The organism is Pseudomonas syringae group sp. 247E2 (assembly GCF_032587795.1).
Classification (GTDB): domain Bacteria; phylum Pseudomonadota; class Gammaproteobacteria; order Pseudomonadales; family Pseudomonadaceae; genus Aquipseudomonas; species Aquipseudomonas amygdali.
Genome location: NZ_JAWHPK010000001.1, coordinates 799358 through 857028 on the forward strand (window position 1 = coordinate 799358; position 57671 = coordinate 857028).

35 protein-coding genes and 4 pseudogenes (2 of these 39 running past the window's edge) are annotated in these 57671 nt (G+C 57.8%); 15 read left to right on the top strand and 24 right to left on the bottom strand.

Going from position 1 to position 57671, the window contains the following annotated elements; all coding sequences use genetic code 11:
• From RYC18_RS03695 to RYC18_RS03730, 8 genes and pseudogenes are all read right to left on the bottom strand, one after another.
• A protein-coding gene (locus RYC18_RS03695) for an NAD(P)/FAD-dependent oxidoreductase (protein ID WP_002554809.1) crosses the window boundary here: on the bottom strand, positions 1–699 show its 5' end (the start). It extends 915 nt beyond the left edge of the window; the window shows 699 of its 1614 coding nt (coding positions 1–699); its start codon is at positions 697–699; its stop codon lies beyond the left edge, outside the window.
• 96 nt (positions 700–795) lie between these two features.
• Entirely contained in the window at positions 796–1476 is a 681-nt protein-coding gene (locus RYC18_RS03700) for a COG3650 family protein (RefSeq protein ID WP_002554808.1), read from the bottom strand.
• Between the two features lie 182 nt (positions 1477–1658).
• A complete protein-coding gene (locus tag RYC18_RS03705) occupies positions 1659–2360 on the bottom strand; it encodes an ABC transporter ATP-binding protein (RefSeq protein WP_002554807.1) in 702 nt (233 codons plus the stop codon).
• Positions 2361–3128 (bottom strand): high-affinity branched-chain amino acid ABC transporter ATP-binding protein LivG, encoded by a 768-nt coding sequence (gene livG / locus RYC18_RS03710; protein ID WP_002554806.1) that lies wholly within the window; start codon positions 3126–3128, stop codon positions 2361–2363.
• The gene (locus RYC18_RS03715; protein ID WP_002554805.1) at positions 3125–4390 is read right to left on the bottom strand and encodes a high-affinity branched-chain amino acid ABC transporter permease LivM; all 1266 of its coding nucleotides are present in this window, start codon (positions 4388–4390) and stop codon (positions 3125–3127) included. Before RYC18_RS03715 ends, livG begins: the two co-directional genes overlap by 4 nt.
• Entirely contained in the window at positions 4387–5310 is a 924-nt protein-coding gene (gene livH, locus RYC18_RS03720) for a high-affinity branched-chain amino acid ABC transporter permease LivH (RefSeq protein WP_057405493.1), read from the bottom strand. Before livH ends, RYC18_RS03715 begins: the two co-directional genes overlap by 4 nt.
• Positions 5311–5537: 227 nt before the next feature.
• Complete coding sequence (locus tag RYC18_RS03725) at positions 5538–6662, bottom strand: branched-chain amino acid ABC transporter substrate-binding protein (RefSeq protein WP_057405494.1); 1125 nt, start codon at positions 6660–6662, stop codon at positions 5538–5540.
• A 76-nt stretch (positions 6663–6738) separates the two neighbouring features.
• Positions 6739–6960 (bottom strand): annotated as a pseudogene (locus tag RYC18_RS03730) (hypothetical protein); the annotation flags it as partial.
• Positions 6961–6989: 29 nt separating this feature from the next.
• Between RYC18_RS03730 and RYC18_RS03735 the strand changes: the two are divergent.
• A complete protein-coding gene (locus RYC18_RS03735) occupies positions 6990–7295 on the top strand; it encodes a DUF2288 domain-containing protein (protein ID WP_002554802.1) in 306 nt (101 codons plus the stop codon).
• A gap of 114 nt (positions 7296–7409) precedes the next feature.
• Here RYC18_RS03735 and RYC18_RS03740 read toward each other — a convergent pair whose 3' ends face one another.
• Positions 7410–9701 carry a putative bifunctional diguanylate cyclase/phosphodiesterase gene (locus RYC18_RS03740; protein WP_005779332.1) on the bottom strand — a complete coding sequence of 764 codons (2292 nt, stop codon included), beginning with the start codon at positions 9699–9701 and terminating at the stop codon, positions 7410–7412.
• A gap of 232 nt (positions 9702–9933) precedes the next feature.
• Between RYC18_RS03740 and RYC18_RS03745 the strand changes: the two genes are divergently transcribed.
• Positions 9934–11313, top strand: coding sequence for a spinster family MFS transporter (locus RYC18_RS03745; protein WP_016982501.1), 1380 nt, complete (start codon positions 9934–9936; stop codon positions 11311–11313).
• A gap of 660 nt (positions 11314–11973) precedes the next feature.
• Here RYC18_RS03745 and rapA read toward each other — a convergent pair.
• Complete coding sequence (gene rapA / locus RYC18_RS03750; RefSeq protein ID WP_057405568.1) at positions 11974–14820, bottom strand: RNA polymerase-associated protein RapA; 2847 nt, start codon at positions 14818–14820, stop codon at positions 11974–11976.
• Between the two features lie 234 nt (positions 14821–15054).
• Here rapA and RYC18_RS03755 point away from each other — a divergent pair, with 234 nt between their 5' ends.
• Entirely contained in the window at positions 15055–15393 is a 339-nt protein-coding gene (locus tag RYC18_RS03755; RefSeq protein ID WP_005743241.1) for a hypothetical protein, read from the top strand.
• 89 nt (positions 15394–15482) lie between these two features.
• Entirely contained in the window at positions 15483–15638 is a 156-nt protein-coding gene (locus RYC18_RS03760; RefSeq protein WP_057405496.1) for a hypothetical protein, read from the top strand.
• Positions 15639–15867: 229 nt separating this feature from the next.
• On the opposite strand, the gene RYC18_RS03765 is transcribed toward RYC18_RS03760, so the two are convergent.
• Both RYC18_RS03765 and RYC18_RS03770 read right to left on the bottom strand, forming a co-directional pair.
• Positions 15868–17523 carry a type III helper protein HopAK1 gene (locus RYC18_RS03765; RefSeq protein ID WP_057405498.1) on the bottom strand — a complete coding sequence of 552 codons (1656 nt, stop codon included), beginning with the start codon at positions 17521–17523 and terminating at the stop codon, positions 15868–15870.
• Between the two features lie 171 nt (positions 17524–17694).
• Positions 17695–18165, bottom strand: a complete 471-nt coding sequence (locus RYC18_RS03770; RefSeq protein WP_005743244.1) for a MaoC family dehydratase — start codon at positions 18163–18165, stop codon at positions 17695–17697.
• Between the two features lie 368 nt (positions 18166–18533).
• On the opposite strand from RYC18_RS03770, the gene fadD2 reads away from it, so the two are divergent.
• From fadD2 to RYC18_RS03800, 6 genes are all read left to right on the top strand, one after another.
• On the top strand, positions 18534–20222 hold the full coding sequence (gene fadD2 / locus RYC18_RS03775; RefSeq protein WP_057405500.1) for a long-chain-fatty-acid--CoA ligase FadD2: 1689 nt from the start codon (positions 18534–18536) through the stop codon (positions 20220–20222).
• 354 nt (positions 20223–20576) lie between these two features.
• The gene (gene fadD1, locus RYC18_RS03780) at positions 20577–22268 is read left to right on the top strand and encodes a long-chain-fatty-acid--CoA ligase FadD1 (RefSeq protein WP_057405502.1); all 1692 of its coding nucleotides are present in this window, start codon (positions 20577–20579) and stop codon (positions 22266–22268) included.
• 931 nt (positions 22269–23199) lie between these two features.
• Positions 23200–27111, top strand: coding sequence for an ATP-dependent RNA helicase HrpA (gene hrpA / locus RYC18_RS03785; protein WP_046832731.1), 3912 nt, complete (start codon positions 23200–23202; stop codon positions 27109–27111).
• A 241-nt stretch (positions 27112–27352) separates the two neighbouring features.
• A complete protein-coding gene (locus RYC18_RS03790) occupies positions 27353–28474 on the top strand; it encodes a beta-ketoacyl-ACP synthase III (protein ID WP_004657547.1) in 1122 nt (373 codons plus the stop codon).
• Positions 28475–28594: 120 nt separating this feature from the next.
• Entirely contained in the window at positions 28595–33487 is a 4893-nt protein-coding gene (locus RYC18_RS03795) for an NEL-type E3 ubiquitin ligase domain-containing protein (protein ID WP_316883352.1), read from the top strand.
• Positions 33488–33527: 40 nt separating this feature from the next.
• Positions 33528–34655, top strand: coding sequence for a GNAT family N-acetyltransferase (locus RYC18_RS03800; protein WP_005743250.1), 1128 nt, complete (start codon positions 33528–33530; stop codon positions 34653–34655).
• 271 nt (positions 34656–34926) lie between these two features.
• On the opposite strand, the gene RYC18_RS03805 is transcribed toward RYC18_RS03800, so the two are convergent.
• From RYC18_RS03805 to RYC18_RS03820, 4 genes are all read right to left on the bottom strand, one after another.
• Complete coding sequence (locus tag RYC18_RS03805) at positions 34927–36759, bottom strand: ABC transporter ATP-binding protein (RefSeq protein ID WP_005732280.1); 1833 nt, start codon at positions 36757–36759, stop codon at positions 34927–34929.
• A gap of 102 nt (positions 36760–36861) precedes the next feature.
• Positions 36862–37425, bottom strand: coding sequence for a peptidylprolyl isomerase A (locus RYC18_RS03810; RefSeq protein ID WP_010201022.1), 564 nt, complete (start codon positions 37423–37425; stop codon positions 36862–36864).
• Between the two features lie 138 nt (positions 37426–37563).
• The gene (locus RYC18_RS03815; protein ID WP_005779362.1) at positions 37564–38352 is read right to left on the bottom strand and encodes an alpha/beta fold hydrolase; all 789 of its coding nucleotides are present in this window, start codon (positions 38350–38352) and stop codon (positions 37564–37566) included.
• Between the two features lie 13 nt (positions 38353–38365).
• Positions 38366–39289, bottom strand: coding sequence for a LysR family transcriptional regulator (locus tag RYC18_RS03820; RefSeq protein WP_002554785.1), 924 nt, complete (start codon positions 39287–39289; stop codon positions 38366–38368).
• Positions 39290–39356: 67 nt separating this feature from the next.
• Here RYC18_RS03820 and RYC18_RS03825 point away from each other — a divergent pair, with 67 nt between their 5' ends.
• Entirely contained in the window at positions 39357–39671 is a 315-nt protein-coding gene (locus tag RYC18_RS03825; RefSeq protein WP_005743256.1) for a hypothetical protein, read from the top strand.
• A 302-nt stretch (positions 39672–39973) separates the two neighbouring features.
• Here RYC18_RS03825 and RYC18_RS03830 read toward each other — a convergent pair whose 3' ends face one another.
• Positions 39974–44806: a M10 family metallopeptidase C-terminal domain-containing protein gene (locus RYC18_RS03830; protein ID WP_410478345.1), complete on the bottom strand. Its 4833-nt coding sequence runs from the start codon at positions 44804–44806 to the stop codon at positions 39974–39976.
• A gap of 265 nt (positions 44807–45071) precedes the next feature.
• Between RYC18_RS03830 and RYC18_RS03845 the strand changes: the two genes are divergently transcribed.
• Entirely contained in the window at positions 45072–45950 is an 879-nt protein-coding gene (locus RYC18_RS03845; protein WP_005779368.1) for a carboxylate/amino acid/amine transporter, read from the top strand.
• A gap of 1 nt (position 45951) precedes the next feature.
• Here the strand turns inward: RYC18_RS03845 and RYC18_RS03850 are convergent, their stop codons facing one another.
• A complete protein-coding gene (locus RYC18_RS03850) occupies positions 45952–46686 on the bottom strand; it encodes an SDR family NAD(P)-dependent oxidoreductase (RefSeq protein ID WP_058408521.1) in 735 nt (244 codons plus the stop codon).
• Between the two features lie 75 nt (positions 46687–46761).
• Positions 46762–47307, bottom strand: coding sequence for a Bro-N domain-containing protein (locus tag RYC18_RS03855; RefSeq protein WP_316883374.1), 546 nt, complete (start codon positions 47305–47307; stop codon positions 46762–46764).
• A gap of 532 nt (positions 47308–47839) precedes the next feature.
• Here RYC18_RS03855 and RYC18_RS03860 point away from each other — a divergent pair.
• From RYC18_RS03860 to RYC18_RS03870, 3 genes and pseudogenes are all read left to right on the top strand, one after another.
• A pseudogene (locus RYC18_RS03860) lies at positions 47840–50074 on the top strand (DUF6531 domain-containing protein); the annotation flags it as partial.
• A gap of 233 nt (positions 50075–50307) precedes the next feature.
• Positions 50308–50883 carry a DUF1349 domain-containing protein gene (locus RYC18_RS03865; protein WP_016980518.1) on the top strand — a complete coding sequence of 192 codons (576 nt, stop codon included), beginning with the start codon at positions 50308–50310 and terminating at the stop codon, positions 50881–50883.
• An 805-nt stretch (positions 50884–51688) separates the two neighbouring features.
• A pseudogene (locus RYC18_RS03870) lies at positions 51689–51766 on the top strand (DUF1349 domain-containing protein); the annotation flags it as partial.
• 56 nt (positions 51767–51822) lie between these two features.
• Here the strand turns inward: RYC18_RS03870 and RYC18_RS03875 are convergent.
• From RYC18_RS03875 to RYC18_RS03895, 5 genes and pseudogenes are all read right to left on the bottom strand, one after another.
• Positions 51823–52260: a DUF3757 domain-containing protein gene (locus RYC18_RS03875; protein WP_316883377.1), complete on the bottom strand. Its 438-nt coding sequence runs from the start codon at positions 52258–52260 to the stop codon at positions 51823–51825.
• A 1125-nt stretch (positions 52261–53385) separates the two neighbouring features.
• Positions 53386–54516, bottom strand: a complete 1131-nt coding sequence (locus tag RYC18_RS03880) for an SEL1-like repeat protein (RefSeq protein ID WP_316883378.1) — start codon at positions 54514–54516, stop codon at positions 53386–53388.
• Between the two features lie 290 nt (positions 54517–54806).
• The gene (locus tag RYC18_RS03885; protein WP_316883379.1) at positions 54807–55448 is read right to left on the bottom strand and encodes a DUF4279 domain-containing protein; all 642 of its coding nucleotides are present in this window, start codon (positions 55446–55448) and stop codon (positions 54807–54809) included.
• A pseudogene (locus RYC18_RS03890) lies at positions 55399–55649 on the bottom strand (hypothetical protein). The gene RYC18_RS03885 and the pseudogene RYC18_RS03890 overlap by 50 nt, the downstream one beginning before the upstream one ends.
• A 38-nt stretch (positions 55650–55687) precedes the next feature.
• Positions 55688–57671 carry the 3' portion of an alpha/beta hydrolase domain-containing protein gene (locus RYC18_RS03895; protein ID WP_316883381.1) on the bottom strand. 137 nt of this gene lie beyond the right edge of the window, so 1984 of the gene's 2121 nt are visible here — the last part of the coding sequence; its start codon lies beyond the right edge, outside the window; the stop codon is at positions 55688–55690.

A 57671-nucleotide genomic window follows, 5' to 3' on the forward strand; every position in this document is an offset into this window, starting at 1 on the left:
CACGCGCTGCTGAAAGCGCACTTCGCCGCCCAGCGCTTCTATCTGATGGCGCATGTTCTCGACCACGCCGGTCAGGCGGAACGTGCCGATATGCGGCTTGCTGACGTAGAGGATTTCTTCCGGTGCACCGGCTTTCACGAACTCGTGCAGCACCTTGCGGCCAATAAACTTCGGGTCCTTGATCTGGCTGTAAAGCTTGCCGTCGGAAAAGGTCCCGGCACCGCCTTCACCGAACTGCACGTTGGACTCGGGGTTGAGCACGTTTTTGCGCCACAGCGCCCAGGTATCCTTGGTGCGCTGGCGCACCTCGGTACCACGCTCAAGGATGATCGGCTTGAAGCCCATCTGCGCCAGCAGCAGCCCGGCAAAGATACCGCATGGGCCGAAACCCACGACGATCGGGCGCTCTGTCAGCCCCTCGGGAGCATGACCAACCACTTTATAGCTGACATCAGGTGCAGGGCCGACGTGGCGGTCATCGCCCAGTTTGCGCAGCAGTGCCTGTTCATCACTGACCTGAAAGTCGATGGTGTAGATAAAGCACAGCTCGGATGACTTTTTGCGCGCGTCGTAACTGCGTTTGAAGAGTGTAAAGTCCAGCAGTTCGCTGCTGTCGATGCCCAGGCGCTGCAAGAGTGCAACGCGCAGGTCTTCTTCCGGGTGATCGATCGGCAGCTTGAGTTCGGTGATTCGTAACATTAAGGGGTCCAGTTTTCGGGCCGCAGGTTCAGCCCGACAGCACTACAAGACCGGCGATTATAAGCGCTGAACCCCTTTGGCGGCGAGCCTGCCTGATCACTCGTCGCGCGAACCGCCATAATAACCGCAGCCACGCTGGGCCTGGCCGTTGATACGCAGTTCGGCCGTCAGGTGTTGTACCGAGCCATTGACGCTGTCAACGCAGCGTTGTGGCGCCACCCAGATCTCGATGCGCTGGTTGTTGGCTTCGCTGCTGACGCTGAAGCTGCCGTCGGGCAGTTTCTCTTCCACGTAAGGCAAGGCAAGCGGTGCAAGACCTTCGCGCTCCAGCACCATGCCCTTGCCACTGACGTTGACGTTCCAGGCGGGTTTATTGCCATTGACGTGCAAGGTCAGACGTTTGAAATTGGCGTCTTCACAGGCCTGGCCGGGACGCTCGACGCGGTACAGCTGATGCAGGTCCAGCTGACCATCGCTGTTGGCCGCTTTGCTCGCAGCAAAGTTACCGCGCAGATCGGCGAATACCGTGCCCTTGCTGTCTGCCAGTGAAGCAGCTTCCTGCAAGATGCCGGTATTGCCGCGATCCTTGACCACATAGCGCCGCTGCTCGTTGCACGGTTTGAACAGCAACTGGCCATTGCTGCCCGTCAGGTCGCCCTGCATACGGAGCATGCCTGCCGTGGAAACCTTGGGTTCCTCGGTCTGTTTGCCGAGCAGTTGGCACCCGGCGAACAGTGGCAGAAGGGCAAATACGAGGACGGAACGGGCAGCAAACATGGTGTGGTCTCCAGACAAGTGTCGCCACGTTACTCAGACTGGAGGTGCATCACAAGGGGGAACGGCCAGACCTGCGCCGCAGTGTGACGCGGAGCGTCACGAAAGGCATTACCACGCAGAGCGTGGTAATGAGAATCATCGTGGCCCATCCTGGTTCTGAACGTTAATGCGCTTCGCAGCGCTTACCCGCCCAGATACGCATCCCGCACTTTTGGATCGACCAGCAGTTCTTCGCCGGTGCCTTGCATCACCACACGACCGTTTTCCAGTACATAAGCGCGGTCGGCGACTTTCAGCGCCTGATTGGCGTTCTGTTCGACCAGAAACACCGTCACACCATCGCGACGCAACTGTTCAACGATCTCGAAAATCTGCTGGATGATGATCGGAGCCAAGCCCAGCGAAGGCTCGTCGAGCAACAGCAGCTTGGGCTTGCTCATCAACGCACGACCGATGGCCAGCATCTGCTGTTCGCCACCGGACATGGTGCCGCCGCGCTGATTGAAGCGTTCCTTGAGGCGCGGAAAGAGCTGCAAGACCTTGTCCATCTGCTCCTGATAATCAGCCTTTTCCGTGAAGAAACCGCCCATCGCCAGGTTCTCTTCAACGGTCAGGCGCGCGAACACGCGACGGCCTTCCGGCACCACGGCAATGCTCTTGCGCATGATGATCGACGACTCCAGCCCGACCAGTTCTTCGCCCATGTAGCGAATACTGCCGCTGTGCGCGCGTGGTGAGCCGCACAGGGTCATCAGCAACGTGGACTTGCCTGCGCCGTTGGCGCCGATCAGGGTGACGATTTCGCCCTGACGCACTTCCACGTTGACGCTGTGCAGCGCCTGGATCTTGCCGTAGAAAGTGGAAACGTTTTCGAACTGCAGCATTTACGCTTCCCCCAGATAGGCTTTGATCACATCAGGATTGTCACGAATCTGTTCCGGCGTTCCGTCTGCCAGAGGCGTGCCCTGATTGATCACCACAATGTGGTCGGAAATGCTCATCACCAGTTTCATGTCGTGCTCGATCAACAGGACCGTAGCATTGTGCTCGCTGCGCAACACGCCGATCAGGGCTTTCAGGTCGTCGGTTTCTCTGGGGTTCAGCCCGGCTGCCGGTTCGTCGAGCATCAGAATGCGCGGGCGCGTCATCATGCAGCGGGCGATTTCCAGACGGCGTTGCTGGCCGTAGGCCAGCGTACCGGCAGGGCGGTTAGCGAATTCCTTGAGGTTGACGGCTTCCAGCCAGTGCTCGGCGTAGTCCATGGCTTCGCGTTCGCTGCGGCGAAACGCCGGGGTTTTGAACAATCCGGCCAGGAAGTTGGTATTCAAATGCCGATGCTGGGCAACCAGCAGGTTCTCTACAGCGGTCATTTCCTTGAACAGGCGCACGTTCTGGAACGTACGCACCACGCCCTTGCGAGCAATCTGGTGACCGGCCAGGCCTTGGATGGGCTCGCCGTCCAGCAGAATAGTGCCTGCGCTTGGCCGGTAGAAACCGGTCAGGCAATTGAAAACGGTGGTCTTGCCCGCGCCGTTAGGGCCGATCATAGACACGACCTGCCCTTGATTGACGGTCAGGGCAACGCCATTGACCGCCAGCAGGCCGCCAAAACGCATGCTCAAGCCGGTGGCTTGCAGTAATGGGCGGCTCATTTCGGCAGCTCCGTTTTCAATTTCATTTCAGGCCGTTGCATGGGCAGGAAGCCTTGAGGGCGCCAGATCATCATCAGCACCATCAGCGCGCCGAACATCAACATGCGGTAGTCGCTGAACTCGCGCATCAGTTCAGGCAGCAGAATCATCACGATGGCGGCCAGGATCACGCCAAGCTGCGAGCCCATACCACCGAGCACGACGATGGCCAGGATGATTGCCGATTCGATGAAGGTGAACGATTCCGGGGTGATCAGACCCTGACGTGCGGCAAAGAAGCTGCCTGCGAAACCGGCGAACGCAGCGCCAAGGGTGAACGCCGAGAGCTTGATCACGGTCGGATTCAGCCCCAGCGCGCGACAGGCGATCTCGTCTTCACGCAGCGCCTCCCAGGCCCGGCCGATCGGCATGCGCAGTAGGCGGTTGATGACGAACAGTGCCGCCAGCGCCAGCAGCAGGGCGATCAGGTAAAGGAAGACGACCTTGTTGATCGAGTTGTAAGGCAGGCCGAAGAACTCGTGGAAGGTCTGCATGCCCTCGGCAGCCTTGCGCTCGAACGTCAGGCCGAAGAACGTCGGCTTGTCGATGTTGCTGATGCCGTTCGGGCCACCGGTCAGCTCGGTGAGGTTGCGCAGGAAGATGCGGATGATCTCGCCGAACCCCAGCGTCACGATGGCCAGATAGTCACCGCGCAGGCGTAGCACCGGGAACCCCAGCAAGAACCCGAACAGCGCCGCCATCAGGCCCGCAATCGGCAGGCAGATCCAGAAGCCGAGCCCATAGTAGTGGGACAGCAAGGCGTAGCTGTAGGCACCGACTGCATAGAAACCGACATAGCCCAGGTCCAGCAGACCGGCCAGACCGACCACGATGTTCAGGCCCAGGCCGAGCATGACGTAGATCAGGATCAGCGTGGCGATGTCCACCGCACCGCGCGACCCGAAGAATGGCCAGATGAACGCAAGAACGATCAATGCGGCCAGGCCCCAGCGTTGGGTTTTCGGCTGGGTCAGGAAATCGCTGGTCTTCTGCGAGATCAACGGCTTTTCGGTACCGCGGCGCATGCTGCCGATCTGTTCTGCGAACAGTACGCGCAAGAACAGCATGACCGAGCAGAAGGCAATGATGGTCAGGGTCAGCGGGCTGGCGTTCTGCACTTGCAGGGTGACGCCGGAAAAGGCCAGTTTCAGGCCGAACACCGGGTATGCCACGGCCCAGACCAGTGCGGCGCTGAACAGCGCCTGTTTGAAAGACTTGCTCATACTTTCTCAACCTCCGGACGACCCAGGATGCCGGTCGGTCGGAACAGCAGCACCAGAACCAGCAGGCCGAAGGCCACGACGTCCTTGTACTGATCACCAAAAATGTCGGCACCGAAGGCTTCGGCGACGCCCAGTACCAGGCCACCGAGCACTGCGCCCGGGATCGAACCGATACCGCCCAGCACGGCAGCAGTAAACGCTTTCAGGCCGACCAGAAAGCCGGCGCTCGGGTTGATCACGCCGTACTGCATGCTCAGCAGCATCGCCGCGACGGCAGCCAGTGCAGCACCGACCACGAAGGTCAGGGCAATGATGTTGTTGGTGTTGATCCCCAGCAGGTTGGCCATTTTCATGTCCTCGGCACAGGCACGGCAGGCGCGGCCCATGCGTGAGCGGGAGATGAACAGGGTCAGGCCGGTCATGGCCAGCAGGGTGACGACAAAGACCACGATCTGCATGTAGGAGATCAGCACTTCCTGAACGCCACCGGGCCCGAACGACAGGCTGCCGGGCAGCAGGTTGGGGATGGCGAAGTTGCCGGAGCCCTGAGAAAGCTGAACCGAGTTCTGCAGGAAGATCGACATGCCGATTGCAGAAATCAGTGGAATCAGACGGTTGCTGTTGCGCAAAGGACGGTAGGCCACACGCTCGATGCTGTATCCGTAGGCACTGGTTACGACGATGGCTGCGGCGAAACCGGCAATCATCAGCAACGGCAGGCTGTGAATACCCAGCATCGCCAGACCGGCGAGTGCCATGAAAGCTACATAGGAACCGATCATGTACACCTCGCCATGGGCGAAGTTGATCATTCCGATGATGCCGTACACCATCGTGTAGCCGATGGCGATCAATGCATACGTACTGCCAATGGTCAGGCCATTGACCAGCTGCTGCATGTAGTGGAATAACTCGGGCATTTACCGCGCTCCTAAAAACCTGATCTGCATTTCTCTGACCTGCGCCGGGGTGGCATTCTGTCGATGCGTAGCCTGTTGCGCTGTCAGGGAACCGCTGTTGACGGTTTTAAGATTTTCAGGGGGCCTCGTGCATGCAGTTCGGGTCGCCGAAACGTGCGTACGGGCCTGGATTCGTAAAACAAAGCCCACTGCGCTGGCAGTGGGCTTTGAGGGTTAACGCAAGCAGCTTATTTGGCGGCTTCGGTCTTCGGTTTGCCGAAGTGCCACTCGTAAACCACGAACTGGAAGTTCTTCAGATCGCCTTTGTCGTCGTAGCTCAGCTCGCCCATCGGGGTCTTGAAGGTGCCAGCATGGATGGCAGCAGCCACCTTGGCGGTGTCTTCGGACTTGGCGGCGGCGATGCCATCAGCAATGATCTGAACGGCGGAGTAGGACGGGTAGACGAACGGGCCGCTCGGGTCTTCTTTCTTGGCCTTGAAGGCTTCGGTCAGAGCCTGGTTGGCCGGGTCCTGGTCGAAGGATTTTGGCAGGGTGACCAGCAGGCCTTCCGAAGCATCGCCGGCGATCTGCGAGATGGACTCGTTGCCCACGCCTTCAGGTCCCATGAACTTCGCGCTCAGGCCCTTTTCCTTGGACTGGCGCAGGATCTGACCCAGCTCCGGGTGGTAGCCGCCGTAGTAGACGAAGTCGACGTTGGCTTGCTTGAGCTTGGCGATCAGCGACGAGAAGTCCTTGTCACCTGCGTTGATACCTTCGAACAGAGCAACCTTGACGCCTTTTTTCTCCAGCGTCTGCTTGACTGCTGTCGCGATACCTTCGCCGTACTGCTGCTTGTCGTGAATCACAGCAACGATTTTCGGCTTGGCGATGTCGGCAATGTAGTTGCCTGCGGCCGGGCCCTGGGCGCTGTCGAGACCGATGGTGCGGAATACCAGTTTGTAGCCGCGTGCGGTGATTTCCGGGCTGGTGGCAGCCGGGGTCACCATGATGATGCCTTCGTCTTCGTAAACGTCGGACGCTGGCTGGGCGGAGCTGGAGCACAGGTGACCGACCACGTATTTCACGCCGTCGTTGACCACCTTGTTGGCGACCGCAACGGCCTGTTTCGGATCGCAGGCGTCATCGTATTCGACGGCTTCAAGCTTTTTGCCATCCACGCCGCCTTTGGCGTTGATCTGCTCGATGGCCATTTTGGCACCGTTGAACTGCATGGTGCCGTATTCGGCAACCGGGCCGGTCTTGGGGCCGGCGATGCCGATCTTGATGGTGTCAGCTGCGAACGAATGGCTGGCAACCCCCGCCATAACCAGTGCGGCAAACAGCCTTGAAAGCTTATTGGTACCCTTAGTCATGATGCTCCACTCTTGCGTTGTAGTTTTTATAATCCTGATGGCCAAGGCTCCAGGACCGGATTCGATCACCGGTTCTCCCAAGCCGCCAACTGTACCGGAACAGTTTAGAGTGCCGCTCGTTGGCTTGGAAAGCCGGGCGTTTGGGGACAAACCGATGCGTGTCGCTTAATCGAAAGAAAGTTACAGAATCAAACCGCCTGAGGCCCTGAAATCGCTTCAGATCCATAAGGTTATCTGCGCTTTCCCGCGATAAATCACCTGCTTCTGGGCTTGCCGATGGGAAAGTCGGCGCTATCATTGCGCCGATTTTCTTTCTGGTGAAAACCCATGACGCAAGAACCTAGCACCCTCTATGCCAAACTGCTTGGCGAAACCGCATCAATCACCTGGACTGAATTGCAACCATTCTTTGCCAAGGGTGCCCTGTTGTGGGTCGAACTGCCTCTGGATTTGATCGAAGTTGCCGAGGCCGTGGCCGAAAATGATGCAGTGAGGGTGTCTGCATGGCTGGCTGAAGGACAGGTCGGCAAGGTCTCGGAAAGCAAGGCGCTTGAGCTGGTGGAGACCGATCCTTCGCTCTGGGCTGTAGTGGTGGCACCTTGGGTTCTGATTCAAAACAGAGCGCAGGATTGATTTGCGCACCATTTAGGTGCCTGACGATTTGCCGGAGTGAGTTGGAAGGTAACTGTCCCGGCGTCGACGTAGCGTAAAACCACACCTGCCGACCAGTGACTACAGAGCGTAGCGTCAGGTACGGACGGGCCTGTGACTGGCAAATTCGTCATTGTCGGTCAGGTCGGCAAACACATCGGCAGGTTCTGCAACGTCAATGTCCGGGCCGTGCATGTGCGGTGGTGGCAGGGCAGACCAACGGGTAGTCGGTTCGCGCTCGTTCATCTGTCTGGCAAGGGGCAGGATTCGCTCCAGTGGCTGAGGCTTGCTGAACAGATAGCCTTGTACGTAATCACTGCCGAATCGGCTGAGAAACTCAAGTTGAGCCGGGGTTTCCACGCCTTCCGTGACGACTTTCAGGTGCAGGGTATGAGCCATGACGAGAATCGCCTGGACGATTTCCATATCCTGTGGAGATTGGGGAATATCAATGATGAATGATCGATCGATCTTCAGCGTGTCCAGTGGCAGCCGCTTGAGATAGGCAAGCGATGAGTAGCCGGTGCCGAAGTCGTCAATCGACAGGGAGACCCCCAGGCTGCGAATGTGCTTGAGCATCAGAATGGTATTGCTGATATTGCCCATCAACGCATTTTCGGTCACCTCCAGTTCCAGTCGGCCAGGTGCAACGTCGGCGTCGGCCAGTGCCTGCTCGACCTCTTCGACCAGTTCGTCGCGGCCCAGCGTGAGTGCCGAGCAGTTGACCGTGATGATCAGCTGTTCCAGCCCTTCCTGACGCAGTGTGCGCAGGTCGTGACAGGCGCGGCGCAGCACCCAGTTATCCAGCTCGGCGATCAGACCGTTGGCCTCGGCAATGCCGATGAAGCGCCCGGGAGCCAGCAAACCGTGTTGCGGGTGATTCCAGCGCACCAGTGCCTCCAGCTTGGCAACGTGGCCAGTATGCATGTCGACGATAGGCTGATAGTAGACCTGCAGGCCGGTCTCTTCGCGCAGGGCATTGCGCAGTTCCTCCTCCAGATGCAGTTCCAGGCTGGCCCTGGTCTTGAGCGCGGGGCTGAAGAAATTGACCCTGTTGCGTCCGTTGCCCTTGGACTGGTAAAGCGCGAGGTCTGCGTGTTTGAGCAGTTCATCACAGGTCGAACCGTCGCGCGGGAACACGGCGATACCAATACTGGTCGTCATGACCATGCGCCTTCCTGCCAGCGCGATGGTCTCCTTCATTTTTTGCATGACCCGATAGGCCAGGTGTCGTGCCTCCTCGTAGTCCGGAATGCTCAGCAGTATGCAGAATTCATCGCCCCCGAAACGGGAGACCACGTCTTGCACACGGGTGGCGCTGCGGATGCGTTCGGCAATCACCTTGAGCAGTTCGTCACCGGCGTCATGGCCCAGACTGTCGTTAATGCGCTTGAAGTGGTCGATGTCCAGAAACATCACTGCAAGCATGCCGTTGTTGTAGGTGTGCTCCTGCAGCTTTTCGGCGAATATCTGATTGAAGCCCCGGCGGTTGATCAGGTTGGTCAACGGGTCGTAATGGGCCACCTGCTGAAGCGAGACGCGGGCCTGATCCAGCTGGCTGAGCAGCGCGTTGACGCGTTGCAGGTCGTGCTCCTTGCCTTGCAGTTTCTTGTCGGCCATTGCCGCGCTGATGCTGCCGGCGATGATAAGCAGGGTGATGGCGGCAATGGTAAGCCCAAGCTGCTGGCTGTTTTCGGTGCCGGGGATGTGCAGCGCAGCGCCTTCGGGCATGACCAGTCGCAGTGCCCTCATGCCCATCAGGTGCATGGTCAGCAAACCCGCACCCAGCAGAAGACTCACCCCGTAGCGGAACATCTGATGAAACATGCCGTTGTACTGACGCAGATGCCGGGACAGTGTCAGCAGAGCAATGCTGGAAAGGACGGCAACCACGATCGACAGCGCGAACATCCGTGGTTCGTAGTACTGCGTGGCAGCGGAGCGCATCGCCGACATGCCCAGATAGTGCATGACACTGATGCCGGTCCCCATGACCAGCGAACTGATCAGACAGCGCCTGAGCGTCAGCTCAGGGATGGTCAGGGCTCTCATGGCCACCAGTGCAGTGATCAGCACGATCAGCAGGGAAGCCAGCGTGACTGTCAGGTCGTAAGAGATTTTCAGCGGGGCCTCAAACGCCAGCATGCTGATGAAATGCATCGCCCACACGCCGCCCGCCAGGCATAACGCGCCCAGTGCTTTCCACAGGCGACGGCTCTTGATGGCGTCGACCTGAATGACGCGGTCGGCAATATCCAGCGTGGCGAAGGATGCGGCGCAAGCCACACCGTAAGCCAGCGCTACCAGAAACAGGTTATGACTGCAGTCGATCAATAATTGCCCGTCCGCTGGGAGGCCAGCGAATACGTTCAAACCCAGCCACTCCATAGCGCGCCCTATTCTCACTACAAGAGCGCCAAGCCTCAGGACCTGGCGATTTGAGCTGAGTATAGAAGCTGTTTACAACCTGCCACCCCTGCGAGCGGCCATTTTGATATCGACTCAATAACGAATAGTTATAAAAGGCCATCATGTCCTATGCGTAGTTACGAATGTTTACAGACAGACAGCGCTTCTGCTTCTAGATTGAAGTGACTGAGAGTCAAGGGATGGATGCCTTATGAACACGCTCCAGGCTGAAAACGCTACTCAGGCTGCCAATGCCTGGCGCGTGCTGTTCCTGCTTTTTCTGGCCAATCTGTTCAACTTCTTTGATCGCACCATCCCGGCGATTATCGTCGAGCCCATTCGTCTGGAATGGCATTTGAGTGACTTTCAACTGGGGTTGCTGGGGACCGCATTCACGCTGGTCTACGCTTTCGCTGGTCTGCCATTGGGGCGCATGGCCGACAACGGGTCGCGCAAGAAGCTCATGGGCTGCGGTCTGGCGGTCTGGAGCGGGTTGACTGCGGTCAATGGCATGGTGGGCAGTTTCTGGACCTTCCTGCTGGTGCGCATGGGCGTCGGCATAGGTGAGGCCAGCTACGCGCCTGCTGCCAACTCACTGATCGGTGATCTGTTTCCAGCCCATCGGCGTGCGCGGGCCATGGGGCTTTTCATGCTGGGTCTGCCTTTGGGTCTGCTACTGGCGTTCTTTACCATCGGCGCTATGGTCAAGGCGTTTGACAGCTGGCGCGCACCGTTCTTTATCGCTGCGGTTCCTGGTCTGTTGCTGGCCGTGTTCATCTTTTTCATCAAGGAGCCCAGGCGCGGCGCGGCTGAAAGCGTGCGGATGTCAGAGGCGAAGATTGAAAAGCCGATCCGCCGTGTGCTGTCGATTCCGACCTTTCGTTGGCTGGTGCTGGGTGGTCTGACCTTCAACTTTGCGACTTACGCCTGCAATTCATTCATGGTGCCGATGCTGCAGCGCTATTTTCTGCTGCCCTTGCAGGAAGCTGCAGTGGCGACCGGGGTTATTGTCGGCGTAACCGGGCTGATCGGTCTGACGCTTGGGGGCTGGATAGCCGACAAACTGCACCAGCGCTTTTCCAATGGACGGCTGTTGTTTGCGACCATCAGCATGTTGATCGCCGCACTGGCCACAGGCTATGCGCTGCATGCAGGGCAGATCGGGATCGGTGTGTTCGTGGGAGTGTTCAGTCTGGGCTGGCTGTTCGCTTACAACTTCTATACCTGCGTCTACACCGCTATTCAGGACGTAATCGAACCGCGCCTGCGGGCCACGGCCATGGCGCTGTTCTTTGCCGGGCTTTATTTGCTGGGTGGAGGGCTGGGGCCGGTGGTGGTCGGTTTGCTGTCTGATCACTTTGCCCATGCTGCGATGGGCGTTGCAGGTGTCGAGGTGATGAGCGAAAGCTTTAAAGCCATCGGTTTGCACGATGCCATGTACCTGATCCCGGCAGCGCTGTTTCTGACCTTGCTGTTCCTGTATCAGGCTTCGCGCTGTTTCAGCCGGGATGCCGAGCGGATGAAGGCGAGAATGGCGGCTGACGAGCCGGTGGAGGAGTTGGCGCAGGGAATTGTGGTGGCCAGGCAGTGATTACGCCGATGCAAGACCGGACGCAGAGCGTCCAGAACGGCATGCGACGCAGAGCGTTGCACGATAGTTGGATTATCGTTCCGCACGCTCCAGCGTGGGAATGCCGTACGTGACGCTCTGCGTCACAAATCTGCGCCGCGCCGCAAACACAGGATTGGACGCAGAGCGTCCAGAAAGGCATGCGACGCGGAGCGTCGCACGATAGTTAAGGTCATCGTTCCGCACGCTCCAGCGTGGGAATGCCGTGCGTGACGCTCTGCGTCACAAATCTGCGCCGCAAACGCAAGATCGGACGCGGAGCGTCCAGAAAGGCATGCGACGCGGAGCGACGCACGATAGTTGAGGTCATCGTTCCGCACGCTCCCGCGTGGGAATGCGGTGCGTGACGCTCTGCGTCACAAATCTGCGCCGCACCGCAAACGCAGGATTGGACGCGGAGCGTCCAGAACGGCATGCGACGCAGAGCGTCGCACAATAGCTGAGATCATCGTTCCGCACGCTCCAGCGTGGGAATGCCGTGCGTGACGCTCTGCGTCACAAATCTGCGCCACGCCGCAAACGCAAGATCGGACGCGGAGCGTCCAGAACGGCGTACCGACGCAGAGCGTCGGCACGATATTCATCTAAAGACTTATGGATAACGCGGAGCGTATCAAGGCTTCAACCCGCAACCAGTACCCGGATCGCTTCCAGGCGCAGGGCTGCTTTTTCAAGCATGGCCAGGCCTTGTTCGCGCTGGCTGCGCAGGGCGACCAGTTCACTGTCGCGTACGGTCGGGTTGACCGCTTGCAATGCCGTCAGGCGAGCCAGTTCCTCTTCAGTATCGGCTGCCAGGCGACGCTGTGCTTCGGCCACGCGTTCTGCGTGTCTTGGGGTGATTTTCTCTTCGCCCGCATTGATTCTCGGGGTCAGCTGGTCACGTTGCGCCTGGATGAACTTGTTGGCGCTGGCACGAGGCACGCTTTCGAGCTGATCATTGAGGGTGTTGAACGACACACGGCTCGACAGATCGTTGCCATTGGCGTCGAGCAGGCAACGCAGCGCGGCAGGAGGCAGGTAGCGCCCCAGCTGCAACGAGCGAGGAGCAACCACTTCGCTGACGTAGATCAGTTCCAGCAGGACAGTGCCCGGCTTGAGCGCCTTGTTCTTGATCAGTGCCACGGCGGTGTTGCCCATCGAGCCGGACAGCACGAGGTCCATACCGCCCTGAACCATCGGGTGCTCCCAGGTGATGAACTGCATGTCTTCGCGAGACAGCGCCTGATTGCGGTCGTAGGTGATGGTCACGCCTTCGTCGTCGCCGAGCGGAAAGCTGGCGTCGAGCATTTTCTCGCTTGGCTTGAGGATCAGGGCGTTTTCCGAATGGTCTTCGCTGTCGATGCCAAACGCGTCGAACAGGGTTTCCATGTAGATCGGCAGGCTGAACTGATCGTCCTGTTCCAGAATGGCTTCAACCAGCGCTTCGCCTTCGCCGGCACCGCCGGAATTGAGTTCCAGCAAGCGGTCGCGACCGGTGTGCAGTTCGCTTTCCAGGCGTTCGCGCTCGGTGCGGGCTTCGTCGATCAGACTTTGCCACTCGTCGTCGTCACCGCTTTCCAGCAGCGGCAGCAGGCGCGGGCCGAACTGATGCTGCAGGGCGTTGCCGGTCGGGCAGGTATTGAGAAACGCATTGAGCGCCTCGTGATACCACTGGAACAGGCGTGCCTGCGGGCTGGTTTCCAGGAAAGGTACGTGCAGCTCGATGGTGTGCTTCTGGCCGATCCGGTCCAGACGCCCGATACGCTGCTCCAGCAGGTCCGGGTGCGACGGCAGGTCGAACAGCACCAGATGGTGAGAGAACTGGAAGTTGCGGCCTTCGCTGCCGATTTCCGAGCAGATCAGGACCTGAGCGCCGAATTCTTCGTCTGCAAAATAGGCCGCCGCGCGGTCGCGCTCAAGGATGTTCATACCCTCGTGGAAGACCGTGGCTGGAATGCCGGAACGCACGCGCAGCGCGTCTTCCAGGTCCATGGCGGTTTCGGCGTGGGCACAGATGACCAGCACCTTGACGCGCTTGAGCATTTTAAGCGTGTCGATCAGCCAGTCGACGCGTGGGTCGAAGCGCCACCAGCGCTCTTCTTCGCTGACTTCCGACTGCGACTGAAAGCTGACTTCCGGGTAAAGATCGGCGTGTTCGCCAACCGGCAACTCAAGGTATTCCACAGGGCAGGGCAGCGGGTATTGATGCAGCTTGCGCTCCGGGAAGCCCTGCACAGCGGCACGGGTGTTGCGGAACAGCACGCGGCCGGTGCCGTGACGGTCCAGCAGTTCGCGAATCAGGCGCGCCTTGGCTTCGTCGTCGCCGGTATTCACGGCCGCCAGCAGGGAATCGCCTTCGGCACCCAGGAAGCCGTGAATGGTTTCCTGCGCCTCGGCAGACAGCTTGCCCTTATCGAGCAGCTCCTGAACGGCCTGAGCCACCGGACGGTAGTTCTCGCTTTCGGCGCGGAAGGCCTTGAGGTCGTGGAAGCGGTTCGGGTCCAGCAGGCGCAGGCGGGCGAAGTGGCTGTCCTGACCCAGTTGCTCCGGGGTTGCGGTCAGCAGCAGTACGCCGGCAATGACTTCGGCCAGTTGCTCGACCAGCGAGTATTCGCGGCTGGCCTTGTCTTCGTGCCAGACCAGATGGTGCGCTTCGTCGACTACCATCAGGTCCCAGCCTGCCGCAAACAGGGCGTCCTGGGCTTTTTCGTCTTCGATCAGCCATTCCAGCGCAACCAGTGCAAGCTGTGTGTCTTCGAAGGGGTTGCCTGCATCGCTTTCCATGAAGCGCTCGGCGTCGAACAGCGCGACCTGCAGGTTGAAGCGGCGACGCATTTCCACCAGCCACTGGTGCTGGAGGTTTTCCGGGACCAGGATCAGCACGCGGCTGGCGCGCCCCGACAGCAGTTGGCGATGGATCACCAGACCGGCTTCGATGGTTTTGCCCAGACCCACTTCGTCGGCCAGCAGAACGCGCGGCGCTATACGGTCCGCGACTTCGCGAGCGATGTGCAACTGGTGGGCGATAGGCTGTGCCCGCACGCCACCCAGGCCCCACAGCGAGGACTGCAATTGGCGGCTGGTGTGCTCCAGCGTGTTGTAGCGCAACGAAAACCAGGACAACTGGTCGATCTGGCCAGCGAACAGACGGTCGGTAGCCAGGCGGAACTGGATGAAGTTCGACAGCTGGGTTTCCGGCAGTGTCACCACTTCGTTCTGCGCGTTAAGGCCGTGGTAGACCAGCAGGCCATCAACATCGTCGACTTCGCGTACGGTCATCTTCCAGTTTTCGAAATGTGTGATCACATCGCCTGGGGAGAAGCGCACGCGGGTCAGCGGCGCATTACGCAGTGCGTACTGACGTGTTTCGCCAGTGGCCGGATAGAGCACGGTCAACAAGCGGCCGTCCTGTGCCAGAACGGTGCCTAAACCCAGCTCGGCTTCGCTGTCACTAATCCAGCGTTGCCCCGGTTGATACTGCTGCGCCATGCTGCCTGTCTCCCGCTTGAAAAAGCTGAGTATGTTAACGGAACGCGCACCGAAGGCCAAAGGCAGCGTGAAAAAACTCATCTTCAGCGCTGATAACCCATCGAATTTTTAGTTCCATGACACTAATTTCACTGTCCGCGGTCGAAAAAGATCTTATAAACATTTGCTGACTATTTTAGCCCGGTTCAAGTTGCCTCGTGCACGGCCGACACCCCGGTAAGAGGAGATAAAACCATGCTGCAACCTATGCTTCCGCTAAGTGTGGTGCCTGTGACATCACAGATGGACCCGGCCAAACGCATGCCGGACATCCCGCCTGTCGCACCGGTGCAGCAAAGCTCCAACGAGACCTCCATCGACCTGCGCAACGAAGATACCGAACGCAGCGCGTTGCTGTTGCGCGAAGAACAGCAGCGTCAGCAACAGCAGCAGGGTCGAACCTCTGAAGAGGCCGAGGAATATCAGGGGTTGGTCGTTCCAGGGGATTCTCTGAACGCTGACAACACCGTTCCTGTCGTACCGCTCATCGACGACGAGCCGCGTCAGGGTCTCTGGGTGGATATTCAGATCTGATAAGCGGGAAAGCCCGGTTCTTCGCTGGTCATGGCCGCTGCGATTAAGCATTATTGGCATTGATTTCCAGTGTTCGAGAGCGGCAAGCCATGAGCGACGATGAAAAATTGATCGACCTGGGCGCAGAGCGCGCCAGACGCGTTCACGATTTGAACGACAAACGCCTCAACGAAGTGCGCAATGCCTTCGAACAGGCGATGCCTTTAAACTGCAAAAAGCCAAAGAAAAAGCCTAAAAAACGCTGATAACTCCTTTTTGCATCATTGATCTGGGTCAAGGTGCCTTCTTGCAGCTGCGTTTAACCTGATGCCATCGAATACGGCGCAACATGACGACCAGCCAGTCGTCGCCAGCGCAGTATCGGCGGCACAAAAAGAACGACTGGCCAGGGCCAGTCATTCTGTCAGTGAGCACGCAAGGCATTTCGGGCGACCCAGGTCGCCCTTTTTTTCGTCCGTATTTCAACCCAGGCCTTTAGGCCACTGTTTTTGCGCCGGCATGAGTCAGGTTGTAGGCTCTGGCCTCTTCGGCTGTTTTCACGTCCCGGTTATAGCTCGGTGACCAGGCGGTCAGCGGTGATTTCTGAGTGAAACTGACGTTACTGCCGATGTCTTTGAAGTGGGCGTCGCCGTAGTCATCCAGCACGCCGGAGTTACTTGCCTTGTTGGAGACATCCACGCCTTTTGCGAAATAGTTGGACTGCGACAGAATCGTTGCATCCCCCGTCGCAGTGAAGCCGAGGTGGAATTTGTCGATGGAGTTATTGAACACGTCAAATTGCCCGTGACGCATCAGGCCGGGGGCCCGGACATCCAGGTTGCTGAAGACGTTGTTGGCAATGGTCATTTGCGGATAACCCTTGTAGGCGGCTTTGGCCGCCGCAGAATCATCGGGCTGGCCCAGAATCACCCCATATTCGTTGTTCTGAAACTTTGAATTGGTCAGGCTGACATTATCTGCCGTCCCGCCAACGTAGAGCAGCTTATCCAGCCCTTTGGGGTTCTGATCCTTGGTGCCCGTGTAGGTGTTCTGATCGATCCAGTACTTCTTGCCGCTGCTGATGAACATCTGCATGTCACCGTTTTCACGGTAACGGCTGTCATGGTTGAAGTTGAGGTTCTGGAAAATATCATTGCTCGCGGTTTTGCCACTGGCCAGATAGACATTGTGCAGGGTGTTGCCCTTATCGGTGCCCAACAGGGTTTTGTTGGCTCCGAAATTAATGGTCACTTTGCTGTCGGCAGACAGGTTGGCTCCCAGACGCACCGTACGAGCCGTGTCGTCTTCCATGTTTTTCTTGAGTTCCGCCACGGTATTCACAGTGACCACTTGACCGCCGTTACCGCCGGTCGTGCCAGCGTCTTTGGCGAAACCCACAATGCCCGACATGTCTGCGCCCTGGCCGTGCGCAGCCGGTGTGGCGGGTTTTGCTGCTTTAACCGTGTTATCCGGTGTGGCGGTGGTGGCGGTCGAGGTTTTCGGCAACGCAGGTTCATGGACCACTGCTGGTTTTACCGCATCGGGCCTGGTCGGTGTCTCTGAAGGAGCACTGCTTCGCTCGGCGGTGCGGGGGGCAGTGTGTGACGGTGGTGTTTGTGAAGGTGCTATTTGTGAAGGTGCAGTGGGCGTCGACTCTGTATTTTTTTGCAGTGATACAGGTTTTTCTGAAGGGTGATCGTTCTGCACTACAAAGGGTTTTTCTGCGTTGCCCTGAGGCGTCGAAGGCGACGATGAGGATGAGGAAGAGGGCGATTGAGCGAGCGTCGGCGCCTGTTCGTGTTGAGTCTGTGCAGGCGGCGTAACGTCCTGTTGCTGATTGCCGCGCAAGAGAGAGAACAGTTCCTTGAGGAAGTTACGAATGGCTTCCACAAGTTTGTTCAGTACTTGCTCACTGTTACCGCCCAGCATGTTTGAAGATGCGCTTGTGTCAGTCGGCTGGACTCTGGAGCTTAGTGTGTTCAGCGAGGAGTGCGGACCATTGGCCTGTTGTGTCAGGCCGAAGTCGATCAGGTTGCTATTGTGGCCCGGCTTGATGCCTTGGTCTTGCGACTGTGCTTGATCGGTCTGTGCAGTGGCATCCTGCGCAGGAATCCCGGAGACGGGGTAATAGTTTCTGTTGATCATATTCATGGCTGATTTCCCCGCCTGTAGGATGAACAATTCGTGATCCGGATAGAGAGTGCCGCTGGTTTCCTGAGTGGAAAGCGCAGCAAAGCAGTTCCGGATGCATCATGAATTCTTTTGTTCAGGCCACTGGCGAGTCTGGCGTGCGCATTGTGTGGCGCACGCCCATGCGCGGTATCAGCCGAAGGTGATCTCGGGCAATACGGTCAGGTCGACGGTCTGCTGCTTGCGCGGGGCGAGGATCTCGGCTTCGCCGTCTACAACCAGCTCATCGTTCTGATTAAAAACGCGGGTTGCGATGCGTACTCGGAACTTTGGCAGTTTTTCCAGGATTTCCAGGCGCACAGTCAGGGTGTCGCCCAGTTTTACCGGTTTCTGGAAAGTCATCTGCTGACCGATGTAAATAGTGCCCGGCCCAGGCAGCTCGCACGCAACGGCCGCACTGATCAACGCACCACTGAACATGCCGTGAGCGATGCGCTCCTTGAACATGGTCTTGGCGGCATATTCGGCGTCCAGGTGAACCGGGTTGTGGTCGCCGGACATGGCGGCGAACAGTTGAATGTCACGTTCTTCCACTGTCTTGCTATAGCTGGCGGTCTGACCGACTTCAAGGGCTTCGTAAGGCGTGTTGGTGACTTGAGTCATGTGGCTGTCCTGACAATAAAAATGGATTGAAGCGGGCCGGTTCGTGCAATCCGACTTAGCCTTGATTTGTAACACTTGATGACCTGCCGCCGCCATTGCGCGGACAAGATCATTCAGACGCTTGCCGGGGCTGCCCGGATCACATTCAAGGCAAATAATAAGCGAATGTCATGAGAATACTGCTGTTGCGGTATCGAGAGTCTGTTGATTAGCAGGCCATCTGCAATTGGAAGTGTATCGTCGTCGGCAGATTTCAGTCTGAACGGAGGCAAGATTCATGCTGCTGATGACGCTCGGCCGATTATTTGCCTGAGACGTTTTAACTGCTAACGTCGGGCCAGGCCTACGCAGGGAAGAGGATAAAAATAATGCAAAGTGATTTCTGGGATGACAAGCGTCCGGCAGGTGTCGACTCCGAGGTGGACTTACAGACCTATCAGTCGGTCATTGAAGTATTTGAGCGCTGCTGCAGAAAGTTTGCAGACCGACCTGCATTCAGCAATATGGGCGTGACCCTGACCTACGCCGAACTTGAGCGTCACTCTGCCGCCTTCGCAGGCTATCTGCAGCAGCACACACAATTGGTACCCGGTGACCGTATTGCCGTACAGATGCCCAATATCCTGCAATACCCGATTGCCGTATTTGGTGCGATGCGTGCAGGTCTGATCGTGGTCAACACCAATCCGTTATACACCGCACGCGAGATGCGCCATCAATTCAAGGACTCTGGTGCCAGGGCGCTGGTGTACCTCAATTTGTTCGGCAAGCTGGTGCAGGAAGTGCTCCCCGACACTGCAATCGAACACCTGATCGAAGTGAAAATGGGCGACATGCAGTCACCAGCCAAGGGATGGCTGGTCAATACCATCGTCGACAAGGTCAAAAAGCTGGTCCCGTCATTCCATTTGCCTCAGGCCGTCGGCTTCAAGCGTGCGCTTCGCCTGGGGCGTGATAGCCGTATGCAGGTCGTACCACGAGGTCTGGACGACGTTGCCGTGCTGCAATACACCGGTGGCACCACGGGACTGGCCAAGGGCGCGATGCTCACTCACGGCAATCTGGTCGCCAACATGCAGCAAGTCTATGCCTGCATGCGCCAGCAGCGTCCCGAAGGCGGCTCGTTGTTTGAAGAGGGCACAGAGGTAATGATCGCGCCGTTGCCGCTCTATCACATCTATGCATTCACGGCGAACTGCATGTGCATGATGATCAGCGGCAATCACAACATCCTGATTACCAACCCTCGCGATATCGGCGGCTTCATCAAGGAGCTGGGCAAGTGGAAATTCACCGCCATGATCGGCCTCAACACACTGTTCGTGGCGCTCATGAATCATCCACAGTTCAGGAGTCTGGATTTCTCGGCGCTGAAAAGCACCAATTCCGGTGGTACTGCGCTGGTCAAGGCCACGGCCGAGCGCTGGGCGCAGATCACCGGCTGCACAATCGTCGAGGGTTATGGCCTGACCGAGACTTCGCCTGTCGCCAGTGCCAATCCTTACGGTGCTCTGGCTCGTCTGGGTACGGTCGGTATTCCGGTGCCGGGCACTGCGATGAAGGTTATTGACGACGACGGTGCCGAATTGCCCTTCGGCGAGCGAGGCGAGCTGTGTATCCAAGGGCCGCAGGTCATGAAGGGCTACTGGAACCAGCCGGCTGCCACCGCCGAGTCACTGGATGCGCAAGGCTGGTTCAAGACTGGTGACATTGCGGTGATTGGCACCGACGGATTCGTCAGTATTGTCGACCGCAAGAAAGACTTGATCATCGTGTCCGGCTTCAACGTTTACCCCAACGAAATCGAAGACGTGGTCATGGCCCACCCGAAAGTTGCCAACTGCGCCTGTATCGGCGTGCCGGACGAGCGTTCGGGGGAGGCCGTAAAACTGTTTGTGGTGGCGCGAGAGCCGGGGTTGAGCGTTGAAGAGCTCAAGGCCTTCTGCAAGGCGAATTTCACGGCTTACAAGGTACCCAGGCATATTGTCCTGCGGGAATCGTTGCCGATGACGCAGGTAGGCAAGATTCTGCGCCGGGAGCTTCGTGACATTGCCTGATTCCCCCTAATCGTCTCGAATTGTGTAAATGACCCCGTTTGCAGAGTGCTGCATGCGGGGTCTTTTTTTTGAAAAGCCGCTAATTATGAGGTTGACCGCTCTGTTCCGGTGCTTTCGAGGTGGTAATCAATATTCTTTTAATGTTTTAAAAATGACTGATTTATAGATTATGGTCTTTTTGGTGACTGTGCGGCCTTCTTATGCCTCTAGTCGACGTTTGGCAAAGCTGCTACTCTCGGCGCGCTTTTTGATCAGTCATAAAGCGAAAAAAGCGTCTACTGCATAATTCCAAGCACAAGAAAATCATCGCTTCAGGCGATGTGAAGAATTCGCTATCGCTACGGAGCCGACTGAATGATTGAAAACTTCTGGAAGGACAAATATCCGTCTGGTATCCCCGCCGATATCAATCCTGACGAGTATCCCAATGTCCAGGCTGTCCTGAAGCTGTCCTGCCAACGCTTCGCCGACAAACCGGCGTTCAGCAATCTGGGCAAGACCATCACCTACGGCGAACTGTATGAGCTGTCCGGCGCGTTCGCCGCCTGGATCCAGCAACATACCGACCTGCAGCCGGGTGATCGCATCGCTGTGCAGTTACCCAACCTGTTGCAGTACCCGATTGCCGTCTTCGGTGCCATTCGCGCCGGGCTGATCGTGGTCAACACCAACCCGCTGTACACCGCGCGGGAAATGGAACACCAGTTCAACGACTCCGGCGCCAAGGCGCTGGTGTGTCTGGCAAACATGGCGCACCTGGCCGAAAAGGTCGTGCCCAAAACGCAGATCAAGCATGTCATCGTCACTGAAGTGGCTGACATGCTGTCGCCGCTCAAGCGTTTGCTGATCAACAGCGTCATCAAGTACGTGAAGAAAATGGTCCCGGCCTATCACTTGCCTAAAGCCGTCAAATTCAACGATGTGCTCGGCAAGGGGCGTGGCCAGCCAGTGACCGACGTGTCGCCCGGCAGCGCCGATGTTGCTGTGCTGCAATACACCGGCGGCACCACCGGTGTGGCCAAGGGCGCAATGCTGACTCATCGCAACCTGATCGCCAACATGTTGCAGTGCCGGGCGCTGATGGCTTCAAACCTTGGCGACGGGTGTGAAATCATCATCACGCCCCTGCCGCTGTATCACATCTACGCCTTCACCTTTCATTGCATGGCGATGATGCTGCTCGGCAATCACAACATCCTGATCAGCAACCCGCGTGATCTGCCAGCGATGGTCAAGGAGCTTTCGAAATGGAAGTTCAGCGGCTTTGTCGGCCTTAACACGCTGTTTGTGGCCTTATGCAATAACGAGGATTTTCGCAACCTCGACTTTTCGGCGTTGAAAGTTACCCTGTCCGGCGGCATGGCCCTGCAGCAGTCCGCTGCCGAACGCTGGAAGCAGGTCACTGGCTGCCAGGTCTGCGAAGGCTATGGCATGACCGAGACCAGCCCGGTGGCTACGGTCAATCCCGCTAAAGACGTGCAGATGGGCACTATCGGTATTCCTGTGCCGTCGACGCTGTGCAAGGTTATCGACGATGCCGGCAACGAGCTGGCGTTCGGTGAAACCGGCGAGTTGTGCATCAAGGGCCCTCAGGTCATGAAAGGCTACTGGCAGCGCCAGGAAGCCACCGATGAAATGCTCGACAGTGATGGCTGGCTCAAGACCGGTGACATCGCGATCATCCAGCCCGATGGCTACATCCGGATTGTCGATCGCAAGAAAGACATGATTCTGATCTCCGGTTTCAACGTATACCCCAACGAACTTGAAGACGTGCTCGCCACGCTCCCGGGCGTGTTGCAATGCGCGGCGATCGGCGTGCCGGACGAGAAGTCAGGCGAAACCATCAAGGTTTTCGTCGTGGCCAAACCGGGCGTTACCCTCACCAAGGAACAGGTCATGGAGCACATGCGCGCCAACCTGACCGGCTACAAGGTGCCGCGTAGCGTGGAATTCCGGGAGGTCCTGCCCACTACCAACGTCGGCAAGATCCTGCGTCGCGAGCTGCGTGATGAGGAATTGAAGAAGCTGGGCGTGAAGAAGTAGGGCGGAGCGCCGCACGATAGTTGAGATTATCGTTCCGCACGCTCCAGCGTGGGAATGCAGGTCTCGACGCTCTGCGTCGCAATGAGGACGCGGAGCGTCCGGAAAGGCATGCGACGCGGAGTGCCGCACGATAGTTGAGATTATCGTTCCGCACGCTCCAGCGTGGGAACGCAGGTCTCGACGCTCTGCGTCGCAAGAGGACGCGGAGCGTCCGGAAAGGCATGCGACGCGGAGCGCCGCACGATAGTTGAGATTATCGTTCCGCACGCTCCAGCGTGGGAACGCAGGTCTCGACGCTCTGCGTCGCAAGAGGATGCGGAGCGTCCGGAAAGGCATGCGACGCGGAGCGCCGCACGATAGTTGGATTCTCGTTCCCACGCTCCAGCGTGGGAATGCAGGTCTCGACGCTCTGCGTCGCAATGAGGACGCGGAGCGTCCGGAAAGGCATGCGACGCGGAGCGCCGCACGATAGTTGCGATTATCGTTCCGCACGCTCCAGCGTGGGAATGCAGGTCTCGACGCTCTGCGTCGCAAGAGGACGCGCAGCGTCCGGAAAGGCATGCGACGCGGAGCGCCGCACGATAGTTGCGATTATCGTTCCGCACGCTCCAGCGTGGGAATGCAGGTCTCGACGCTCTGCGTCGCAAGAGGACGCGCAGCGTCCGGAAAGGCATGCGACGCAGAGCGCCGCACGATAGTTGAGATTATCGTTCCGCACGCTCCAGCGTGGGAATGCAGGTCTCGACGCTCTGCGTCGCAAAAAGGACGCGGAGCGTCCGGTATTTCGTACCTCATACTTTGTTGTAATTGAGCCGTGCTGCCGGCAAACCATGACCGTGATGGATAGCCTGGCATTCAGGCCATTCGTCACGACCCGCCACAATCTGCGACAATCCGCACCTGCCATTTGAAAAAAGACCCTGCGCGCCTGATGACCGACGAATCGCCCTCTATCGACCAACTTCTGAAAAACCTCGACCAAGCGATGATCAGCGAACGTCATCGCCTGCGCCGTCAGTTGCATGACCTGCGCAAAAAGCCTGACGAGGCGAAGCTGGCGCAGTGGGTAGCGCGGGTTCAAGCCTCCTGTGCGCAGGTGACGGCGCGGCGTGAGAGCGTGCCGACGATCCGTTATGACGACAACCTGCCCATCGCCGCCAAACGCGATGAGATCAAGGAGGCCTTGCTCAAGCATCAGGTGCTGATCATTGCCGGTGAAACCGGCTCCGGCAAGACCACCCAATTGCCGAAAATCTGCCTGGAAATCGGTCGCGGCCAGCACGGTCTGATCGGCCATACCCAGCCGCGCCGGATCGCCGCACGCAGCGTGGCCAGCCGGGTGGCCGATGAGTTGGGCACACCGCTGGGCGCGCTGGTCGGTTATCAGGTGCGCTTTGAAGATCAGAGCGACAGCAACACACTGATCAAACTCATGACCGACGGTATTCTGCTGGCCGAAACCCAGCATGACCGCTTTCTGGAACGCTACGACACGATCATCGTCGACGAAGCCCATGAACGCAGTCTGAACATCGACTTCCTGCTCGGCTACCTGAAAACCCTGCTGCCACGTCGCCCGGACCTGAAGGTCATCATCACCTCCGCGACCATCGACCTGCAGCGCTTTTCCGAGCACTTCAACGGTGCTCCGGTGATCGAAGTGTCCGGGCGTACCTTCCCTGTCGACCTCTGGTACCGCCCGCTGACCAGCGAGCAGGACGAGGAAGGCAACAGCGTCGAAGAAGACCTGACAGTCGATCAGGCCATTCTGGCCACGCTGGATGAGCTGGCGGCCTTTGAGCGTAGCGAGCGCAAGAGCCCGGGCGACGTGCTGGTGTTTCTGCCCGGCGAACGCGAGATTCGCGATGCCGCCGAGGTACTGCGCAAGGCGCAGCTCAGGCACACCGAAATTCTGCCGCTGTACGCACGCCTTTCGCCTGCCGAACAGCAGCGTATCTTTCAGTCCCATCCGGGTCGTCGTGTGGTGCTGGCCACCAACGTGGCCGAAACCTCGCTGACCGTGCCGGGCATCCGCTATGTGATCGATACCGGTACTGCACGCATCAGCCGTTATAGCTATCGCGCCAAGGTCCAGCGCCTGCCGATCGAAGCCGTGTCGCAGGCCAGCGCCAACCAGCGCAAAGGCCGTTGTGGGCGTGTCGAGCCCGGTTTGTGCGTGCGTCTGTACAGCGAAGAGGATTTCAACGGCCGACCTGAATTCACCGACCCCGAGATACTGCGCACCAACCTGGCAGCGGTCATCCTGCAGATGCTGCACCTGCGTCTGGGCGAGATCACCGATTTCCCGTTCATCGAGCCGCCGGATGGCAAAGCGATCAGCGACGGTTTCAACCTGTTGCAGGAGCTGTCGGCGGTCAATCGCGAAAATCAGCTGACCCCGCTGGGCCGTCAACTGGCGCGCCTGCCAGTGGACCCGCGCATGGGTCGCATGCTTCTGGAAGCTGCGAAGCAGGGCAGCCTGCAGGAAGTGTTGATCGTGGCCAGTGCCATGTCCGTGCAGGATGTGCGTGAGCGTCCACCCGAGCGTCAGCAGGCGGCTGATCAGGCCCATGCGCAATGGAAAGACGCCGACTCGGACTTCGCCGGGCTGGTCAATCTGTGGCGCGGTTTTGAAGAGCAGCGCCAGACCCTGACGGCCAGTCCGCTGCGTAACTGGTGCCGGCGTAATTTCCTGAATTACCTGCGCCTGCGCGAGTGGCGTGATTCCCATCGACAGCTGAGCCTGATCTGCCGCGATCTGCAACTGACGGTCAACAAGGAACCGGCCGATTACCCGAAATTCCACAAGGCCATTCTTTCTGGTCTGCTGAGTCAGATCGGGCAAAAGGCCGACGAGGGTGACTACCTTGGCGCAAGGCAGCGGCGCTTCTGGATTCACCCGTCTTCCGGGCTCGGCAAGAAGCGCCCGCAGTGGTTGATGACCGCTGAGCTGGTGGAAACCACCAAGCTGTACGCGCGCATGGTGGCCAAGATCGATTCGGACTGGATCGAGCCGCTGGCTGGCCACCTGATCAAGAAAAATCATTTCGAGCCGCACTGGGAGAAGAAGCGCGGGCAGGTCGTAGCGTTCGAGCAGATTACGCTGTTCGGCCTGATCGTGGTTGGTCGCCGTCCGGTGCATTACGGGCCGATTGACCCGGTGGTGTCGCGTGAGCTGTTCATTCGCGAAGGCCTGGTGCGCGGTGATATCCTGTCGCGGGCAAAATGCCTGAGTGCCAATACCCGCCTGCTGGAGCAGCTCGATGAGCTGGAGGCCAAGGCTCGACGTCGCGATATTCTGGCTGACGAAGACACCTTGTTCAGCTTCTATGAAGCGCGAATCCCGGCCGAGATTCATCAGACGGCGACGTTCGACAGCTGGTACAAGACTGAAAGCCAGAAGAACCCGCAACTGCTGATCATGCGCGAAGAGGATGTGCTGGCCCGCGAGGCCAGTGAAGTTACCGCCGCGCAGTATCCGGATACCTTGCACCTGGGCGACCTCAGTCTGTCGCTGAGTTACCACTTTGAGCCCAACCACCCACGTGACGGCGTGACCTTGCGCGTCCCTGCGCCCCTGTTGCTGTCGCTGCCTGCCGAGCGCCTGGAGTGGCTGGTGCCGGGCTTGCTCGAGACCAAGAGCATTGCGCTGGTGCGCAACCTGCCCAAGGCGGTGCGCAAGAACTTTGTGCCGGTCCCGGATTTCATCAAGGCCGCGTTGCAACGTATTACCTTCGGCGAGGGCTCATTGCCCCAGGCGCTGGGGCGTGAGCTTCTGCGCATGACCGGCGTGCGGGTCAGCGACGAGGGCTGGGCCGAAGCCGCGCAGCAGCTTGAAGGCCACCTGAAGATGAACCTGGAAATCGTCGATGGCAGCGGCAAGTTTCTCGGTGAGGGGCGTGATCTGGCCGAGCTGACGGCGCGCTTTGCCGAGGCGAGCCAGGCCGCACTGGCCGTACCTCAAACCGCGAAAAGCCAGCAGCCGGTGCAGGCCAAGGCCTTTGCTGCGGTGGCGCAAAAGACTCAGCAGAACATCGCCGGGTTGTCGATGACGGTTTATCCCGCGTTGGTCGAAGAGGGCGGAGCGGTCAAGGAAGGCCGGTTCTCCACGCAGGCCGAAGCTGAATATCAGCATCGCCGTGCTTTGCAGCGTTTGCTGCTGCAACAGCTGGCTGAACCGGCGAAGTTCCTGCGTAACAAACTGCCGGGGCAGACCGAGCTGGCCTTGTTGCACCGCGAGCTGGGCCGCATCGATGCGTTGATAGAGGACATCCTGCTGGCCAGCCTCGACAGTTGCGTGCTGGAAGGTGAAGCCGAGTTGCCGCGCGACGGTGCCGGCCTGTTGTCGCTGGCTGAGCGCAAGCGCGCCGACTGGACCGAACACGCCGAACGGCTGGCGAAGCTGACGCTGGAGATTCTCAAGCTGTGGCACGGACTGCAAAAGCGCTTCAAAGGCAAGATTGACCTGTCGCAGGCGGTTGCCCTCAACGATATCAAGGCGCAACTGAGCAAACTGGTGTACCCCGGTTTCGTGCGTGAAACCCCGGCGGTGTGGCTCAAGGAACTGCCGCGCTACCTGAAGGCTATCGAGATGCGTCTGGAAAAACTGCCAGGTCAGGTGCAGAAAGACCGGGTGTGGAGCATCGAGCTGGCAGGCCTGTGGACGCAATACCAGACACGTGCCGACAAGCACGCCCAGGAAGGCAAGCGCGACCCGGAACTGGCGCTGTATCGCTGGTGGATGGAGGAATACCGCGTGTCGCTGTTCGCTCAGCAGTTAGGCACCAAAATGCCGGTGTCGGACAAACGGTTGAGCAAGCAGTGGAGTCAGGTGGAGGGCTGATCCTGCGTCGGCCTTCAGCACAGTCAATTGTCGCTATCAGGCCTATATTCATTGGCCCGATAGCGCCAAAACCGGGCTCTGTGGCACACTCCGCGCCTGTCTTCACCGTGTCATGAAATGCTGCTCTCTGTTGCGGGCAGCTTTTACAGTCGCACTGGTACGTTGGTCCCAAAAACAGAGGGCCTCCGAACACCGTGCCTGAGCAGGTGTTTACCTGCAACTCAATAAGAGAGGAACGACCGTGCACAACGTCGTCATCAGTGGCACAGGCCTGTTTACCCCGGCCAACAGCATCTCCAACGAAGAGCTGGTGCAGTCTTTCAATGCCTATGTCGCACAGTTCAACAGCGACAACGCAGCGGCTATCGAACGTGGTGAAGTGGAAGCACTCAGTGAATCCAGCGCCGCGTTCATCGAAAAAGCATCGGGCATCAAAAGCCGCTTTGTCATGGACAAGCAAGGCATTCTCGACCCGCAGCGCATGAAGCCCAACCTGCCGGAGCGCGGCAATGATGAACGGTCGATCCTCTGCCAGATGGGGGTTGCTGCGGCCGAACAGGCTTTGCAACGTGCAGGCAAAACCGCTGCCGATATCGACGGTGTAATCGTTGCCTGCTCCAACTTGCAGCGCGCCTATCCGGCGATTTCCATCGAGATTCAGGAAGCGCTGGGTGTCGCGGGCTATGGTTTCGACATGAACGTGGCCTGTTCTTCGGCCACCTTCGGTATCCAGGCAGCCTGCAACAGCGTGCAATTGGGGCAGGCCCGCGCCTTGCTGGTGATCAGTCCGGAAATCTGCACCGCGCACCTTAATTTCCGTGACCGTGACAGCCATTTCATTTTTGGCGACGGGGCCACAGCCGTTGTGGTCGAGCGCGCGGATCTCGCCACCTCGCCTTACCAGTTCGATATCGTCAGTACTCGTTTGTTGACCAAATTCTCCAACAACATCCGCAACAATTTCGGTTTCCTCAACCGTACCTCGGACGAGGGCCAGAATGCGCCGGACAAGCTGTTTGTGCAGGAAGGCCGCAAGGTGTTCCGCGAGGTCTGCCCGATGGTCGCCGAGCTGGTCGCGGCGCATTTGCAGGACAACGGTATCAACATCACCGACGTCAAACGCTTCTGGCTGCATCAGGCCAACCTGAGCATGAACCAGTTGATCGTCAAGAAGCTGCTGGGTCGTGATGCCACCGTAGAGGAAGCGCCAGTGATTCTCGACACTTATGGCAACACCAGCTCGGCAGGCTCGGTCATTGCGTTTCATACCTATCAGGATGACTTGCCCGAGGGCGCGCTGGCCGTGCTCAGCTCGTTCGGTGCCGGTTACTCGATTGGCAGCGTGATTCTGCGCAAGCGCTGATAGCGCTTTATGGGCAGCGTCTGGATATCAGACGCTGCCTGTCATATCCCGTTATGTCACCTGCACCCCGGCGGATCTTTATTGTGTTGGCTTTTTACCAAGCCATCACGGGTATCGATCATGTTTACCGCCTACACCACGTCTGGAACGCCAGCCTCGCCTGGTTCCCTGCCTTCCTCACGACAACTCGACTCTGCGCCATTCGACGTTGAGCATCCAAATGCCGGATTCATCAGAGGCAGCCTGCCTGACTGGTATTTGAACGCCCCGGCGACCTTGCGGCAGGCACTGCACGCCAGTCATCAGAAAACCCTGCGTTCCACGCATGCGCTCGGGCCCATTCGCAATCATCTTTTATCAGCACAAGCATTCGCAGCGCCTCTACTGGCGCAAGCGTTTTTCGAACGCTTCAAACTTCCATTGGATGTCGAAGCCTTTCAACTGATGACCTGGCGTTATGACGGTTCCTGGAAGCCGAATCCCCTTGAACAGACGCTGTTGCAGGCCGCCTTGCAGAACTTCGCCTCCAGTAACCGAAGCCGCTTCGATCCGTACTCGGCAATACTTCGCACTGGAGGCCTGCGTTACTGGCTTATCGACAGTGCTCAGCGCAGGTACAAGGTGGAATACAAGGACCGTCTTGATATCGACCTTGAGCAATTCGCTGATTTTTGTCATGAACTGGATCTTGGTGGCCAGTATCAGGCGCATCTGGACAGTGTATTCAAACCTTCCACGCCAGGCGCTGCGAAAGCGGTTGCCACTGTTTTTATCGACGGTGAGCGCGATGCTGTCGAGGTGCTTGCGCACATTGCCATGATGAAGGGCGATATCAGCGAAGCCGCTTACCAGATGCTGTTGAGCGTAGTGAAGCCCGACGTCCATGCGCAATGGGGGGGCAGGGGGTTGCGCTATTGTCAGTTGCATATGCTCGATACCTACGCTTTTTCGGGCTGCCTGTTACACGGGGCTTTGCTGATTCAGCAGGATATTGCTGACCCTGACAGTGGGCCTTGCCTTGTCTATATGCCTTCAGAGCCGTCACACCCGCTCAAACAGTTCGCCTCACTCCGGGCGTTCAACGACAGCCTCGTGGCAGCGCTCGACAGTGACAGTTTCAGGCGCTATTTCAGCCGCTTCGTCAGCCTTGGCCAAAGTCCGGAGTTTTTTGCGAAGCTGAAATCGCGGCTCTACCCGGTCCAGGAACACATGCTGGACGTCAATGCCGACCTGGTGTTGCAGGCGCAGCCATTTTCCAAGCCCCCGTTCGAGTTGCTTTACGACCACCTGCTGGCCAAAACCTACGTTGATTCACGGACCATAGCGGTGCCGTCTGCGCAGGCTGATCAGCTAGCCAGGGATGCGCTGCTCGACAACCTGAAAAACAGTGGCATGGACATACTCAATGCGGCCGGGCTCTTTGTGCCTGTGCTGGGTGAAGTCATGGCCGTGGTTGCTCTCTATCAGATTGTCCGCGAAGCGTTCGTTGCCTACGAAGACTGGACGCACGGGGAAGTGGAAGAGGCCATGCAACATGTTTATAACATCGCCGAAAACGTCGCTCAGACAGTGGTGGTGGGCAGCGTCATTGGCGCGCTCGATCGGCTGGAACCGTCGATGTTTATCGAAAGCCTGGTGCAGAAGAGGGTGGATGGATCGGTTCGTCTTGGAAAGCCGACTGTTGGCGGTTATGCGGATACGGTTACGGTGCCTGACGGTTTGCGTGCCAACCCGCTGGGGCTTTACGAATTCGACAGCAAGACGTGGCTGCCAATGAACGGCAAGCTGTACCGCGTTGAAGCAGACGCAACCGGAAAAAACTGGCGTATCAGGCACCCGCAGGATCAGCACGCCTACTCGCCTAAGCTTGAGCACAACGGGGCCGGTGCCTGGCGTCACGAGTGGGAAAACCCCATGGGCTGGGATGAGGTCACAGCGTTCAGGCGGCTTAATGTGACGTGTGATGCGTTCACCGAAGAAGAGATCTCGCGGGTCTTGAGCATTACAGGCAGCAACGAGGCGTTGTTGCGTCAGATACATGCCGAAAGTCATCCGCTTCCAGCTCTGCTGAGAGATGCCATCCAGCGCATGGAAATCGAGCGGGGCTTGCAAGCCTGCATAGACGCCCTCAAGGCAGAAGAGTCCTCGCCAGTGCCTGTCACTCATATCGAGCCATGGATGAAGCTGCTGGTGTCGTCGCCGCACTGGCACAAGAGCCGAGGGTTGTTAGTGTTAGACGCAGACGGAACCATGCTCGACGCCTGGAACGTGGGGGCGCATATGACATTTTCATCCAGTGTCGTGGGCGCGACAGAAGACCTCACGCAGGCGCTCGGCCAATTGCTGGAAGGGCTGACACCCGATGAAGTCAGTCATCTGACGGGAACCAGCGGTGCAGATAAAACTTCGCAGGTTCAAGGTTTCAAACGTTATCTGGCCGACTGTGCGCAACTTCACATGGGGCCGTTGCTTGACGAGGTTTATGCACTGCACAACCGCAGCAGTGAGCCGCTGGTCAAGCTGATTCAACGCGATTTCAGCAGTGTGCCGGACAGCATCGCTTTGGAACTCATCGAGATGGCGAGCGATGCAGACACCGCACGGATGACCTCGGAAAAACGTATCCCTCTTGAGCTTGCCGAGCATGCTCGTGAGTATCAGCAGCAACTGCGAATAAACAGGGCCATCGAAGGCTTCTACCGACGCTCGTCGGGTAATCCGGACACCTGTGCGACTGGGCTTGGCATGTTGCCGTACACGCCGGGCTGGCGTGGCGACGTTTCAATCGATCTGCTGAAAGACACGCTGGAGGGCGATGAGATCGCGAGCCTTGAAAGTGACCAGACGACTGTCGTGCATCGGGTTCTGATCAGAACCGAAGAGGTATTTCAGCCCTTCAATCAGTTGGGTGAGTCTATAGGTGAGGCTGGTCAGAGCTTTTTCAGTGCTCTGCTGAACGCGCTTCCTGATGACGTGCGAGTCAACATCGAATTGCCAGTGAATGCGGATGAGCAGCACCTGCGCAGTCTTTTGTGTCGTATCGCATCTGACAGACGCGACCGGATAGCGGAAATCCTGCAGTTGCAGCCGATCAAGCCTGGCATCAAATGGCCACAACGACTGCACGATGGCCGTGTGGGTTACCCCCTGAGCGGACGTTTGCGTGGCCTCTTCCGCAGGCTTGGGATTGGTGCGCCCAGCCACTCGCCAGAGCTTGCGGTAAAAAGCCTGTATCCGGATTTTTCCGAGGAGCAGGTTACGACGTTTCTTCAGGCTCTGCGTGCAGAGCACACAGGTTCTGCCTCGCAATTGACGAACTTTGTTCGACAAAGGCTGCAAGGCCTCGCTCAGGAACTGAGCACTTTGCAAACCGGCCTGGACAATTGGGTACTGCAAGCTGAGCCCTCGTCACTGCTTAGACCGAGGGTAATCGCGGCGTTGCGAATTCGCAATTGCTGGAGGCGCCTGAGCGCTCACTGCAGAAACTATCAGGGTGAGTTTTTGGGGTATTCGCTTGATCTGGAGGGTCTACGGATAGGAAACATGCCGGAGGTATTGGCTGACTTCAGTCATGTGGCGGTTTTAAACGCTCGAAACATGCGGCTTACCCATTTACAGGCTGATGTATTACTTAAGCATTTCAGCAATCTGCATTCATTGAGCCTGGATTTCAATGCGCTGCAATCCCTGCCAGAGTCGATAGGGCGGATGACTCGACTCAGAGAGTTGTCACTCAGACACAACCCGCTGGTCTGGACCGACCAGTGCAACGCCGGTTTGCGCAATCTGAGCCGACTGGAAGTTCTGGACCTCAGTTTTTGCTCGCTTGGGCGGAGCACGCGGCTGAGTCCGCTCAACGCACTGCGCATGCTTTTTTTACGTTCTACAGGTATTGAAAGGGTGCCAGAGTGGAACTGGCGCAGTTCTGATCTGATGCTTCTCGACCTTCGTGACAACCATATCTCGGACATAACCACCCAGGCGCTCGCCCTTATTGATCGCTCCCTCAGCGATAATCGTCTGAATATACATTTGAATGGTAATCCGCTGAGTGTGCAGACGCATGAACGGATCAGAGTGCTGCGTGAGCAACGGTATCAGTCCCGTTTGGGTATCAGCCATAACCGCTTGTTGCATCAGGAAACGCCTGCCCTTAAGACCTGGCTTGGCAGTGCGAGTGGTGAGCAACTGGCTGCACGGACAGAGCTTTGGCATAACGTGCAGGACTGTTCCGGTTCTACGGATTTTTTTCAGGTACTGAGCGACCTGACCACTTCAGCAGACTTTTTCAATGATCGTAAAGCGCTCACGACACGGGTCTGGACGATGATGGAAGCGGCTGCTGAAAATGGGGAGCTGCGTCGGCAATTGTTTGATCTTGCCGCCCATCCTCAAACCTGTGGCGATGGTCTGGCGTTAATATTCGGGGACATGGAAGTTCGCGTTGGGGTGTTCGCGATTACGTCATCCACGCCGGAAGCCGCACGGCCACTGGAGCTGTTCAAGATGACCCGCAGTCTCGACCGTCTCGATGAGGTGGAAAAAATTGCCCGTCGCGATATTGCTCTTCGGATGACAAGCAATAAAACGGTAGATGAAGCCGAAGTACGACTGGCCTATCGAACGGGTTTGCAGGTACGGCTTGGATTGGCCAGCCGGTCCAGATCCATGCTGTTCAGGACTCTGGCGGGGGTGAGTGACGCCGATCTGGATTCCGCCTACCGCGAGATAATTGCGCGTGAAAGTACTCCTGCGTTTTTCGAATCACTGATTGCCAGGGAGTTTTGGATGGATTATTTGGAAATCCGCTACGCCCACGAGTTTGAGCCGGTAAAGCGCCCTTTTGCTGAGCGTCTCGCCGTTCTGGATGAGCTGTCGCCGGACATGCAATCCGATCAACAATACCTTGACCGGGTAAAACAGATCACCAAGGAACGCATGCGTGCGATCAAGGCGTGTGCGATCAAACTTTCCATACAGCTCTCGGACGCTGTGAACGCGGGGCCTCAATAAGGGATACTCTCCATAACGCCTGACAATCCGGGGAATCTGCATGCCCGTTCACGTTATCGACAACCTAAGCACCGTTGCGCCTGCTCAATGGGACGCACTGGTGCCGGGCAATCAGCCGTTCCTGCGGCATGCCTTTCTCAGCGCGCTGGAAGACAGCGGCAGCCTCGGGCCACGCTCCGGTTGGCGTGCCGAACATGTGCTGCACTACGAAAACGATCAACTGGTTGCGGCATTGCCGGCCTACCGGAAGTGGCACTCGTACGGCGAATATGTGTTCGATCACGCCTGGGCAGACGCCTGCCGTCGCGCCGGAATCGCCTATTACCCCAAACTGTTGGTCGCGGTGCCGTTCAGCCCGGTTGGCGGCTCACGCATCCTGTCGGCAACGCCTCAAGGCGGCATGGAGTTGCTCAGCGAGCTGCCGGCCTATCTGCAGAGCGAGGGGCTGTCGAGCGCCCATGTGAATTTCACCGACCCGGCTGCCGATGCCTTGCTTGAATCGCAACCGGGCTGGCTGCAGCGCTTTGGTTGTCAGTTTCATTGGCATAACCGGGGTTACCGCGACTTTCAGGACTTTCTGGACGCATTGAGTTCGCGCAAGCGCAAGCAGATGCGCAAGGAGCGTGAACAGGTGGCGGGGCAGGGCATCGAGTTTGAATGGCTCGAAGGCGCGCAGATGAGCGAAGTGCTGTGGGACTTTGTCTACGCCTGCTATTCCAATACCTACGAAATTCGCGGGCAGGCGCCATACCTGACACGCGAATTTTTCAGTCTGCTGGCCGAGCGTATGCCCGAATCGATCCGCGTGGTCATCGCCTTGCAGGGCTCACGGCCTGTGGCGATGGCTTTCAGCCTGATCGGTGACGATAGTTTCTACGGGCGCTACTGGGGTTGCCTGGCCGAGTTTGACCGACTGCACTTCGAGACCTGTTTCTATCAGGGCATGGACTACGCCATCGCCCATGGTCTGCAACGATTCGATGCCGGCGCTCAAGGTGAGCATAAATTGATTCGTGGCTTCGAACCGCAGATCACCCGGTCATGGCATTACCTGATGCACCCAGGGTTGAAAGACGCGGTCAGTGAGTTTCTCGAGCAGGAACGCGTCGGCGTACTGGCGTATGCCGATGAGGCGAGGAGTGCGTTGCCGTATCGGCAGACGGACTAGCGGGGGATATGCCTTCCCGCGTGGAGCATCGGCACGAGACTTGAATCTCGTTCCTCACGCTCCACGTGGGAGTGCAGTTCTGGACGCTCTGCGTCCGCTCTTGATTGTGCGGAGCGGCGCAGACTTGTGACGCGGAGCGTCACGAAATGCATGCCAACGCGGAGCATTGGCACGATAGTCATGGGTATACATGGCAGCGGGTAGATCACTGGCCTCTGAAGATCCTGTGGGAGCGAGCTTGCTCGCGAAGAGGCCAGCAATCTCCCCATCCTCAATCCACCCCCACAAACCCACCCGTCTGATGCTGCCACAACCGCGCATACAGCCCGCCGCGGGCCAGCAGTTCGGCGTGGGTGCCGGTTTCGGCGATCTGGCCTTTTTCCAGTACCACCAAGCGATCCATACGGGCGATGGTCGACAGGCGGTGGGCAATGGCGATGACGGTCTTGCCTTGCATCAAGGTTTCCAGGCTTTCCTGAATCGCTGCTTCAACTTCCGAATCAAGTGCCGAGGTGGCTTCATCCATGATCAGGATCGGTGCGTCCTTGAGCAGCACACGGGTGATCGCAATACGCTGGCGTTGACCACCGGACAGCTTGACGCCGCGCTCTCCCACATGGGCATCAAAACCGGTGCGGCCTTCGGAATCCGACAACTGCGGGATGAACTCTTCGGCACGGGCCTTGCGGATCGATTCCCAGAGCTGTTCGTCAGTGGCGTCAGGATTGCCATACAGCAGGTTTTCGCGAATGGAACGGTGCAGCAGCGACGTGTCCTGGGTGATCATGCCGATCTGCGCACGCAGGCTTTCCTGGGTAATCTCGGAAATATCCTGACCGTCGATCAGGATCCTGCCGCCTTGAACGTCATACATGCGCAGCAGCAGGTTCACCAGCGTCGACTTGCCGGCGCCTGAAGGCCCGATCAAACCGATTTTCTCGCCCGGTTTGATGTCCAGGTTGAGGTTGTGAATGATCCCGTTGCCATTGCCGTAATGGAAATCAACGCCATCGAACCGGACGCCGCCGTTTTCGATCTTCAGCGGCAGCGCGCCGGGCTGGTCATTCACCGTGACAGGCTGCGAGATGCTCTCCAGGCCGTCCTGCACGGTGCCGATGTTCTCGAAAATGCCATTGACCACCCACATGATCCAGCCGGACATGTTGACGATACGAATCACCAGGCCTGTGGCCAGCGCGATGGCCCCCACCGAGATCATCGACTGGGTCCACAACCACAGGGCAAGCCCGGTAGTGGTGACAATCAGCACGCCGTTCATGGTGGTGATGGTGGTGTCCATCGATGTGACGACACGGCCAGCCAGCTGGCTTTTCTCGGTCTGGTCACGCATCGCTTCACGCGCATATTGCTGCTCATGATTGGTGTGCGCGAACAGTTTCAGGGTGGTGATGTTGGTGTAGCCGTCGACTATCCGGCCCATGAGCCTGGAGCGCGCATCGGACGACTCCACCGAGCGTTGCTTGACCCTGGGGACGAAGTACATCAGCGAGAGTATGAACGCCACGATCCAGGTGCCCAGCGGGATCATCAGGCGCCAGTCAGCCTCGGCGAACAGCACCATGGCGCTGATCGCGTAGATCAGTACATGCCACAGCGCATCCACCGATTGCACCGCCGAGTCGCGCAGCGAGTTGCCGGTCTGCATGATGCGCTGGGCGATACGCCCGGCGAAATCGTTCTGGAAGAAGTTGACGCTCTGTTTGAGCACGTAGCTGTGGTTTTGCCAACGAATCAGGTTGGTCATGCCGGGGCTGATGGTCTGATGCACCAGCAGGTCGTGCAGGCCGACGAAGATCGGGCGCAGCAGCAGGGCCACCACCACCATCCAGATCAGTTCCGGGCCATGAACGCTGAAAAAATCCTTGGGCGGCGTGGTTTGCGCCAGGTCGATAATGCGGCTCAGGTAGTTGAACAGCGACACCTCGATCAGCGCCCCGATCAGTCCCACGACCAGAAGCGCGAGAAACGTCGGCCATACCTGACGCAGGTAATACATGTAAAACGCGAAGACGGTGTTGGGAGGGGCAGGGGTAGGGGCGTCTTTGAAGATATCGATCAGTTTTTCAAAACGACGATAAAGCATTGGCTATCACACCCACGCGACGTGGGTTCTCCTTGATAAGTGGAGGCTCTCCCGTCCAGACCGCACAAAGCCCGAAGGCTTCATGCGGTGCAGGTTTCCTGCTTAGTCGACGCGTTTGGCGGACTTGATCAGGATCGGGTCGATTGGCACGTTTTCCATGCCTTTCTGAGTAGTGGTGCGGGCGTTGACGATGTTGTCGACCACGTCCATACCCTTGACGACTTTACCGAACACCGCGTAACCGAAGTCACGTGTGCCGTTGTCGAGCATGGCATTGTCGTTGGTGTTGATGAAGAATTGACTGGTGGCCGAGTTAACGTCCGAAGTACGGGCCATGGCAATGGTGCCACGCACGTTGTGCAAACCGTTCTGTGCTTCGTTCTTGATCGGGTCCTTGGTCGGCTTCTGAACCAGTTGCTGGGTGAAACCGCCACCTTGCACCATGAAGCCCGGAATCACACGGTGAAAAATGGTGTTGCTGTAGAAGCCGCTGTCGACGTAACCCAGAAAGTTCTGGGTGCTGACCGGTGCCTTGGTGTCTGCGAGTTCGATTTCAATCTGGCCGAAGCTGGTATCGAGTACCACGTGCGTGGCTTTATCCGGGGCAGCCATCAGGTTGGCGGCGAACAATACGGAGCAGGCGGTGAGGGCGATTTTTTTCAGCATGTGGCAACAGGTCCTTCGGTAAGAGATATCGACTGTGGCCGGCAAGGTAACCACGTTTGGCGTTCTTTGCCCAGCGTGTTAGAGGGTTTGCGCGGCTTCATGCCATAAGCCAGCGCACCTATGGGCTGCACAAGGTTTTCAGACTCCGATGCTGGCCATGAATTCCAGCAGCGTGCGATTGAATTGCTCGGGCTGGTCCAGCGGCGTGGCATGCCGGGAGTCGTTGATGACTACCAGCCGCGCATTGGGCAGGCGTTTGACGTAAGCCTCTTTGAGCGAGACCGGTGTGTAATCGTGTTCGGCCGCGATTATCAGCGTCGGGTAGGTAATGCGCCCCAGTTTGTTTTCCACGCCCCAGCCGACAATGGCATCGAAACTGGCCAGATAGGCGCGCTTGTCGTTCTTGCCCCAACGCTCGGCCATCTTGCGCCGCAGGTCGGCCTGTTCCGGCTTTGGAAACAACAGCTTGCCCAGCGCCTCGCCCAGGGTCTGCATGCTGACGATGCGTGACAGGGTCCAGCGTCTGGCCAATTGCCAAAGGTCGCCTGCGCTTCTGACCTTGACCTGTGGCGCGCTGTTGACGATGCACAGGCTCTTGAGCAGGTGCGGTTGATCGACCGCCAACTGAAAGCCGATCATCCCGCCCATCGACAGGCCGATCAGGTGTACCGGACCCAGACGAAGGTGTTCGATCAAGGCCTCCACGTCATTGCTCATGGCCTGAATGCTGTAGCGCCCGTAGGGTTTGTCCGAGCGACCATGGCCACGCATGTCCATGACGATGACGCGGTATTGACTGACCAGTGCCGGGATCTGATATTCCCAGTCCTGACAACTGGAACCCAGGCCATGTAACAACAGGACGGGTTCGCCCAGACCATACTCTTCATAGTGCAGCGAACAGTCGTCGTGTTCGAAAAAAGCCATGTGCCTACTCCTGTCAGGCGTGTTGTGGAGCAGTGAGTGCCGTGGTCAGTGGTGCGGTGTCGAACGTGCGGATCAGATCGATGAGAATCTGCGTGGCCGGGCCCAGCGACCTGTCCTTGCTGGAGTAAAGATAGAAGGTCGGGTTGCGGCTGCCGCCCTTGTCCAGGCGCAGCGGCTTGAGCAGCCCCTCGCGCAGTTCACGCTCGATCATGTGGCGAGGCAGCCAGGCGAAACCCAGGCCATTGCTGACGAAGGTGGCGGCTGTACCGAGGCTGCCGACCGTCCAGCGCTGCTCCGCGCCCAGCCAGCCGAAATCCCGCGGTTGCTGTCTGCCTGAGTCGCGAATCACTACCTGTAACTGACTTTCCAGATCCTGAAAGGTCAGTTCGCGATTGGCCTGGTGCAGGGCGTGGTCCGGATGAGCGACGGCGACGAACTCGACGGAGCTCATCTCGGTGCCCAGATGCCCGGCAATGCTGTAGCCGCTGATGGCCAGGTCCGCGACGCCTTCCAGCAACACCTCCTCGACACCCGAAAGCACTTCTTCACGCAACCGCACCCGGCAGCCGCGGCTTTGCGGCATGAACGCGGTCAACGCCCTGACCAGGCGTGCCGAAGGATAGGCCGCATCAATCACCAGCCGCACTTCTGCCTCCCAGCCCTGTTCCATATGGTGGGCGAGGTCTTCCAGTTGACTGGCCTGTTTGACCAGTTGCCGTGAACGGCGCAGCAGTACGCCACCGGCGTCGGTCAGCACAGCCTTGCGTCCGTCAATGCGTAATAGCGGCACGCCGAGTTGTTCCTGCATGCGCGCCACGGTGTAACTCACCGATGACTGCGACCTGTGCAGCGCCTCGGCGGCCTGAGCAAAGCCACCGTGGTCAACTACGGCTTGTAATGTGCGCCACTGGTCGAGAGTCACGCGGGGCGCTTTCATGCTGTAATTCCTCTTAATGTGCTGGCTATTTGTTCTACTCTGACAATCCCGCTTCGGAGATCGCCGAATGAATCGACTGTGCTGTGTACTGCTGGTCATGTTGCCTGTGACGGCTTTTGCGTACCCCATCGAGGTCGAAAAGCAGTATCAGGGCGTGAAGATCGATTACGTGACGCACGACGTTTATCACAACATCGGGTCAATCACCGTCAGCAACTACGGGGATGTAGACGCCAAATGTTCGGTGGTGTTCGTCAACGGGCCAGAGGCGCCGCGAACCCGGCGTGTGCAGGTTGGCGCAGGTCAGAGTGTCGACGCTTCATCCACGTTCAATCGCAGCATCATCAAGTTGCGAATCAGGCTCACCTGCCAGCCAGCCTGAGAGTAGAGCGCTCTTATGGATAAAACAAATTTATGGATGGGTTAGGCGAGGGGCTTGAAGTTTTTAATCGATAAATCGATTTTATAACGGGGTCCCCCGTTGCGTTATACGCAATTGTGGCCGAAGACTGTGGGAGCGAACTTGTTCGCGAAAGGGCCGGTATGATCGCCGAAAATGCATCGGCTGAAATACCGTCTTCGCGAACAGGCGAAGCGTCGCCGCTTCGCTCCCACGTCCTTGGGGCAGAAGCCTGAAAGCTCTTGTTCCGGGCTTTCAGGACTTGTGCAATACGCTGGGCACAATCAGACGATGATATCGGCCGCTTGCAGACTCTGCACGCCAGTCAGCTGGATTTCAAAGTCCGCGCCGATGTTGTCATCGAGATTGCCGTACAGCACCCCATCGGCGAAGCGAAGCTCGCCGGTGTTGTTGGCGCTGAACGCCGCGTTGCCAATGAACACGAACGCATCGTGGGCATCGGTCAGCGGTCGGGCATCGAAGCCTGTGAAGTCCAGCTTGTCGCCTTCGGCTGCCTTGAAGCCGTTGATGATGTCGCGCAGGCCGTCCAGGCCTGTCTCGTTGCTGTTGTTGAACACGTAACGGTCTGCACCGGTGCCGCCAATCAGCGTATCAGCGCCTGACCCGCCGATCAGTACGTCGTCACCCGCGCCGCCGGACAAGGTGTCATTGCCACTGCCGCCGTTCAGGACGTTGGCGTTTTTGTTGCCGGTCAACGTGTCGGCAAACTGGCTGCCAGTCAGGTTCTCTGTACCCTTGAGCGTGTCCAACCCAGAGCCGCCGGTGGCCTGTTGAGCGCTGGTGTTCAGCGCAACCGTAACGCCTGCCGTGGCAAACAGATAAGACACCGTGTCATTGCCGTCACGACCGTCCATGACGTTGTCGCCAGCGCCTGCGTAGATCAGGTTATCAAGGGTGTTGCCGGTTGCGTTCGCCGCCCCTGTGCCGGTGATGACGATGTTTTCCAGGTTGGCCCCCAGCGTGTAGCTGGCCAGCGAACTGAGCACCGTGTCGATGCCGCCTACCTGCTGATCTGCGTTGGTCTCGACCACACGGTCGGCTGCATCGTCAACGTAATAACTGTCCGATCCGTCGCCGCCGGTCAGCAGGTCGGCACCCGCTGCGCCGTCGAGAACATTGTTGCTGGCATTGCCGGTGATGACGTTTTTCAGCGCATTGCCGGTGCCGTTGATGGCAGATACGCCGGTAAGCAGCAGGTTTTCCACGTTCGCCCCCAACTGCCAACTGACGGAAGACACCACGGTATCAACCTGCGATGGCGAATCATTGCTCTCGGTGACGGTATCGAGTGCGTTATCGACTACGTAGATGTCGTTGCCGTCCCCGCCGGTCATGTCATCTGCGCCCTGATCGCCATCCAGCACGTCATTGCCGGCGCTGCCCACCAAAGTGTCGTCGTCACTGGTGCCGAAGATGTTGCCGCCTTCATTCTGGCCACTCTCGAAAATGGCGGCCGGGTCGTTGTTGTCGCTGGCATCGCCACGAAAACCCAGGTCATCGGCAATGAAGTCGGCCAGGCGCTGACCGACGATTTCGGCGGACTCTTCGTGCAAGTGCCAGACGTCATCGGGGTAGACCAGCGGGTTGACCTCGTAACGCAACGGCAGGTCGGTGTAGTCAACTGCCAGCTTGACGTCGGCACGCTCATTGGCGATGGCTTCCTGAGCGTTTCTGACGTATCCGGCACCCTCGACAATAGCGTTGATCTTTTCTTCGGTGTAGCCACGTGCCTTGGCCGCTTCAGTCTGATAGTGGCCGGTTTCGGCCATGTACACGGTGAAGTCGCCTATCTGCGCGTGCAGGTAATCGAACACCTTCAGGGTCGAGGCTTTGTACAGGTCGGCTGCAGCCTGCTTGTCCGTGGCGCGGGCTATTTCCTGCGCGGCTTCTTCACCCTGACCCCAGATAATCCCGGTGGTCACTTTGTCGATAGCCGTTAGTGACGTCAGTTGCGACTTGAGAAGTTCGGTTGCACGCAGCAGCGCAGGGCCTGGCTGATCGGTATCCACCAGCCACCACGAAACACGCTGTTCTTCCTGCGTGCCGGTCGAATAGCCGACCACGGTGCTGCCGCCTACGGCAAGGTCGATGCCATCACCGTTGGCGTCGGTGAACTGGCTGCGCACGTCATAATCGGTGTAACGGGCCAGGTCCTTGACCATTTCCGAGGTGCCGGACTGGTTGTCGTCTTCGGTCATGCGCAGCAGGCGTGCGTTGGACTGGCCAAGCGTCGGCAGATAGAGAATCTCCTGAGCCTCGCGCTGGCCGAACACGAAGTCCGCATCGGTCAGGGTGTCGATCAGGTTGCCGCTCAGGGCGATTTCGAAGCGATTGCCGTCGGCATCCGCCGTGGCGGATTTGACATAGGTCTTGTCGCCGGCTTCGTTGAGGGTCATGTACAAGGTGTGATCTTCACCGTTGCCCAGCCCCAGGAAACCCAGAGCAGAGACGTCTATTTTGTCCTGGCCGGGGGTGAAGTCATAGATTGTGTCGGTGGCCGTCAGCCCGCCAGCATCGTAATCGCGGTAGCTGTCGGTGAGTGTGCTGTAGACGAACGTGTCGGCACCGTCTCCACCGTACAATGCGTCGCGGCCAGCGCCACCGTTGATGATGTCGGCACCGGTATCGCCACGCAGCGTATCGTCGCCACCCAGCCCGAGAATGGTGTCGTCACCTTCGGTGCCATACAGCGCTTCCGCATTTTCGGTGCCGGTGAGGGTCCCCGGCGTCACGTTGCCCACATTGATGGCAAAACTGTCGGCCACCGAAGCGCCGGTGGCGTCGCTCGCGGTCAGCAATACCGAGTAAAGTCCGGATGCCGTGCCGCCCGGTGTGCCGCTGAAGGTCAGGGTCTTGCTGTCGAACTTCAACCAGTCGGGCAGGGCGCTGTTATCGGCCAGGGTCGCGCTGTAGGTCAGCGTGTTGCTGTCCGGATCACTGAAACTGCCCGGTTGTACCGCGTAGGAAAACGCCTTCAACTCGGTAACGTTCTGATCCATCAGCGGTGTATTGAGTACCGGGGCCTGATTGGTGGCTGAGGCTGTAGAGAAGATGAAGCTGGACGCGCTCAGTTTGTCGAGCAGGTTGCCTTCCAGTGCAATCTCGAAGCGATTACCGGTGGTGTCGACCGCATTGGTCTTGATATAGGTCTTGCTGCCGTCGGCATTGACGGACAGATAGATAGTGTTGGCACTGCCATCGCCCAGGCCTCGCAGGCCGATGCTGGACAGGTCGATCCGGTCTTCGGCCGGGTTGAAGTCGGTGATGGTGTCGCTTTGCTTGGTGCCGCTGGCGTTGTAATTGCGGTAGCTGTCCAGGCGCGAGTTGTAGATGAACAGGTCCGCGCCCGCGCCACCGGTCAGAATATCGGCATCAGCCCCGCCATTGATGAGATCTGCACCGGCACCGCCATTGATGCGGTCTGTACCGGCGTTGCCGTTCATCACGTCGTTGCCGTCAGTGCCGGTCAGGGTATCGCCGCCCGCAGTGCCTTCGATGACCCGCTGGAAGATGAAATGGCTGGCATTGAGCGTGTCTTTCAGGTTGCCGCTCAGGCCCAGCTCGAATCGGTTGCCGCTGGCATCGGCGTCGAGTGATTTGACGTAAGTGCGGTCCAGTGTGGCGTTGTAGCTGATGTTCAGCGTGCCGCCCTTGCCGCTGCCCAGCCCGCTGAAACCCAGGTTTGACAGGTCGATGCGGTCCTGGCTGACGTCGAAGTCGGTGACCAGATCGGTGGCGCTGGTGGTCGCCGTGCGATAGCTATCGGTCAGCTGGTCGAAGCGAAAAGTATCGGCACCCGCGCCACCGGTGAGCTTGTCGGCTCCCGCACCGCCGACCAGAATATCGTCGCCCGCAGCGCCGTTGAGCGTGTCCTTGCCAGCCAGCCCGAGAATCATTTCATTGGCTGCGCCACCGGTGATCGCATCGTTGGCGTCGGTACCCTGCACGGTGACCAGCGGAAAAGAATCACCGGCAAAGCTGCCGTCACCATAAACCAGTGTCAGGCCTTTGCTGGTGTGGCTGATGGTGTTGCCCACGATGCTGTTGCGATCTGTGCCGTCTTCGTTGCGCTCGGCAACGCCATAGGTGGAGTTGTCGCTGCCGGTGATCACGTTGCCGCGGATCAGGTTGTCGCTGCCGTTGAAATACTTGCCGGAAACGCCCGAAGTGTCGTCATAAGACTGGATGATAATCTCCGGCACCGGGGCGCCGAGGGAGTTGTTGCTCAGGGTGTTATCAAAGACATCCACCCCGGAACTGCCGTAGATGCGCACACCGGCACTGCCGTTGTCGTGAATGTCCAGGCCACTGACAGAGACCTGACTGGACAGCTTGATCAGCACGCCTTCAGCACCGTTGCCATAGACCGCGCCGCCGGTGATGGTGATATTGGCAGGCGAGGGGATGTTTTCACTGCCGCGCTGCACCACGATGCCGGTGCTGCCATTGCCGTAGGCGACGTTGTTGCTCAGGGTGAAATCGTGAGTGCTGGTCACCACGTTGAAGCCGTGACGGTCGTTGTTATAAGCAATGTTATTTTCAAACACGCTGTCGCTCAGGTAATCGGCCACGAAACCGTCCAGGCCGTTGCCATGGGAAACGCTGTTTTTGATCACCATGTTGACGGTCTGCTCGTGCGGGTCGAAGCCATAGCCCGAGCAGTCCTTGATCTCGACGCTGTCGAGCGTAACGTTCGAATCCTTGCCGTCAGAACCTGGAATGTAGCCGTTGAACCAGCCGTCCACCTTGCCGGTGGTGGCGTCCCGGTTACCGTCCAGTGTCAGATTTTTCATGCCGAAGTCGTGGGTTTCTTCGCCGTAGGCGGAACGCACGATGCCGGTGATCTTGGTGTCCGAGCCATCCGCCAGCTTGATGACTGTCTCGCCCATGCCCGCGCCCGATAGGGTCACGTTGCTTTTGAGCATCAGGCAGCCGTCGGAAGGCTCCTCGCCACCGGACACAATGTAGGTCCCGGCTGCCAGCACAACTTCCCCACCACCCGCCGCTGCTGCTGCATCAATAGTGGCCTGAATGGCTGCTGTATCGTCCGTGACGCCGTCGCCCACTGCACCAAAGTCTTTTGTGTTAAATATCATGGTGTTACTCCGGGCGACGAGGATTTTAGGTGATGAAGTCAATATTGCAGCGCCCCGGAGTAAGACCCTCCATTAAGGAAAAGTTGCGTGATATAGGCTATATTTTCGGCGAAACCGACGACATGTGCGTCAAACATACGACTGTCATATTTGTGACGGGTAACGCGGGGCGCGGCGACGGGTTGGCGTCAAAAAGCGGCGGCCGTTGAGTGGACAGTGAGTGACGCAACCGCTATGGTCGCGCCCTTCAAAAATGGGGGCAGGCATGGGTTATCTACTTATCGTCACACTGATTCAGGCGTTTTCATTCAGCCTGATCGGTGTCTATCTGGCCGGGCACGTCGACAGCTATTTCGCGGTGCTGATCCGCGTGGTGCTCGCCGGTCTGGTATTCATCCCGCTGACTCGCTGGCGTCAGGTCGAACCTCGATTCATGCGTGGCATGCTGCTGATCGGCGCGCTGCAATTTGGCGTCACGTATGTCTGCCTGTACCTGAGTTTCAGGGTGCTGACCGTGCCCGAAGTATTGCTGTTTACCATCCTCACGCCACTGCACGTGACGCTGATCGAAGACGCGCTGAACCGGCGCTTCAACCCTTGGGCCTTGCTGGCGGCGATGGTCGCTGTGTTGGGTGCGGGCGTGATTCGTTACGACGGTCTGGACGGCGACTTCCTCGGCGGTTTCCTGCTACTGCAACTGGCCAACTTCACCTACGCCGCCGGGCAGGTGCTGTACAAACATCTGGTGGCGCGCCACCCCAGCGATCTGCCGCATTACCGACGTTTCGGCTACTTCTACCTGGGCGCACTGGCGGTGGTATTGCCCGCGTTCCTGATGTTCGGCAACCCGCAACACCTGCCCGAAGCGCCGACCCAATGGATCGTGCTGCTATTTCTCGGCCTGTGTTCGACGGCGCTGGGCATGTATTGGTGGAATAAAGGCGCGTGCATGGTCAATGGAGGCACACTGGCAGTCATGAACAACCTGCATGTGCCACTGGGACTGCTGATCAATCTGCTGATCTGGAACCAGCATGAAGACTTCACTCGCCTGCTGATTGGTGGCGGGGTGATCGTGGCGTCGGTGTGGATCAGTCGCCTGGGCGTGCGGCGTGTGCCGGAGAGCGTTTCCGGCACGCGTTGAGTCAGACGTGCTGGCCGCCGTTGACGTGAATCTCCGCACCGTTCACGTACGACGCGCCAGCCGTGCACAGGAAGTAGATCAGCGAAGCGACTTCCTCGGGCTTGCCCAACCGGTGCATCGGCACCAGCCGCTCGACAATTTCCGCCGTGCCGGGTGACAGAATCGACGTATCGATCTCGCCCGGCGCAATGGCGTTGACCCGTATCCCGTGCGGGCCGAAATCGAAAGCCATTTCCCGGGTCAGTGCCGACAACGCGGCCTTGGACGTGGCATAGGCGACCCCGGCAAACGGGTGAACCTTCGAGCCGGCAATCGAGGTGACATTGATAATGCTGCCCTTGGCCGCTTTCAACTCGTCAAACAGCCCGCGAGCCAGTAGCGCCGTGGAGAACAGGTTGACGTTGAACACCTTGATCCAGGTGCTGTAATCCGACTCCAAAACGCCCATGCGACCGCCTTCCGCCGTCTTCGGCGAAACTCCCGCATTGTTCACCAGCGCATCCAGACGCCCGCCGAGCTTATCCTTGATCGCCGCCATGCTCGCGCTGACGCTATCGATATCTTCCAGGTCCAGATGGATATGATTGAGCAGACCTTCAGCCCACGGACAGTCATCCACCCAGTTCTGCCTGGACGCCGTGAAAACTTCCCAGCCTGCGGCATTGAAATGCTTGACCGTGGCATGACCAATCCCCCGGCTTGCGCCAGTCAGCAACAGCTTTTTCTTGTCGCTCATGAGTGCGTTCCGGTTTTTGAGGGTGGATGCATAATGTTTTTTGGCGGGCGGGGTGTCAACGCTGTTTGTCCGGTGTCAGGCCGCAGAACGTATGCGGTTAATCCGCCCCAAGACCCTGCGCCATATTGCCCGCTTCGGCTGGGGTGCTGCCTCGGTCACCACATTCGGCATGTCCCGTAAGCGAATCCAGGTTTCACTGCGCCAGTGCAGCACGCTCAGCGAGGTGCCCGGCCACTGCAACTGACTCATTCTGGGGTTATCGAGCGTGAAGTTCTGCTGACCATGCAGCACCGTCAGCACCTCATGCGTCAGCCACTGACGCAACGCGCGGTTTTCCGGCACGTAATGATGAACCAGCAACGCCAGCACGCCGGATTCGCTGATCATCAGCTGCCGCTGGCATTCGCCATTGGCCTGCAACCAGACCTCGCGACGCTGATCGGCATCAAGCTTGAGCGTGGCACGCTCGTCCAGCGCCTTGCCCATCAGACGGGCGAGGTCAGCGAGGGAAAACCATGCCTGGGCATCAGTAAAAATGGCGCGCAGCATGCGGCTGTGACGGAGGAATAGGGTGGCTTCGAAGTGGGGTGTTCGTGGCGTACAGGGGGTTACGTTGAACATGGGTGCAGCTCCTGGATATGAGACTGCCACAAGACGTCGCTAAACGAATGGGTGGCAGCTGTACGAAGGTTAGCGAACCGGTATCCAGGAAACCGGCAGACCCGAAGGTCTCCGACGTACAGCCGCCATAGCACGTGCCTCAAGTCTGGCTCGAAGCAGTGGGTGGGGCGCTGACACGCCTGGATAGAACGGATCGCTAAATCCGGCCGCTGATTTTGCAGCGAGCGGCGGGCAGGTTAGCGTGGTGAGGGTAGGGTGGCAAGGGTGTGGGGTTGAAGCGTAGGAAACGGCATTTTTTTGAGTAGGCACGATGCGATTGTTGTATCTTTTTCGAACTGTGTCGCAGAAATCCAGTGGGTCAGTCGCGTAAAGTATGTCGCAGTAGATGAAGTTGGCCTGACGCTGACCGACCGTAGACCGATAGAGTTCAAGGACAGACAACGTACATGGACTATCAAACGCCGCAATACATCATCAGCCCATCGGGCTGCCTCATTGTTTCTTCTGCTCCGGCCTGGCGGGAGTAGGCGCGATGTTCGAGGCCGCGCGGTTCGGTGACGAAATATCACACTCCAGCGCCCTGGGAGGCTTCCTGATCGGAGCTGTGCTCGGTATTGCGCTCATCGCGACGGTGGCGATCGCGACCTTCACGTGCGGGTTCGGCGTGGCTCTTCTGGCAGGACTTGCAGCAGGCGTCGGAGGTAGCCTGCTCACCGCCGCAGGAGAGGCCATAGGGAGTATGTTTTCCTCCCCCTCCGGTACGATTCTCACGGCCTCGCCCAATGTGTACATCAACAACCGCAAGGCGGCGCATGTTGAAAAAAGCATCGGTGCCTGCGAGAAGCATCCGGGGCCGATCAGGATTGCCGAAGGCTCGACCAACGTCTTCATCAACAGCGTGGCGGCGGCGCGCAAGGGTGACAAACTCACCTGCGGCGCGACCATCTCCAGCGGCTCCAACAACGTGTTCATCGGCGGCGGCAGGTACCGTTACCTGCCGGTAGACGACGAAATTCCTGGCTGGCTGCGCACCACCGTCGATGTGCTGATGGCGGTGGCCGGCGCGGCGGGCGGTATTGCTCAGCTGATCAAAGCCGGAACGCAGGCGGGCATGAAAGCAGTGCTGCCCTGCGCCATGAAGTTCACCGCAGGTTTCGTCGCCGGCGAAGTGGGCAGTCGCTACGTGGTTGAGCCTGTGATGCGCAGTGCCATCGGCGGCCTGAGCGGCAATCCGGTCGACACCACGACTGGCCGCAAGCTGATCCCGGATGAAATCGACTTCAGCCTGCCCGGCCTGATGCCCATCGAATGGTCGCGTTTTTACGCCAGCAATCTGAATGTCGACAGCGTGCTCGGCAAAGGCTGGGTGCTGCCGTGGGAGCAAAGCCTGCGCAAGCGCGGCAGCTTCCTCTACCTTACGGATAACCAGGGCCGCACCGTTCCGTTCGTGGACATAGCGCCCGGCCAGCGCATCTACAACCCTCACGAACAGGTGTATCTGGTCTGCACACAAGGCGGTCACTACCTGCTGCAGACGCTGGACAACATCTTCTTCTACTTCGGCGAAGTGCCTGACGACAACAAACCGGTTCCGTTGGATCGTATCGAAAACGCGCTCGGTCACTTCCTGCATTTCACCCGTACCGAACAAGGCACGCTGACCGACATCAGCGCGACGGGCGGGATCCGCGTGCACCTGCATTACGACGAAGTGACCACGCGCCTGACCTCGGTCAAGCGCATCGTCGACAATGAGGCTGTCGAAACGCTGGTCCAATACCACTACGACAGCAACGGTCAGCTCGCAGAAGTGTTCAACCGCAACGGTGATTCCGTGCGCCGTTTCAGTTACACCGATGGCGTCATGACCCGCCACAGCAACGCACTGGGCCTGACCTGCGAGTACCGCTGGGAAATCATCGACGGCCAGCCGCGTGTCGTCGAACACCAGACCAGCGATGGTGAGCATTTCCACTTCCGCTACGACCGCGAGGCCCGCACCACCTGGGTCACCGACGTACTAGGGCGCGAGCTGGAAATTCATTACAACAAGGACCATCGCGTCACCTCGAGCCGCGACTACAGTGGCGATCACTACGTCATCGAGATCGACGACACCGGCAACATGACCGGGCTGACCCTGCCCGATGGCAACCAGTTGGCGTTCGAGTACGACGAGTTTGCTCGGTTGCTCAAGGAGACCGATCCGCTGGGCCGCAGTATTCGCTACCAGTACCACCACCTGACGACGCTGATCACTCAGGTCGATTACCCAGATGGCAGTACCTGGAAGGCCAACTACGATGCCAAAGGCAACCTCGTTGCCGAGATCGATGCGCTGGGCCACAAGACCGAATACCTCAACGGTGAGGACGGCCTGCCGCACACCATCGTCGACCCGACGCTCAAGTCCAAATACCTGTGGTGGAACAACCTGGCGCAAGTGCAGCGCTTTCAGGACTGTTCGGGCAAAAGCACGCATTACCGCTATGACGAGCGCCACCACCTGGTGGCCGTCACCGATGCACTGAACAACACCACCACGCTGGAACGCAAACCCGACGGCGAAGTGCTGCGTATCAACCACCCGGATGGCACACACGAGACCTTTACCTACAACGAACTGGGCCAGGTCCTGACCCACACCGACGGCAAAGGCCAGACCACCCAGCTGCTGCGCAATGGCCGTGGCCTGCCCAAATGGCGTCAGGATGCCAAAGGCCAGACCATCACCTACGAATACGACAAGGCCATTCGCCTAGAAGCGTCGCGGAGTATAAGGACAGCATGCGTTATCAGGGTGCGGGCTATATGGCCTTGCCAATGGCCATAAAACCGACCAAGGCAAACCCGCATGCCCCAACGGGAGAGCTCAGGGCAGGCCTTGATGATCAGCCACTGAGTAATGTTGCCCTGTAGAATTTCTGTATGGTACGAAAATAGCTGCTGACGATCTGGTTAGTAATCTGTCCTCGGCATGCAGTTCACACAGGAAGCAACATGTTCGACAAAGGCATCTGGCTGAACCAACCCCGACACTGGAACGTGGCGGAAGAGCGCCTGACTGTCACCACAGACCCGCAAACCGATTTCTGGCAGCAGACGCACTACGGTTTCTGCCGCGACACCGGTCATTTTCTGGGTGTTTCGGTGACCGGTGATTTCACTGCGCAAGTGCATGTGCAGGGGGATTTCAAGACGCTTTACGATCAGGCGGGCTTGATGGTCCGCATTGACGAGCGCAACTGGGTCAAAACCGGCGTTGAAGTCAGCGACGGAGCCCTGATGCTGGGCAGCGTTCTGACCTGCGGGCAATCGGATTGGGCGACTGGTGCGTTTGATGAGTCGTCATCCTGCGTCTGGCTGCGAGTCACCGTCGCCAAGGGCGTTATGCGTATTCAGCACTCCAGCGACGGGCTGCGCTGGCCGCTGCTGCGCCTGGCACCATTTCCCGTGAGTGAGTCTTATGCCGTAGGCCCAATGTGCTGCAGCCCGGAGCGGGGAGGGCTGGAGGTAGTGTTCTCTCATTTCGAGGTCATGCCTGCACTGGGTAAGGATTTGCATGATCTGACGTGAGTTGCTTACCGGTAGGCTCTTACCGGCCACTGCTGGCTGCGCATAGGTCTACCTTCGGACCTCAGTTGTGCATAGTTCTGATTCCTCAGCCTTAACTTTCTACAGAAAGTAGCTGTAGTTTAACTATGAGCAGTCGATACCCTCAGGTGTTTTTCCTCTTTGCCTTGGTGTGACCTTGAATAGACCTGTCCTGATTTTTTGCGTGGCTTTTCTTACCGGATGTGTGGGCCACTATCAGCAAGCTAAGTTGACGGAGCCCCACGCCACGATAGAGGCCGCGTGGGGTAAAACTGACTTTCTCCACGAAGGGTTTCAAGGGTACTGGGCTTACTACGATAGTCGTTGCCAAGACACAGATGAGACCGGCGCTCTGGGTGGTGTCTCTCAAACCGACCCTGAAAAGAATCGCTTTCTGATTAAGCCCGAGAAACGCATTTATCTGAATTCACTCATTGTAGGGGTCAAACGACTAGAGGATCGCAATCGGACTTGGGTGCAGATAAGCTGTTTGAACGTCAGCAGCTTCATTCCTAAGGAGGGAGCGACCTATAAGGTGACTCCGTCATCTTTCGACGGCCAATGTTCGTTAGCGGTGATAGATCGGCAGACAGGGAAGCCGCCAGCTTCGCTCATGGTCGAGCCTGTAAGGAAGGAGTGTGGGCTTTAACAGGCCTATACTGAAACGCCCCGCTGGCTTCACCGTAATCATACCCATACCGTGGTGCACGTGAAGCATGTGCCAGGTATCTCGTTGGCGAATGGTTTCACCACTCATTGCATGTGCTGCGTATTCAGCACTCCAGCGACGGGCGCGCTGGAGGTGGTGTTCTCTCATTTCGAGGTCATGCCTGCGCTGGGCAAGGATTTGCATGATCTGACGTGAGTGACTCTTCAGCCGGCCATTGCAGGCCCGCTGAAGAGCGACATGCTCACCTTGTTTTACTTAACAACGGTGAACTTGCAGTTTTCAGGTGATGTTTTTTCACATACGTTATAGACGAGACCCAAAAAACCATTTTCTTTTTTCCAAGTATCGCCTGCAGTTTTCACAGTGAAATCCTTATTGTTTTTAGCGGTGAAGCGCATGTCCAGCATCTCGCGCCCACCGATGTTGTAGGTACAGTATTGCAGCATCTGAGGCGCGTCTGCGCTCTCTTGAATAGCGATGGCCAGTTCAAAGGACTGCACAGGCATTTTCTTTTTTACAACGCCTTGCAGCACGCCGGTCCACTCGCCGTCATTGCCGCTCGCCCGGTATACACCGGGTGAGACCTGCTCGATCTTCTCCACGGCAGGGCAGTTTTCTGCCGCTTGAGAGGTCAGGGACATGCCCAGCAGGCACGTAGCAATTGCGGCGCTGATTAATACTTTTTTCATGATATTCCTTTAATTTAGAATTTAATTCTTGATGTGTTTATATAAGCGTTAGTGCGGATATTTGACGCAGTTGCACAGCGCGTGCTTGTTGTCAGGTACGCCAGTTGGTTGCATGTTTCTGTTTGGTGTGTGGCAGTGGTTTTGTTGCTTATTGTTTCGTCGTTAAAGGCGTGCGTATTTTAGTAAATATTTGATCGTATCCAGTGTGGATGAATTTATCTTAGGCGCTAGAGTGTTTATTGTCTGCACCTTCAGGCCTTAATTGTTTGTAGGAAATGGCGTTGGTTTGTGTGGGGATAGTGGGCTGGCCGATTACTCCTGAAGCCCTGTCCACACAGGCATGGCAAGGCTGCGCGCGGGATGACGACTCGAAACGCCAAGCCGGGGGGGGGGGGGGGGGGGGGCACCAAGGCTTGGTTCGTGAAAGCTAATCCCCACAGGCGTACGCACCAATAATGCCTTTGCGGTATCTGCATAGGGGAACAGAATTCTTTGGCTAACAGGATGGCAGTTATTGCCCACTAGATATAACGCCGAAGCGCTCAGAAATCCTGATCCTTCTTGAAACTCCATTCAAGTATGTGCGCCTCGACCAAGCCAGCGCCATAACTTCATCTTGGCTAACCAGAGGCCATCCTGTGTACCCAGTATTCTAGGATTTCTCTTTCGATATTCAGGGTCATGGGAAAATATCGATTCTGATGGGTAGCGGCGACTAGGCTAGGAAGGTCTGACCTTCGAACTCTCTTTTGGTCAGGCCTGCTTTTAATGACCGCTTTGGGTCGATAGTAGCCCCTCCCCGACGATCCCTCCCAATCACTGCTGGCCTTCAGGTGCCTAAAGAAATCGTTTTCGTAACTTGGGAGACGACATACCAGAAGCGGACCTTGGGCATCCTGCATATAATCAGCTAAAGAGAACTGATTACACGCTGAGTAAAAAATGAATCGTTATAAAAATCAGCTAGTAAAAGCTCAAACCAAAGAGACCAGCGTTGAACTGGAACCCGCAGCAACGAAAAATATCCATTAGAAGGCTGACTGGCTAAAGCTGGCTGCTGAGTCTGTTGAAAGAGGCTTTTGTGTACTCTGAGAGCTTTCCAAGTGTTTCAAGCATCAGCGGAATTCAGGAGTTGGGTTGAGTAGTAACCTCCGTGACATCACCTTCTAGTTCGCTTAAACCCTTAGGGCTCGAATAAAGGGCTTCCCAGACAGATACGTCAGCCAGTTGCTGCGCCGAAAGCGCTTTTTCTTCCTCTTTAAGCTGCACGCGGAGGTCCTCTGCCATATTGTTTGGTAGCTCGTGTTTCAGCGCCACACGCAATAGCCCGCACGCCTTGACCTTGTTACGTTCGAAACCCTGCCCATTATCGAGATGAAAGGCGAGTGCGACAATCGCGGGCGCGCTTCCTTGTTTTGCGGCCTTTAAAAACCAATGGTTCGCCAGTGAGTAATTGAACGCGACATCACCGCCACTGCTGTATAGGTAGCCAAGGACGAATTGAGCGTTAACCCTGCCTTCCTCGGCAGCACGGGTATACCATTGCAATGCGGCGGAAGGATTTTTGGGAACACCAGTGCCATGTAGAGTGGACGCTCCCAACATTTCGTATGCAAGGCTGTTCCCGGAGTTGGCCGCTTCGGTGAGCAATTTCACTGCGTGTTGAGGATCTACCTGAGTACCTTTGCCATAGAAATATAGTGTAGCCAGAAGTAGTTTGGCCTCCGCATCGCCTTGAGCACTTGCCCTGCTGGCCCATTTGAAAGCTTCCTGATCGTCTTTTTCAACGCCGCCGCCGTTGAAATAAAGGGAAGCGAGCTTTTGTTGAGCTTTAACATGACCTTGCTCTGCGGCCTTGCTGAACCACCTCGCCGCTTGGCCAAAATCTGTCTCAGTCGCTACCCCCGCAGTGATTGCGGTGCCCATAAAATACTCGGCATCAGCGTTCCCTCGTTCGGCCGACTCAGTTACCCACTGAAGGCCTTTGGCTCGATCAATATCAACACCACGTCCATAGAAATGAATGAGGCCGAGCTTATACTGAGCAACAGGATCGCCATTTTCTGCGGCGCGTGAATACCAAATCATGGCTTTGCCAGGATTTTTGCCAACGACGAGCCCATCTTCATAGGCGGAGGCGATCAACACAACGAGACTATATGGGCTACGCCAGAAAGTAATGCTGAGGGTGACAAAAAGAAATGCTGCAACGCAAAGGTATAGAGCAACTAAAAACCGGCGCAATTTAAAATCCATCCTTGAAGCGTAGGCGTGGAGTTTATCGAAGCTTATGAGCGCTTTCTATAAACGTCCGCTCTTGGCCGATTGCTGCCAGTCACGACAGGCAGCAATCGGCCAGAAGTAGTCGTTCGAATTCGTCCGTTTCACTCCTTGCCTCGTGAACAAGGACCGTCGTAAAACTCAGAAGGTAGCGCGACAGCTAGCCTGGTGAAAGGCTAGCTTCAGAGTTATCTGAGAAACCAGTAGTAAGGCGATGAAGCTTGGAGCACAGGCCAATTTTGCCCAATTGCTATGCTTCGAAGGCCCTAATTTCGATAGGTATCAATATCTATTGTCGCGCCTACGATGTGGATGAAATCAATGACTGGTAACCCAAAGCCTATAGCTGGCATGGGAGCTTCTTCATCTTGGTCAATCCACAGTACGACCTGAAAAACGCACCTCAGATCAAACTTCTTTTTTGCCTCAACAATCTTTGCAGCAAATGGCGCTAGTCGTGTTACTAACGCTTCCGACATTTCGTATACGTCGATCAAATCGCTTTCTATCCTTCCGTTTGAGACTGACCAGCATGAGTTTCGACGCAGGGGCGCGTCAGGACTGCGCGGAGCTTTCCGAAAAATCTTTGTCGCAGTTAGTCCTACGTACGCCGTCACTTCGTCTGGCTCAAAATTGTCGCCGTACATTGCAAAATATACTTCGCCGGTTGTCGTCATATAAATCCTCATCTCTGTCGTCAGCCGATTCACGACGATGCCTGAAGTGCTGCCTGCGCGACCTACCGCTTCGGGTTGATAGCCATCGGCCGTAGATGACCGCTTTCGACCCAATGCGGCCGGTCGGGAGGGGTAGAATCGAGCAGTGCCCATGGTGCGGTGATAGCCAAGTTCCTGTGTGTTAAGCACATTTGTGGGTGAGAGGGGGAGGCAAAGGTGTTCCATCCTCATAGGAGCCTAATGTTTTCCGTGCACGTACACTAGCTCCTCAACCTGCACATACGGCAAGTCCTCGGTGAACAACGAGATGGTTAAAGTGTTGTTAGCATCACATCGGAACACCTCAGCACACACCTGCCCAGTCGCGTCGATGAGTTCAATCCCGAGACCATCCCTTATCACATCAGAAGCAATCTGAAACAGAAAGTCCATGTATTCCTCCTTTGTAGTGGTCAATTGGTCACCCCTGCTCAAGGCCCTACACGCACACCTTTCTCCTGTGCTTCCTTCACAAGCCGCTCACGGTCTTCAGGAAGTAGCATCCGCGCTTCAACCAGCGAGTCTGCAGCTTTACTCACTGCAGACACATAAGCCTCCTTCGTGGGGTAGCGTTCCTCCAGGGAAGGGCGAGGGTCTCCGGCCACGATTCGCTCTTTCTTCGTCGTGGCAAACGGGAGGAAGCTGCCTTGGAAGTTGCAAAAGCCGCCATCAAAAAACTCGGGCCTGAAGGTGTTCCAACCCGTGTAAGTCCCGATGGGAGCACCCAGATACACATCCCGAACGCCACCCACATCAATTCCGTCTGCATCCACTTGAGGTACCAAGAGGCCGTAACTGCCAACCCCCGATTTCGGCGGCTCGTTGGTGAGAATTCCAGAGCTGTCTTCGGGACGAAAACCAGGTCCAAAATCAAGCACTTGCAGGCTATTGACGGCACCGGTATAGCGGAGCGCGGGGCGCGTGACGCCGCCATAATTGGTCGCGGGGATGAGCGGGAAACTGACCCTGTCCGCCGGCACCAGTGTGCCGTCCGCCACAGAGGGCTTTATCGAAGCGGGCGGTGTTGTCTCATCACGTACCCAGCCGACGAGGTTGATGAACGCTGCGCGCATTGTCCAGGTGTGTGGGTTTGGATTTGATTGAACCTGGCAAAGCCCAAAGGGTGGGTTAGCCGGGAGTGGCAAAGACGGCGGGGCATGCTGTGTACTTGCCATAATAAAAGTGCGGACGTTTTCCGGTTCATGTGTATCGCGCAAGCCGAGTGGGTCGGTAAGGCCAAGCGACTGGCGTCCCTCCCAAAGTTCAAGGGCCGTTGCCATGTGGAATATCAGAGGGCAGGTGTTGTTATCGTTGCAGCGATCCAGCAAACCCTGCGAGCGTCCGGTAATGGGATCGGTTTCCCGGCCATAGGTAAACGGGAAATCGTAAGCAGGGTAGTCATGATCGACCTGCTGGCCCCACGCCCGGCCAGGCTGAGCAAATCGGATGTTGAGCGGCATCAGGCCGCCACCGATATGCGGCATCGCACCGTCATAGACCCGATGACCTTCCTCGCTACGGTTGAACCCCAGCGCGATCATGCTGCGGATGAATCGCCCTGATTGTGATGAGCCCGTGATAATCGACTTGACCTTAGGCCCATGCACTACAGGGTTGGGCACACCGGCATCGTCATGCTCCGCCTGCTGGAAAAACGCACCAACATCCCGTGCGATAGCAAAACCAATACCCATTACCGCCGGCTCCTTGGCCCGGTAAATCAGCTCGTAAAGCTTACCGGGCTGAAAACCAGCGGGTAGGCATATCCGGGTTTCGCTCGGCGTATTGCAATCGCCAAACTTCCAGTCATTCACTGAAATTTCCTGCCTGGGCGCATTTGCCCGCGAACGCACCGTCAACGTCGGACGAAAGCCATCCGCGAGCACTTTGGTATTGTTGGTTTCAACCGATTTGTAGCTCGTATGAGGCGGCGTGGAGGTGAACCAACCTGCGGACAGGTTGAGGCTGACGGTCGGTGAGAGCGTGGTCAACTCACTGCGCACCACACCTGTTACCGGCGATCCATCAGTATTTATGGCCGTCGGCAATTGCACCATCATGCGGTTGTCGCCCGGTGCAACGTCACTCTGCCAGGCAAACGCGATCAGCGTCGTACCCTGGCGCTGTAGAAAACCGTCCCCAGCGATTTCGAAGTTGTTGAACGCTGCTGGACTACCCCGCATATCAGCATTGAACAATAACATCGCGCGCTTGGAGCCTCGATTTGGCACATCAAATAGAAGAATGTCATTCGATTTGGCCACGTTAGCGGGACGCAGGATTGCAACATCAGTCGTGTATTCAACCATCCCGCGCCCGTTACGGGGTGCAAGTTCGATATCTTGAATAATCTTGTTTCCAGAGGCTTTTGGGTCTAATTCACCATGAGCACGCGCAAAGACGCGTTCGTAAGCC

What these genes read in the sequence shown, in the direction of transcription:
- RYC18_RS03700 (WP_002554808.1), bottom strand. Translation starts at nt 1,476, where the DNA reads ATGTTTGCTGCCCGTTCCGTCCTCGTATTTGCCCTTCTGCCACTGTTC.
- RYC18_RS03705 (WP_002554807.1), bottom strand. Translation starts at nt 2,360, where the DNA reads ATGCTGCAGTTCGAAAACGTTTCCACTTTCTACGGCAAGATCCAGGCG.
- livG (WP_002554806.1), bottom strand. Translation starts at nt 3,128, where the DNA reads ATGAGCCGCCCATTACTGCAAGCCACCGGCTTGAGCATGCGTTTTGGC.
- RYC18_RS03715 (WP_002554805.1), bottom strand. Translation starts at nt 4,390, where the DNA reads ATGAGCAAGTCTTTCAAACAGGCGCTGTTCAGCGCCGCACTGGTCTGG.
- livH (WP_057405493.1), bottom strand. Translation starts at nt 5,310, where the DNA reads ATGCCCGAGTTATTCCACTACATGCAGCAGCTGGTCAATGGCCTGACC.
- RYC18_RS03725 (WP_057405494.1), bottom strand. Translation starts at nt 6,662, where the DNA reads ATGACTAAGGGTACCAATAAGCTTTCAAGGCTGTTTGCCGCACTGGTT.
- RYC18_RS03735 (WP_002554802.1), top strand. Translation starts at nt 6,990, where the DNA reads ATGACGCAAGAACCTAGCACCCTCTATGCCAAACTGCTTGGCGAAACC.
- RYC18_RS03740 (WP_005779332.1), bottom strand. Translation starts at nt 9,701, where the DNA reads ATGGAGTGGCTGGGTTTGAACGTATTCGCTGGCCTCCCAGCGGACGGG.
- RYC18_RS03745 (WP_016982501.1), top strand. Translation starts at nt 9,934, where the DNA reads ATGAACACGCTCCAGGCTGAAAACGCTACTCAGGCTGCCAATGCCTGG.
- rapA (WP_057405568.1), bottom strand. Translation starts at nt 14,820, where the DNA reads ATGGCGCAGCAGTATCAACCGGGGCAACGCTGGATTAGTGACAGCGAA.
- RYC18_RS03755 (WP_005743241.1), top strand. Translation starts at nt 15,055, where the DNA reads ATGCTGCAACCTATGCTTCCGCTAAGTGTGGTGCCTGTGACATCACAG.
- RYC18_RS03760 (WP_057405496.1), top strand. Translation starts at nt 15,483, where the DNA reads ATGAGCGACGATGAAAAATTGATCGACCTGGGCGCAGAGCGCGCCAGA.
- RYC18_RS03765 (WP_057405498.1), bottom strand. Translation starts at nt 17,523, where the DNA reads ATGAATATGATCAACAGAAACTATTACCCCGTCTCCGGGATTCCTGCG.
- RYC18_RS03770 (WP_005743244.1), bottom strand. Translation starts at nt 18,165, where the DNA reads ATGACTCAAGTCACCAACACGCCTTACGAAGCCCTTGAAGTCGGTCAG.
- fadD2 (WP_057405500.1), top strand. Translation starts at nt 18,534, where the DNA reads ATGCAAAGTGATTTCTGGGATGACAAGCGTCCGGCAGGTGTCGACTCC.
- fadD1 (WP_057405502.1), top strand. Translation starts at nt 20,577, where the DNA reads ATGATTGAAAACTTCTGGAAGGACAAATATCCGTCTGGTATCCCCGCC.
- hrpA (WP_046832731.1), top strand. Translation starts at nt 23,200, where the DNA reads ATGACCGACGAATCGCCCTCTATCGACCAACTTCTGAAAAACCTCGAC.
- RYC18_RS03795 (WP_316883352.1), top strand. Translation starts at nt 28,595, where the DNA reads ATGTTTACCGCCTACACCACGTCTGGAACGCCAGCCTCGCCTGGTTCC.
- RYC18_RS03800 (WP_005743250.1), top strand. Translation starts at nt 33,528, where the DNA reads ATGCCCGTTCACGTTATCGACAACCTAAGCACCGTTGCGCCTGCTCAA.
- RYC18_RS03805 (WP_005732280.1), bottom strand. Translation starts at nt 36,759, where the DNA reads ATGCTTTATCGTCGTTTTGAAAAACTGATCGATATCTTCAAAGACGCC.
- RYC18_RS03810 (WP_010201022.1), bottom strand. Translation starts at nt 37,425, where the DNA reads ATGCTGAAAAAAATCGCCCTCACCGCCTGCTCCGTATTGTTCGCCGCC.
- RYC18_RS03815 (WP_005779362.1), bottom strand. Translation starts at nt 38,352, where the DNA reads ATGGCTTTTTTCGAACACGACGACTGTTCGCTGCACTATGAAGAGTAT.
- RYC18_RS03820 (WP_002554785.1), bottom strand. Translation starts at nt 39,289, where the DNA reads ATGAAAGCGCCCCGCGTGACTCTCGACCAGTGGCGCACATTACAAGCC.
- RYC18_RS03825 (WP_005743256.1), top strand. Translation starts at nt 39,357, where the DNA reads ATGAATCGACTGTGCTGTGTACTGCTGGTCATGTTGCCTGTGACGGCT.
- RYC18_RS03830 (WP_410478345.1), bottom strand. Translation starts at nt 44,806, where the DNA reads ATGATATTTAACACAAAAGACTTTGGTGCAGTGGGCGACGGCGTCACG.
- RYC18_RS03845 (WP_005779368.1), top strand. Translation starts at nt 45,072, where the DNA reads ATGGGTTATCTACTTATCGTCACACTGATTCAGGCGTTTTCATTCAGC.
- RYC18_RS03850 (WP_058408521.1), bottom strand. Translation starts at nt 46,686, where the DNA reads ATGAGCGACAAGAAAAAGCTGTTGCTGACTGGCGCAAGCCGGGGGATT.
- RYC18_RS03855 (WP_316883374.1), bottom strand. Translation starts at nt 47,307, where the DNA reads ATGTTCAACGTAACCCCCTGTACGCCACGAACACCCCACTTCGAAGCC.
- RYC18_RS03865 (WP_016980518.1), top strand. Translation starts at nt 50,308, where the DNA reads ATGTTCGACAAAGGCATCTGGCTGAACCAACCCCGACACTGGAACGTG.
- RYC18_RS03875 (WP_316883377.1), bottom strand. Translation starts at nt 52,260, where the DNA reads ATGAAAAAAGTATTAATCAGCGCCGCAATTGCTACGTGCCTGCTGGGC.
- RYC18_RS03880 (WP_316883378.1), bottom strand. Translation starts at nt 54,516, where the DNA reads ATGGATTTTAAATTGCGCCGGTTTTTAGTTGCTCTATACCTTTGCGTT.
- RYC18_RS03885 (WP_316883379.1), bottom strand. Translation starts at nt 55,448, where the DNA reads ATGAGGATGGAACACCTTTGCCTCCCCCTCTCACCCACAAATGTGCTT.